41 protein-coding genes and 5 pseudogenes (1 of these 46 cut by a window edge) are annotated in these 46,308 nt (G+C 73.4%); 34 read left to right on the top strand and 12 right to left on the bottom strand.

The window, feature by feature from the left end:
• Nucleotides 1-135: 135 nt before the first annotated feature.
• Nucleotides 136-495, bottom strand: a complete 360-nt coding sequence (locus ACIQ8B_RS30395) for a MazG-like family protein (protein ID WP_403551242.1) — start codon at nucleotides 493-495, stop codon at nucleotides 136-138.
• A 61-nt stretch (nucleotides 496-556) separates the two neighbouring features.
• Entirely contained in the window at nucleotides 557-1,099 is a 543-nt protein-coding gene (locus ACIQ8B_RS30390) for a DoxX family protein (RefSeq protein ID WP_403551240.1), read from the bottom strand.
• Nucleotides 1,100-1,229: 130 nt separating this feature from the next.
• Here ACIQ8B_RS30390 and ACIQ8B_RS30385 point away from each other — a divergent pair, with 130 nt between their 5' ends.
• The 6 genes from ACIQ8B_RS30385 (at nucleotide 1,230) to ACIQ8B_RS30360 (ending at nucleotide 10,778) form a co-directional block, all read left to right on the top strand.
• Nucleotides 1,230-1,556 carry a nuclear transport factor 2 family protein gene (locus tag ACIQ8B_RS30385; RefSeq protein ID WP_290009377.1) on the top strand — a complete coding sequence of 109 codons (327 nt, stop codon included), beginning with the start codon at nucleotides 1,230-1,232 and terminating at the stop codon, nucleotides 1,554-1,556.
• Nucleotides 1,557-1,950: 394 nt separating this feature from the next.
• On the top strand, nucleotides 1,951-5,325 hold the full coding sequence (locus tag ACIQ8B_RS30380) for a pyruvate carboxylase (RefSeq protein ID WP_403551238.1): 3,375 nt from the start codon (nucleotides 1,951-1,953) through the stop codon (nucleotides 5,323-5,325).
• Between the two features lie 168 nt (nucleotides 5,326-5,493).
• On the top strand, nucleotides 5,494-6,306 hold the full coding sequence (locus ACIQ8B_RS30375) for an SAM-dependent methyltransferase (protein WP_290009374.1): 813 nt from the start codon (nucleotides 5,494-5,496) through the stop codon (nucleotides 6,304-6,306).
• A 215-nt stretch (nucleotides 6,307-6,521) separates the two neighbouring features.
• The gene (locus ACIQ8B_RS30370; protein ID WP_403551236.1) at nucleotides 6,522-9,533 is read left to right on the top strand and encodes a family 16 glycoside hydrolase; all 3,012 of its coding nucleotides are present in this window, start codon (nucleotides 6,522-6,524) and stop codon (nucleotides 9,531-9,533) included.
• 20 nt (nucleotides 9,534-9,553) lie between these two features.
• Complete coding sequence (locus ACIQ8B_RS30365) at nucleotides 9,554-9,955, top strand: hypothetical protein (protein ID WP_403551234.1); 402 nt, start codon at nucleotides 9,554-9,556, stop codon at nucleotides 9,953-9,955.
• A 31-nt stretch (nucleotides 9,956-9,986) separates the two neighbouring features.
• On the top strand, nucleotides 9,987-10,778 hold the full coding sequence (locus ACIQ8B_RS30360; RefSeq protein ID WP_403551232.1) for a VOC family protein: 792 nt from the start codon (nucleotides 9,987-9,989) through the stop codon (nucleotides 10,776-10,778).
• Here ACIQ8B_RS30360 and ACIQ8B_RS30355 read toward each other — a convergent pair.
• Nucleotides 10,759-11,187, bottom strand: coding sequence for a RidA family protein (locus tag ACIQ8B_RS30355; protein ID WP_106415751.1), 429 nt, complete (start codon nucleotides 11,185-11,187; stop codon nucleotides 10,759-10,761). The two genes, ACIQ8B_RS30360 and ACIQ8B_RS30355, sit on opposite strands and share 20 nt — an antisense overlap.
• Nucleotides 11,188-11,434: 247 nt before the next feature.
• On the opposite strand from ACIQ8B_RS30355, the gene ACIQ8B_RS30350 reads away from it, so the two are divergent.
• From ACIQ8B_RS30350 to ACIQ8B_RS30340, 3 genes are all read left to right on the top strand, one after another.
• A complete protein-coding gene (locus ACIQ8B_RS30350; RefSeq protein WP_403551230.1) occupies nucleotides 11,435-11,773 on the top strand; it encodes an STAS domain-containing protein in 339 nt (112 codons plus the stop codon).
• Between the two features lie 63 nt (nucleotides 11,774-11,836).
• Nucleotides 11,837-12,649 carry a formate/nitrite transporter family protein gene (locus ACIQ8B_RS30345; protein WP_403551228.1) on the top strand — a complete coding sequence of 271 codons (813 nt, stop codon included), beginning with the start codon at nucleotides 11,837-11,839 and terminating at the stop codon, nucleotides 12,647-12,649.
• A gap of 136 nt (nucleotides 12,650-12,785) precedes the next feature.
• Nucleotides 12,786-12,968, top strand: coding sequence for a hypothetical protein (locus ACIQ8B_RS30340; protein WP_403551226.1), 183 nt, complete (start codon nucleotides 12,786-12,788; stop codon nucleotides 12,966-12,968).
• A 72-nt stretch (nucleotides 12,969-13,040) separates the two neighbouring features.
• Here ACIQ8B_RS30340 and ACIQ8B_RS30335 read toward each other — a convergent pair whose 3' ends face one another.
• Nucleotides 13,041-13,241 (bottom strand): ferredoxin, encoded by a 201-nt coding sequence (locus ACIQ8B_RS30335; RefSeq protein ID WP_403551224.1) that lies wholly within the window; start codon nucleotides 13,239-13,241, stop codon nucleotides 13,041-13,043.
• A 488-nt stretch (nucleotides 13,242-13,729) separates the two neighbouring features.
• Nucleotides 13,730-14,578, bottom strand: coding sequence for a TetR/AcrR family transcriptional regulator (locus ACIQ8B_RS30330; protein WP_403551222.1), 849 nt, complete (start codon nucleotides 14,576-14,578; stop codon nucleotides 13,730-13,732).
• 115 nt (nucleotides 14,579-14,693) lie between these two features.
• Between ACIQ8B_RS30330 and ACIQ8B_RS30325 the strand changes: the two genes are divergently transcribed.
• The 6 genes and pseudogenes from ACIQ8B_RS30325 to ACIQ8B_RS30300 all read left to right on the top strand — a co-directional run bounded on the left by ACIQ8B_RS30325 (nucleotide 14,694) and on the right by ACIQ8B_RS30300 (nucleotide 22,897).
• Nucleotides 14,694-15,578, top strand: coding sequence for a siderophore-interacting protein (locus tag ACIQ8B_RS30325; RefSeq protein ID WP_403551220.1), 885 nt, complete (start codon nucleotides 14,694-14,696; stop codon nucleotides 15,576-15,578).
• Nucleotides 15,565-16,233 (top strand): annotated as a pseudogene (locus tag ACIQ8B_RS30320) (ABC transporter ATP-binding protein); the annotation flags it as partial. The gene ACIQ8B_RS30325 and the pseudogene ACIQ8B_RS30320, both read left to right, overlap by 14 nt.
• Nucleotides 16,234-16,293: 60 nt before the next feature.
• Nucleotides 16,294-16,957 (top strand): annotated as a pseudogene (locus ACIQ8B_RS30315) (hypothetical protein); the annotation flags it as partial.
• 636 nt (nucleotides 16,958-17,593) lie between these two features.
• Nucleotides 17,594-18,169 carry a TetR/AcrR family transcriptional regulator gene (locus tag ACIQ8B_RS30310; protein ID WP_403551218.1) on the top strand — a complete coding sequence of 192 codons (576 nt, stop codon included), beginning with the start codon at nucleotides 17,594-17,596 and terminating at the stop codon, nucleotides 18,167-18,169.
• Between the two features lie 50 nt (nucleotides 18,170-18,219).
• Entirely contained in the window at nucleotides 18,220-19,407 is a 1,188-nt protein-coding gene (locus tag ACIQ8B_RS30305) for a GDSL-type esterase/lipase family protein (protein ID WP_403551216.1), read from the top strand.
• 217 nt (nucleotides 19,408-19,624) lie between these two features.
• Nucleotides 19,625-22,897, top strand: coding sequence for a LamG-like jellyroll fold domain-containing protein (locus tag ACIQ8B_RS30300; protein ID WP_403551214.1), 3,273 nt, complete (start codon nucleotides 19,625-19,627; stop codon nucleotides 22,895-22,897).
• A gap of 134 nt (nucleotides 22,898-23,031) precedes the next feature.
• Here ACIQ8B_RS30300 and ACIQ8B_RS30295 read toward each other — a convergent pair whose 3' ends face one another.
• The 3 genes from ACIQ8B_RS30295 to ACIQ8B_RS30285 all read right to left on the bottom strand — a co-directional run bounded on the left by ACIQ8B_RS30295 (nucleotide 23,032) and on the right by ACIQ8B_RS30285 (nucleotide 26,976).
• Complete coding sequence (locus ACIQ8B_RS30295) at nucleotides 23,032-24,054, bottom strand: LacI family DNA-binding transcriptional regulator (protein ID WP_403551212.1); 1,023 nt, start codon at nucleotides 24,052-24,054, stop codon at nucleotides 23,032-23,034.
• A gap of 525 nt (nucleotides 24,055-24,579) precedes the next feature.
• Nucleotides 24,580-26,145, bottom strand: a complete 1,566-nt coding sequence (locus ACIQ8B_RS30290; RefSeq protein ID WP_403551250.1) for an MDR family MFS transporter — start codon at nucleotides 26,143-26,145, stop codon at nucleotides 24,580-24,582.
• Between the two features lie 156 nt (nucleotides 26,146-26,301).
• Nucleotides 26,302-26,976 (bottom strand): TetR/AcrR family transcriptional regulator, encoded by a 675-nt coding sequence (locus ACIQ8B_RS30285; RefSeq protein WP_106415780.1) that lies wholly within the window; start codon nucleotides 26,974-26,976, stop codon nucleotides 26,302-26,304.
• A gap of 99 nt (nucleotides 26,977-27,075) precedes the next feature.
• Here ACIQ8B_RS30285 and ACIQ8B_RS30280 point away from each other — a divergent pair, with 99 nt between their 5' ends.
• From ACIQ8B_RS30280 to ACIQ8B_RS30235, 10 genes are all read left to right on the top strand, one after another.
• The gene (locus tag ACIQ8B_RS30280; RefSeq protein WP_403551210.1) at nucleotides 27,076-28,266 is read left to right on the top strand and encodes an MFS transporter; all 1,191 of its coding nucleotides are present in this window, start codon (nucleotides 27,076-27,078) and stop codon (nucleotides 28,264-28,266) included.
• Nucleotides 28,267-28,403: 137 nt separating this feature from the next.
• On the top strand, nucleotides 28,404-29,375 hold the full coding sequence (locus ACIQ8B_RS30275) for a pirin family protein (protein ID WP_290009339.1): 972 nt from the start codon (nucleotides 28,404-28,406) through the stop codon (nucleotides 29,373-29,375).
• Between the two features lie 327 nt (nucleotides 29,376-29,702).
• Nucleotides 29,703-29,885 carry a hypothetical protein gene (locus ACIQ8B_RS30270; RefSeq protein WP_403551208.1) on the top strand — a complete coding sequence of 61 codons (183 nt, stop codon included), beginning with the start codon at nucleotides 29,703-29,705 and terminating at the stop codon, nucleotides 29,883-29,885.
• A 244-nt stretch (nucleotides 29,886-30,129) separates the two neighbouring features.
• Nucleotides 30,130-30,552, top strand: coding sequence for a pyridoxamine 5'-phosphate oxidase family protein (locus ACIQ8B_RS30265; protein WP_403551206.1), 423 nt, complete (start codon nucleotides 30,130-30,132; stop codon nucleotides 30,550-30,552).
• Between the two features lie 446 nt (nucleotides 30,553-30,998).
• Complete coding sequence (locus tag ACIQ8B_RS30260) at nucleotides 30,999-31,643, top strand: CBS domain-containing protein (RefSeq protein WP_403551204.1); 645 nt, start codon at nucleotides 30,999-31,001, stop codon at nucleotides 31,641-31,643.
• A 347-nt stretch (nucleotides 31,644-31,990) separates the two neighbouring features.
• Nucleotides 31,991-32,566 (top strand): gas vesicle protein, encoded by a 576-nt coding sequence (locus tag ACIQ8B_RS30255; RefSeq protein WP_403551202.1) that lies wholly within the window; start codon nucleotides 31,991-31,993, stop codon nucleotides 32,564-32,566.
• Nucleotides 32,559-33,488, top strand: a complete 930-nt coding sequence (locus tag ACIQ8B_RS30250; protein WP_403551200.1) for a gas vesicle protein — start codon at nucleotides 32,559-32,561, stop codon at nucleotides 33,486-33,488. The genes ACIQ8B_RS30255 and ACIQ8B_RS30250 overlap by 8 nt, the downstream gene beginning before the upstream one ends.
• Nucleotides 33,489-33,525: 37 nt before the next feature.
• Nucleotides 33,526-33,840 carry a gas vesicle protein K gene (locus ACIQ8B_RS30245; protein WP_403551199.1) on the top strand — a complete coding sequence of 105 codons (315 nt, stop codon included), beginning with the start codon at nucleotides 33,526-33,528 and terminating at the stop codon, nucleotides 33,838-33,840.
• The gene (locus ACIQ8B_RS30240) at nucleotides 33,837-34,709 is read left to right on the top strand and encodes a GvpL/GvpF family gas vesicle protein (RefSeq protein WP_403551197.1); all 873 of its coding nucleotides are present in this window, start codon (nucleotides 33,837-33,839) and stop codon (nucleotides 34,707-34,709) included. The genes ACIQ8B_RS30245 and ACIQ8B_RS30240 overlap by 4 nt, the downstream gene beginning before the upstream one ends.
• Nucleotides 34,710-34,754: 45 nt before the next feature.
• Nucleotides 34,755-35,015, top strand: coding sequence for a hypothetical protein (locus tag ACIQ8B_RS30235; RefSeq protein WP_403551248.1), 261 nt, complete (start codon nucleotides 34,755-34,757; stop codon nucleotides 35,013-35,015).
• 242 nt (nucleotides 35,016-35,257) lie between these two features.
• On the opposite strand, the gene ACIQ8B_RS30230 is transcribed toward ACIQ8B_RS30235, so the two are convergent.
• The gene (locus tag ACIQ8B_RS30230) at nucleotides 35,258-36,658 is read right to left on the bottom strand and encodes a glycosyltransferase family 39 protein (protein ID WP_403551195.1); all 1,401 of its coding nucleotides are present in this window, start codon (nucleotides 36,656-36,658) and stop codon (nucleotides 35,258-35,260) included.
• Nucleotides 36,659-36,882: 224 nt separating this feature from the next.
• Here ACIQ8B_RS30230 and ACIQ8B_RS30225 point away from each other — a divergent pair.
• The 3 genes and pseudogenes from ACIQ8B_RS30225 to ACIQ8B_RS30215 all read left to right on the top strand — a co-directional run bounded on the left by ACIQ8B_RS30225 (nucleotide 36,883) and on the right by ACIQ8B_RS30215 (nucleotide 39,768).
• Nucleotides 36,883-37,541: pseudogene (locus ACIQ8B_RS30225) on the top strand (response regulator transcription factor).
• A pseudogene (locus ACIQ8B_RS30220) lies at nucleotides 37,528-39,035 on the top strand (sensor histidine kinase). The pseudogenes ACIQ8B_RS30225 and ACIQ8B_RS30220 overlap by 14 nt, the downstream one beginning before the upstream one ends.
• 196 nt (nucleotides 39,036-39,231) lie before the next feature.
• Complete coding sequence (locus tag ACIQ8B_RS30215) at nucleotides 39,232-39,768, top strand: hypothetical protein (RefSeq protein WP_403551193.1); 537 nt, start codon at nucleotides 39,232-39,234, stop codon at nucleotides 39,766-39,768.
• Between the two features lie 45 nt (nucleotides 39,769-39,813).
• Here the strand turns inward: ACIQ8B_RS30215 and ACIQ8B_RS30210 are convergent.
• A pseudogene (locus ACIQ8B_RS30210) lies at nucleotides 39,814-40,448 on the bottom strand (HD domain-containing protein); the annotation flags it as partial.
• A 142-nt stretch (nucleotides 40,449-40,590) separates the two neighbouring features.
• On the opposite strand from ACIQ8B_RS30210, the gene ACIQ8B_RS30205 reads away from it, so the two are divergent.
• Nucleotides 40,591-41,193 (top strand): DUF998 domain-containing protein, encoded by a 603-nt coding sequence (locus tag ACIQ8B_RS30205; RefSeq protein ID WP_403551191.1) that lies wholly within the window; start codon nucleotides 40,591-40,593, stop codon nucleotides 41,191-41,193.
• 200 nt (nucleotides 41,194-41,393) lie between these two features.
• Here the strand turns inward: ACIQ8B_RS30205 and ACIQ8B_RS30200 are convergent, their stop codons facing one another.
• Nucleotides 41,394-41,609: a hypothetical protein gene (locus tag ACIQ8B_RS30200; protein ID WP_106415796.1), complete on the bottom strand. Its 216-nt coding sequence runs from the start codon at nucleotides 41,607-41,609 to the stop codon at nucleotides 41,394-41,396.
• A 255-nt stretch (nucleotides 41,610-41,864) separates the two neighbouring features.
• Here ACIQ8B_RS30200 and ACIQ8B_RS30195 point away from each other — a divergent pair, with 255 nt between their 5' ends.
• The 5 genes from ACIQ8B_RS30195 to ACIQ8B_RS30175 all read left to right on the top strand — a co-directional run bounded on the left by ACIQ8B_RS30195 (nucleotide 41,865) and on the right by ACIQ8B_RS30175 (nucleotide 46,268).
• On the top strand, nucleotides 41,865-43,067 hold the full coding sequence (locus tag ACIQ8B_RS30195; protein ID WP_403551188.1) for an FAD-dependent oxidoreductase: 1,203 nt from the start codon (nucleotides 41,865-41,867) through the stop codon (nucleotides 43,065-43,067).
• Nucleotides 43,068-43,130: 63 nt separating this feature from the next.
• The gene (locus ACIQ8B_RS30190) at nucleotides 43,131-43,355 is read left to right on the top strand and encodes a hypothetical protein (protein WP_290009306.1); all 225 of its coding nucleotides are present in this window, start codon (nucleotides 43,131-43,133) and stop codon (nucleotides 43,353-43,355) included.
• Between the two features lie 31 nt (nucleotides 43,356-43,386).
• Nucleotides 43,387-43,908 (top strand): NUDIX hydrolase, encoded by a 522-nt coding sequence (locus ACIQ8B_RS30185; RefSeq protein WP_403551186.1) that lies wholly within the window; start codon nucleotides 43,387-43,389, stop codon nucleotides 43,906-43,908.
• 102 nt (nucleotides 43,909-44,010) lie between these two features.
• Nucleotides 44,011-44,886, top strand: coding sequence for a DMT family transporter (locus ACIQ8B_RS30180; RefSeq protein ID WP_403551184.1), 876 nt, complete (start codon nucleotides 44,011-44,013; stop codon nucleotides 44,884-44,886).
• A gap of 320 nt (nucleotides 44,887-45,206) precedes the next feature.
• Nucleotides 45,207-46,268: a P1 family peptidase gene (locus ACIQ8B_RS30175; RefSeq protein ID WP_403551182.1), complete on the top strand. Its 1,062-nt coding sequence runs from the start codon at nucleotides 45,207-45,209 to the stop codon at nucleotides 46,266-46,268.
• Here the strand turns inward: ACIQ8B_RS30175 and ACIQ8B_RS30170 are convergent.
• Nucleotides 46,196-46,308, bottom strand: partial view of a class I SAM-dependent methyltransferase gene (locus ACIQ8B_RS30170; protein WP_290009302.1) — the final stretch only. Its footprint extends 805 nt past the window's final position; 113 of the gene's 918 nt are visible here — the last part of the coding sequence; its start codon lies off the right edge, out of view — the gene reads right to left on this strand; it ends in the stop codon at nucleotides 46,196-46,198. The genes ACIQ8B_RS30175 and ACIQ8B_RS30170 overlap by 73 nt on opposite strands.

Genomic DNA, 46,308 nt, shown 5'->3' with positions numbered 1-46,308 from the left:
CCCGCGAACGTCGAACTCGCCGCATGACCCCAGCAAGACCAAATCACCCCAACCCCGACAGGGGCGCCTTGACGAAAGACATAGAGGCACCCCCCCGCACGACCCCACCGCCCGGCGCGGCCCACGCCCCGCCCGTCAGGCCTCACCCCTCCCGCCGAGCGACCGCTCGGTGATCCGCTTCAGGTGATGCGCGAAAACCTCCGGCGCCTCCGGCGTGAGGGTCCGCAGCGCCACCAGAGCGGTGACGGCGACGTCGCACAACTCCGCGCTCACGTCGTCCCACGTGTGGGTGACCCCCTTCCGCGGATTCCGCCCCGTCGCCCCGACCACGGCCTGGGCCACCTCACCCACTTCCTCGGACAGCTTCAGGATCCGCAGCAGGACCCGGTCGGGACCATCGTCGGGACGGCTGGCGTCCAACCAGCCGCACAGCCCCTCGACGGCCCCCCACAGATCCGCGGCCGGAGACGGCGGAGAAGACGACTGCTCGCTCATGGCCGCACAGCCTCGCACAGCCCACCGACAGCGCCCGCCACGGCGCCCGCCGCACCGCCCGTCACTCGAACAGCGCCCCCTGCTGCCCATCCCGCGCCTTCCGCAGCCGCCGGCTGCGCGCCCCCACGGCCAGCGCCGTGGCCGCCGCCGTCACCGCGAAGGCCGCCGGCACCATCCAGTTCCGGTCCACCGAATGCCCCAGCACACGGTCGAGGGAGAGCCGCCCCGGCCCCGTGACGGCGAGACCCGCCGCCGTCAGGCCCAGGGACGCAGCGTACTCGAAACCGCCCTCCTGGTTGAAGAAGCCGTTGGGCGCGTGCACCGCCGCCGCGCCCGCCATCGCCCCGGCGGCGGCCGCACCCGCCGCCGGGGTGGCGAGGCCGAGCGCCAGCAGCAGACCGCCGCCGGTCTCCGCGACACCGGCCGCCGTGGCGCTGACCTTGCCGGGGGCGTACCCGATGGAGTCCATGAACTGGCCGGTGCCCTCGATGCCGCCACCGCCGAACCAGCCGAAGAGCTTCTGCGCACCGTGCGCCGCGAGCACCCCGCCGGTTCCCAGCCGGAGCAGCAGCAGTCCCAGATCGCGTCGGTCGTAACAGGTCACGTCGTCTCCCCGTGAACGGTGGTCCGGCACCCGACCACCGTCGCACCGCCGCCCCGGCCCCGGCCCGTCGCCGACGCCGTTCGGGTGACGCGGGTGGCGGGGGCGTCGCACCGGTACGAACCTGACAGGCATGCCCATGCAGATCACCCGCCTCAGCGACCCGGCCGTACGCGCCTTCGTCTCCGCCGTCAACGACCACGACCGGGAGGCGTTCACGGCCCTCCTGGCGCCGGGCGCCACCATGGCGGACGACGGCACCGAGCGGGACCTCGCCGACTGGACCGACCGGGAGATCTTCTCCTCCCGCGGCCACATGGCGGTCGAGAACGAGTCCGACGGCGGCCGCCGCCTCGTCGTCCGCTACCGCAACGACACCTACGGCGAGATGCGCACCACCTGGTCCTTCACCGTCGACGACGACGGCCGCATCTCCCGCTTCGAGACCGGTCAGGCCTGACGGCCCGTCCACTTCCGTCCCCCCTGCGGGCCCGGCGCCGCACAGCCGCCGGGCCCGCAGGGGGTGGCCGTCCGTCCGAAACGCCTGTCCCGTGGGAACGGGTGACGGGACGGTCACGCGTCTCGCCCACGCGCCGGCCGGCGCGATCGGCGCCCCGGGCACCGGCACGCCCACCGGGCTGCTCGAGGTCATCGAGCAGCACGGGGCACGGACACCCGCGCCGGCCCGGCGCGGGGGGGCCACAGGGGAAACGTTCCCCCTGCGGCTCCCGTTCGTCCCGGTATGCCGGTCCGTGTCCCGGGGCGGGTCCGTGCGAGTGGCCCGGCTCACATGGCGTACCGGATCCGCCGCGGACACGATGGTGATCGTCACCGGCAGGCTGAAGGGATCGACCATGTTCCGCAAGGTGCTCGTCGCCAACCGCGGCGAGATCGCGATCCGGGCGTTCCGCGCGGGCTACGAACTGGGTGCGCGCACCGTCGCCGTCTTCCCGCACGAGGACCGCAACTCGCTGCACCGGCTGAAGGCCGACGAGGCCTACGAGATCGGCCAACCGGGTCATCCGGTCCGGGCGTACCTCTCTGTCGAGGAGATCGTCCGCGCGGCGCGCCGGGCGGGCGCCGACGCCGTCTACCCGGGCTACGGCTTCCTGTCGGAGAACCCCGAACTCGCGAAGGCCTGCGAGGACGCGGGCATCACCTTCGTCGGCCCTGACGCCCGCATCCTGGAACTGACCGGCAACAAGGCGCGCGCGGTGGCCGCGGCCCGGGAGGCGGGCGTGCCCGTCCTCGGCTCCTCCGCGCCCTCCACCGACGTCGGTGAACTCGTGCGCGCCGCCGACGAGATCGGCTTCCCCGTCTTCGTCAAGGCAGTCGCGGGCGGCGGCGGGCGCGGCATGCGCCGCGTGGAGGACCCCGCCCAGCTGCGCGAGGCCGTCGAGGCCGCGTCCCGCGAGGCCGCCTCCGCGTTCGGCGACCCCACGGTGTTCCTGGAGAAGGCCGTCGTCGAGCCCCGTCACATCGAGGTGCAGATCCTCGCCGACGGCCAGGGGAACGTCATCCACCTCTTCGAGCGCGACTGCTCCCTGCAGCGCCGCCACCAGAAGGTGATCGAGCTCGCCCCCGCGCCCGGCCTGGACCCCGGGCTGCGCGACCGGATCTGCGCCGACGCCGTGCGGTTCGCCCGGCGGATCGGCTACCGCAACGCCGGCACCGTGGAGTTCCTCCTCGACCGCGACGGCAACCACGTCTTCATCGAGATGAACCCGCGCATCCAGGTCGAGCACACGGTCACCGAGGAGGTCACCGACGTCGACCTGGTGCAGGCCCAGCTGCGCATCGCCGCCGGCGAGTCGCTCGCCGACCTCGGACTGTCGCAGGAGTCCGTCACCCTGCGTGGCGCGGCCCTGCAGTGCCGCATCACCACCGAGGACCCGGCCAACGGCTTCCGCCCGGACACCGGCCGCATCAGCGCCTACCGCTCGCCCGGCGGCTCCGGCATCCGCCTCGACGGCGGAACCACCCACGCCGGCACGGAGATCAGCGCCCACTTCGACTCCATGCTGGTCAAACTGACCTGCCGGGGACGCGACTTCGGCGCCGCGGTGGGCCGCGCCCGGCGTGCCGTGGCCGAATTCCGCATCCGCGGCGTGGCCACCAACATCCCCTTCCTGCAGGCCGTCCTGGACGACCCGGACTTCCAGGCCGGTCGGATCACCACCTCGTTCATCGAGCAGCGCCCGCAGCTGCTCACCTCCCGCCACTCCGCCGACCGCGGCACCAAGCTGCTCACCTACCTCGCCGACGTCACCGTCAACAAGCCGCACGGGGAGCGCCCCGAGCTGATCGACCCGCTGACCAAGCTGCCCGAGACGCCCGCGGGGGAGCCGCCGGCCGGTTCCAGGCAGCGCCTCGCCGAGCTGGGCCCGGAGGGCTTCGCCCGCTGGCTGCGCGAGTCGCCGGCCCTCGGCGTCACCGACACCACCTTCCGCGACGCCCACCAGTCGCTGCTCGCCACCCGGGTCCGCACCAAGGACCTGCTCGCCGTCGCCCCGGTGGTCGCGCACACCCTGCCCGGGCTGCTGTCCCTGGAGTGCTGGGGCGGCGCCACCTACGACGTCGCCCTGCGCTTCCTCGCCGAGGACCCGTGGGAGCGGCTGGCCGCCCTGCGCGAGGCCGTGCCCAACATCTGCCTCCAGATGCTGTTGCGCGGCCGCAACACCGTGGGCTACACGCCGTACCCGACGGAGGTGACCGACGCCTTCGTGCAGGAGGCGGCGGCGACCGGCATCGACGTCTTCCGCATCTTCGACGCGCTGAACGACGTCTCGCAGATGCGGCCCGCGATCGACGCCGTCCGCGCGACCGGCACGTCCGTGGCGGAGGTGGCCCTGTGCTACACCTCCGACCTGTCCGACCCGTCGGAGCGGCTCTACACGCTGGACTACTACCTGCGTCTGGCCGAGCAGATCGTCGAGGCGGGCGCGCACGTCCTGGCCGTGAAGGACATGGCGGGCCTGCTGCGGGCGCCCGCGGCGGCGAAGCTGGTGTCGGCGCTGCGCCGGGAGTTCGGCCTGCCGGTGCACCTGCACACCCACGACACCGCGGGCGGGCAGCTCGCCACCTACCTCGCCGCGATCCAGGCGGGAGCGGACGCGGTGGACGGGGCGGTGGCCTCGATGGCCGGCACCACCTCGCAGCCCTCGCTGTCGGCGCTCGTCGCGGCCACCGACCACTCCGAGCGGTCCACCGGACTGGACCTCCAGGCGGTCGGCGACCTGGAGCCGTACTGGGAGAGCGTCCGCAAGGTCTACGCGCCGTTCGAGGCGGGCCTGGCCTCCCCGACCGGCCGCGTCTACCACCACGAGATCCCCGGCGGCCAGCTCTCCAACCTGCGCACGCAGGCGATCGCGCTGGGCCTCGGCGACCGCTTCGAGGACATCGAGGCGATGTACGCGGCCGCCGACCGGATGCTGGGCCGGCTGGTGAAGGTCACCCCGTCGTCCAAGGTGGTGGGCGACCTGGCCCTGCACCTGGTCGGCGCGGGCGTCGACCCGCGCGAGTTCGAGGAGCAGCCGGACCGCTTCGACATCCCCGACTCGGTCGTCGGCTTCCTGCGCGGCGAGCTGGGCACCCCGCCCGGCGGCTGGCCCGAGCCGTTCCGCAGCAAGGCGCTGCGCGGCCGGGCGGAGCCCAGGCCGGCCCCGGAGCTGTCCGCCGAGGACCGCGAGGGCCTGGCCAAGGACCGGCGCCCGACCCTCAACCGGCTGCTCTTCCCCGGACCGACCCGCGAGTTCGAGACGCACCGCCAGTCGTTCGGCGACACCAGTGTCCTGGACAGCAAGGACTTCTTCTACGGGCTGCGTCCCGGGAAGGAGTACAGCGTCGACCTCGACCCCGGCGTCCGGCTGCTGATCGAGCTCCAGGCGGTCGGTGACGCCGACGAGCGCGGCATGCGCACGGTGATGGCCACGCTCAACGGCCAGCTGCGGCCGATCCAGGTCCGTGACCGCGCGGCGGCCTCCGACGTGCCGGTCACGGAGAAGGCCGACCGCGCCGACCCGGGGCATGTGGCGGCGCCCTTCGCCGGCGTGGTGACCCTCGCGGTCGCCGAGGGCGACCAGGTGGAGGCGGGCGCCACGGTGGCCACCATCGAGGCGATGAAGATGGAGGCGGCCATCACGGCCCCGAAGTCCGGCACGGTGTCCCGGCTGGCGATCAACCGCATCCAGCAGGTGGAGGGCGGCGACCTCCTGGTCGAACTCACCTGACCTCTGCCCGGTATTGCCTCCGGCATATGCCCCGACGGGGCCGCCGTCCCGCGCGACGACGGCCCCGTCCGCACGTCCGGCGCGCCTTCGGACAAGCCCGCGCAGAAGAGCTGTGGGACCGTAGATTGAGCGGCGACAACAGCTCTCGGAACACCACGGACGGTAGCCATGACCGACCCCGCGACGGCACCCGGATCGACTCAGCAGAAGATCGACACCTCGGTGCCGCACTCGGCCCGCATCTGGAACTACTGGCTGGGAGGGAAGGACAACTACCCCGTCGACGAGGAGGCCGGCGACGCCTACACCGCCGTCTTCCCCGGTATCGTCGCCATCGCCCGCGGCAGCCGCGCCTTCCTGCGCCGCACCATCACGTACCTGGCCGCCGAGCAGGGCATACGCCAGTTCCTGGACATCGGCACCGGCCTCCCGACGGCCGACAACACCCACCAGGTCGCCCAGCGGATCGCGCCCGAGGCCCGGATCGTCTACGTCGACAACGACCCGATGGTCCTCGCCCACGCCCGCGCGCTGCTCTACTCCACCCCCGAGGGCGCGACGGCGTACGTCGACGCGAACGTCCTGGAGCCCGAGCGCATCCTGGAGGCCGCGGGCCGCACCCTGGACCTCACGCGTCCCACCGCGCTGATCCTCAGCAACATCCTCGGCCACATCGCCGACTACGACGAGGCGCGCTCCGTCGTCGACCGTCTGATGACCGCCCTGCCGTCCGGCAGCTACCTGGCGATCAACGACGGCTCGCGCGGCATCGACCCGGGCTTCGAGCGTGCCCAGGACGCCTACAACGCCAGCGGCGCGGTGCCGTACAACCTGCGGACCGTGGAGGAGATCACCTCCTTCTTCGACGGGCTCGAGCTGGTCGAGCCCGGTGTCGTGTCGGTGCAGCAGTGGCGTCCCGAGACCCAGGAGCCGGCCCCGGAGATCATCGCCGAACACGGCGGCCTGGCCCGTAAGCCCTGAGCCGTCCGGCTGTCCACGAGAGGCGGGTCCCGGCAGTCCGGGGCCCGCCTCTTCGTTGCCTGTGCGGCGAACTTTGAACTCGTCGATGACAAAGTATGGACGAGTTGAGCAGAAGTCTCCTAGCGTGTCGGCGCAACCGTTGGCGTACGCGTAATGCGCGTGTCCCACACCGGAGTTGATCCGGCCCTCCGGTCGACCCAGCAGGAGGCAGAAGCATGCACGCACGGCTGTACCGGCATGTCCGAAGATCTCTCACCGGCCTGCTCGTCGGCGCCTTCCTGACAGGCGGCGTGTGGGGGGCGCCGCCGGCCGCGGCCCGGCCGGACGCCGCCCCGCGGGCCGAGGCGCCGCCCCAGGAACCGGGCGTCACGCTCCGCGTGTTCGACGTGCAGGTCCCGCTCGAGACGATCTGCACCCTCAAGCCCGGCCAGACCCCCAACGTCGACCGGCTGGAGCCGGTCGTCGACTTCAGCTCGACCGACGACTTCGGCGGGTTCGCCGACAACTTCGTCAGCCAGGTCACCGGCAACATCCATGTGCCGGCCGCCGGTTCGTACACCTTCCGGCTGATCAGCGACGACGGCTCACGGCTGGCGATCGGCGACCAGGTGGTGGTCGACCACGACGGGCTGCACGGGGCCGAACCCAAGGACGGCACCGTCGAACTCACCGAGGGCATGCACGCGTTGCGCATCGACCACTTCGAGCGCGGCGGCGACCAGCAGCTCACCCTGGCCTGGCGGCCGCCGGGCGCCGACGGCTTCACGACCGTGCCGAACGAGGCGCTGAGCACCGACGCCGGTGTGGTCCGGGTGACCGCGCCGGGCCGCAAGGAGTGCGAGGGCATCACCGACTCGCCCGGCGACGGCCTGCCGCTGAACGCCGTACGCCCCGACCACACGCTCACCGACCTGCGCCCCGAGGGCTTCGAACCGCAGGTCACCGGCATGGACTGGCTGTCCGACGGCCGGCTGCTCGTGAGCACCTGGGGCGGCACCGGCAACACGGCCGGCGAGATCTACGCCCTCGACCACGCCACCGGCAGCACCGGCCCGGACAAGGTGAAGGCCACGAGGATCGCCGACGGGCTGAAGGAGCCGATGGGCCTGAAGGTCGTCGACGGTGCCGTCTACGTCTCGCAGAAGCACGAGCTGACCGAACTGCGCGACAGCGACGGCGACGGCTCCCTCGACCGGTCCCGGACCGTCGCCACCTGGCCCTACGGCGGCAACTTCCACGAGTTCGCCTTCGGCCTCCTCTACGACAAGGGCCACTTCTACCTGAACCTGTCCGTCGCCATCGACTACGGCGGCGCCACCACCGACCCGCAGCCCGCACCCGGCCGGGGCGTCACCGTCAAGGTGAACAAGAAGACGGGCAAGGTCAGTTACCTGGCCGGCGGCCTCCGCACGCCCAACGGCATCGGCTGGGGACCCGGCGGCGGCATGTTCGTCACCGACAACCAGGGCGGCTGGCTGCCCGCGTCGAAGCTGGTCCACGTCCGGCAGGACCGCTTCTTCAACCACTACACCAACCCCGTGGGCCCCTTCGACAAGGAGCCGGTGACGCAGCCGGTGCTGTGGCTGCCGCAGAACGAGATCGCCAACTCGCCCAGCACGCCGCTGTACCTGACCAAGGGACGCTTCAAGGGGCAGATGCTGTTCGGTGACGTCACTTACGGCGGCCTCCAGCGCGCCTACCTGGAGAAGGTCGACGGCCAGTACCAGGGTGCAGTCTTCCGCTTCACCCAGGGACTTGAGGCGGGCGTGAACCGCATCAGCATGGGCCCCGACGGCGCGATCTACGTCGGCGGCCTCGGCGCCGACGGCAACTGGGGCCAGGAGGGGAAGCTCAAGTTCGGCCTGCAGAAGCTGACGCCCAACGGCGGCAACACCTTCGACATCCAGGCCATGCGGGTGCGCAAGGGCGGCTTCGAGCTGGAGTACACCCAGCCGCTGTCGCAGGAGACCGCCGAGGACCTGGTGAGCCACTACCGGGCCGAGCAGTGGCGCTACACCCCGACCCGCGACTACGGCGGCCCGAAGATCGCCGAGGAGGCCCTGGAGGTGACCTCGGCGAAGCTGTCCGCCGACCGCAAGAAGGTCACCCTGGCGATCGACGGCCTCAAGCCGGGCCGCGTGGTGCACGTCCGCTCCCCGCGCCCGTTCAGCTCCGCGTCCGGCGAGACCCTGTGGAGCACCGAGGCCTGGTACACCCTCAACGCCCTGCCCGGCGCCGAGCCCGCGCCCGGCCCGGTGTACGAGGCGGAGGAGGCGACCCTCACCGGCGCCGCCGGCATCAACACCGACCACCGCGGCTACTCCGGCAGCGGCTTCGTCGACCGGTACGGCACCCAGGGCGCCGCCACCACCTTCGACGTCACGGTGGGCAGGAGCGGCTCCTACGACGTGGGCCTGCGCTACTCCAACGGCCCGAACCCCTTCCAGGGCACCAAGTCCGTCTCCCTGTACGTCAACGGGCACAAGGTCAGGCAGACGCGTCTGCGCAGCACCGGCGACTGGGACACCTGGTCGACACAGCGGGAGACGGTACGCCTGCGCGCCGGGCACAACACCGTCGCCTACCGGGTCGACGAGGGCGACACCGGACACGTCAACCTCGACCTCGTCACCGTCGACCGGCACGGCGCCCCGGTCACCCTGTTCGACGGCCGGGGCCTGGACCGGTGGCAGCACACCGACGGACGCCCGGTGCAGTGGCCGGCCGAGGACGGGGCGGCGGAGGTCTGCTGCGGCGACATCCGCACGAAGGACGGCTACGACGACTTCCGGCTGCACCTGGAGTACTGGCTGCCGAAGCTGCCCCCGGACGTCACCGGCCAGGACCGCGCCAACAGCGGCGTCTACCTCCAGGACCGCTACGAGATCCAGATCCTGGACTCCTACGGCGACACCACGCTCGCCGCCGACGAGGCGGGCGCGATCTACCAGAAGAAGGCGCCCGACGTGAACGCCGCCCGGCCGCCGGAGACCTGGCAGTCGTACGACATCGTCTTCCGCGCCGCGCGGTACGACGCCGAGGGCGTCAAGACGTCCGACGCGCGGATCACGGTGGTGTGGAACGGCAGGAAGGTCCACGACGACGTGGTGGTCGACGGACCCACGGGCGGCGGCGCGCCCGAGGGACCCGCGGCCGCGGCGATCCGTCTCCAGGACCACGGCAACGCGGTCCGGTACCGGAACATCCGCATCGAGCCGCTGAGCTGACGCGGTACCGGTGGATACGGGTGCGGCCGGGCCCCACGGGGACCCGGCCGCACCCCTGCGGGGCCTGCCGCACCGCGGGCTGCCGGTCGGCCGGGCGACCGGAGGTCACCGCGTCGGACGAGTCGGCCTCGGCGGCGTTCCTGCCGGGCCACAAGCCGGTCGCGCAGCTGTCCGACAACGAGCCGCCGGCCGACGCGCGCAACGCGCCGCTGCCGCCGGACGCCTTCCCCCCGCCGGTGGGCCGCCCCGTCACCCACAGGATCCACCGCGACGCCGCCCACCCCTCGCGGGCGGTCCTGCCGTTCATCACGGGTGCGGCGGAGCAGGAGGCGCAGGAACGCCCGAGCACGGCGTGCCTCGCCGTCCGGGACGCCCGGACGGCGAAGCCGGAGGGCGAGCACCGGCGTCCGGTGGCACGCTGAGTCCCCAGGCAAGCTCCGAAAGGACCTCGCGGTGATCACCACTGACTTCGCCCCCGGCTCACCCTGCATGCTCGACCTCGGCGTCCCCGACGTCCCGGCCGCCGCCTCGTTCTACGGCGCGGTCCTCGGCTGGGACTTCGAGCCGATGGGGGAGGACGCCGACGGCGGCATGTTCCGCAAGGACGGCAAGATGGTCGCCGGCCTCGGCAGACTCACCGAGGAGGGCGCCCGGCCGGCCTGGATGATCTACTACACGGTCACCGACGCGGACGCCACCACCCGGGCCGTCGAGAACGGCGGCGGCACCGTGCGCGTGGCGCCGCTCGACATCGACGAGTGGGGCCGGATGGCCCAGTACAGCGACCCGCTGGGCGGCCAGTTCGCCGTCTGGCAGCCCGGCGGGAGCAAGGGCGTCGACCTGGTCGACGAGCCCGGTTCCCTGTGCTGGACCGAGCTGTACACGAGCGACGCGGCCGGGGCCCGGCGGTTCTACGGCGACGTCCTCGGCTGGCGCTTCACCGACATGCCGATGCCGGGCGACGAGGGCACGTACACGATGATCACCCCGGCCGGACTGCCCGACGAGCGGATGCACGGCGGCCTCATGGAGGTCGGCGAGGACGCCCTGTCCCTGGCCGGCGGGCGCCCCTACTGGCACCCGGTCTTCGCGGTCGCCGACTGCGACGCGGCCGTCGCCCGGGTCGAGGAGAACGGCGGCAGCGTGCAGATGGGCCCGGTGGACGCGGAGGGCGTCGGCCGGATGGCCCTGTGCCTCGACCCCTTCAGGGCCGACTTCGTGCTGCTCACCCCGTCGGAGAGCTGACGGGGGCGGCGGGTCGGCCGGCGGTGGCCGGCCGCCGTGCGTCCACCTCGATCTCGATCCTCATCCGGGGATCGGCGAGACCGCAGACCATCATCGTCGCGGCCGGCCGCACCTCCCCGAAACACCGGCGCAGCACCGGCCAGCAGGGCTCGAAGTCCGCCCGGTCGGGCAGCAGGTAGCGCACCCGCACCACGTCGGCGAAGGTGCACCCCGCCTCCGCCAGCGCGGCGCCGATGGTGCGCAGGCACTGCTCGGCCTGCTCCACCACGTCGTCGGAGATCGTCATGGTGGCGTAGTCGAAGCCGGTGGTGCCGGACACGTGCACCCGGTCGCCGTCGACCACGGCACGGGCGTAACCGATCCGCTCCTCGAACGTCGAACCGCTCAGAATCGCACGTCGCTGTGTCATACGCGGCACACCCCAGTGCGTCGTCGAAGATCATCCGGATGGTGGATCATGCTTGCATCGTATGGCGTCGCCAACTCGCCGTGCCATGATGGGAGAACGAGAGACTGGCCGGCGTCACGGTGTCGGCTCGTGGGCTCTGGGCGTCGCCCCCTTCCAGGGCAGCCGGACCCTGCCATCGTCGACCGCCCCTACCACGGGGACGCATCGCCTTTGGGCTCCCGACCCTCCCGAAGGAGGGCTGCCCACCATGCACTTCACCACACGGACCGACGGTGCCGCGGCACGGATCACCGTGCACGGCGAGATCGACCACGACACCCTGCCCCTGCTCCGAGCCGCCGCCGCCGGGCTGCCGCCGAGCGTGACCGAACTGGTCTGGGACCTGCAGCACGCCCGCTTCATGGACGTCGCCGGACTCCACCTGCTGTTCGAACAGCCGTCCCCGGAGGGCCCGCCCCGCAGGACCACCGTGACCAACCTGGCGCCGCAGCCGCTGCGGCTGCTGATCCTCGCCACGAGGGTGAGGCCGGACCTCGACCTCGCCCGGCTCCTTCCCGACACGCCGGCCGCCCTGCTCGACGGCTGACTCCGGCCCGCCCGGCGTCGTGCCCCCGGCCGCCGCGGGGAGAGCCGGGAGCGGGGAACCGCCATGGAGCCTGACGACCAGATCATGAAAGGACCGGGGGAGCGGCGTGTCGCCGAGGCGGCGGAACGGATCGTCGCCGAAGGCCGGCCGCGTCTGCACCGCACCTGGGCGTCCCTGGTGGCCACCTCGCTGCTCGGCGGCATCGACGTGAGCGTCGGCGTCATGACGCTGCTGTTCGTCAAGCACGAGACCGGCAGCGACCTGCTGGCCGGACTGGCCTTCTCCGTAGGGTTGATCGCCCTGCTGCTCGGCCACAGCGAACTGTTCACCGAGGGCTTCCTGGTGCCGGTCAGCACCGTGATCGCCGGCGCGGCCACCTGGCTCGACCTGCTGCGGCTGTGGGTGACGGTCCTGGTGATGAACCTGGCCGGCGGATGGGTGTTCATGTGGATCGTGATGCGGGCCTTCCCCGAGCTGCATCGCACGGCGGCCGACGCGGGCGCGCGGTTCGTCGACGGCGGATACACCCTGGGCACCTTCTGCCTCACCGTGCTGGGCGGCGGCGTCATCACCCTCATGACCCGGATGCACCAGGGCACCGACTCCATGACCGGGAAGATCACCGCATCGGTGTCCGCCGCGTTCGTCCTGGCCGGACTCGGGCTGTGGCACTCCGTCCTGGACTCCCTGATCGCGTTCGCCGGCCTGCACGCCGGCAGCACGCCCTACGGGTACGCCGACTGGCTGGGATGGCTGGGCTGGGCGGTCCTCGGCAACGTGGCCGGGGGCGTCCTGCTGACCACGGCGCTGCGCCTCGTGCGCAGCGCACCGGTGCTGCGCGAGGACGCGCCCGCGACGAAGGCCGGCGACACCTGATCCGGGAGGGGGCCGCCGTCGACCACATCGAGGGGACTGACGGAGCCGTCCGCACTCGCCTCGGCGTCCTCCCGGTCGAGCTTTCTGCCCCCCGTCGCTGACCTCGCCCGGCGGCAGGCCGAGGCCCGCCGCAGCCATGCGTCCTCGTCGTCCGGCCCGGGAAGCCCGCTCGGCCGCCCTGTTCCAGCTCGCCGCCGAGCTGTCCGCCGCCGTCCCCCCCGGCACCCTCGCCACCCTCTACAAGACCGGCATCACCCCCCACGCAAGGCGCACGCGGCCCGAACGTCTCCAGCACCTGCGCCTGCGGCTCGGACCCTGAGCCGGTCGCAGCACTGAGGGCTCCACGAGCGGTGCCGTGGAGCCCTCAGTGCTGGGGGGTGGCGTCGCGCCGTCAGGCGTCGGGCGGGTCGCCGCCGAGGACGATGGCCTGGACGGGACAGCGCGGCCTGGGTGACCTGCCACGGGGTCGTGGTCGTGGCGCGCCGGGAACGAGCGTGGCGTACCCGGCGTCGTCCTGGGTGAACACGGCGGGTGCCGTCAGGGTGCACTGCCCTGCCCCGATACAGGTGCCGTGGTCGATGCGGATCTCCATCAGGGGCCGCCTTCCGGTGGTCGGGCGGGGGACGCCAATGACCCAGCTCGTGCGCGGTGGCACGGTCGAGGGCCGGCAGGACCCCCTCCTCGAAGTCCCGGTCTCCTCTCGACGCGGCCTCCCGCCGGCGCTGGACACGGTCACAGGGCGCGCTGATCCGCAGCTGGCCGGCCCGCGCGGGTGTGTCCGGCCGGCTCCCCCCGCGGCTCTCCCGCAGCCGCAGCCGGAGCTGGTTCCGCGACCAGCTGTGCCGCTCAGCCTGGCCTAGCCAGGTATCGGCCTCCGCCGGCGACAGGGAGGCCACCTCGGCGCGGTGGCCGAAGCTCGGTGCCCCGCGTCGGCGCCAGTGCTCGAAGTGGCGTGCCACCTACGCGTAGTTGCGCAGCGTCTGGTAGTCGAGTCCAGCGGCCCGCACTTTCGGTGGTGATCGCTTCGCGCGTGCGGCCCGTGCGGAATCGGGCGGGCCCGCTCGGGCCCGCCCGATTCCGTCAGGAGGTGCCGGCCGAGGCGTGGAACGTGCCGTCGGAGTCCGTGCGCACCGCCGCCGCGACGCCGTCGAGGATCAGTTCCAGGCCCACCCGGAACGCTTCCTCCGCCTCCTGCTCCATGTGCGAGGCGGCGCCGCCCGCCTCCGCCTCGGTCATGGCGGCGAGGCTCGCGGTCGACTCCAGGGCCGCCAGGGCGGGGAAGCGTTCGGTGAAGTCCGGCGCGAACTCCGCGAGCAGCGCGGACCGCTGCGCCCACCACTCCTCGTCGGGCACCCCGGTCTCCGCCGCGGCCTGCCGGTGTTCCGTCGCGACCAGGGCCATCCCCCGCACGAACTGGAACAGCACCGCGATGACCCGTCTGACGTGCAGGGGGCCCAGGCCGGTTCCGCCCAGGATCCGCACCACCGTCTCCAGCCGTGCGTACTCGTTCGGCCCGAGCACGGGCCGGGCCTGCGAGACCTGGAGCACCCAGGGGTGACGCAGGTAGAACGCCCAGGCGTCGTCGGCCCAGGCGGTGATCGCCGGGCGCCAGCCCGCGCCGGTGTCGTACTCGGTGGGCAACTCGGCCAGCACCCGGTCGTGCATGAGGTCGACCAGCTCGCTCTTGCTCGGCACGTACGTGTAGAGCGCCATGGCGGTCCGTCCGAGCCGGGTCCCGACCGCCCGCATGGACAGGGCCGCCATGCCCTGTTCGTCCGCCACCGCGACACCCGCGGCCACGATCGTGTCCACGTCGAGCCGGGGTTTGGGTCCGGGTTTCGTGCCCGGGCCGGGCTTCCCGGATGTGACCGATCGCCAGAGCAGGGACATGGATCGGCGGGCATCGCCCTGTCCGGCGAAAACAACCACCTTGCAACTCCTTACAGCATAAAGTAACCTCACCGGCACATCTCTTTACGCTGTAAGGATACCAGTCGGGCGTTCGCTCGTCCCGGTATGCCCGTACCTTCGTGGAAGGTTCCCGATGGCAGAGCTCCCCGTCACGTTCATCCAGGTCACCGACATCACACGCGTCACACCGCGGATGGCCCGCGTGACGTTCGAGGCCGACCGCCTCGACGACTCCGTGGGCCTGGCTCCGGACCAGCAGCTCAAGCTCTGCTTCCCTCGGCCCGGCCAGGAGCGGCCCCTCCTGCCGGAGCAGAGCGACGACACGACGGGCTGGTACCAGGCGTTTCTGGCCATCCCCGAGGACGAGCGCCCCTGGATGCGCAGCTTCACCCTCCGCCGGCGCGTGCCCGGCACGAACACCGTCGAGATCGACTTCGTCCTGCACGGCGACACCGGCCCGGCCGGCGCCTGGGCGGCCTCGGCCCGCCCCGGCGACCGACTCGGCATGGTCGGCCCCTCCGCGCTCTACGCCGGACCGGTCCCTCTGACGGACTCCATCGCCTCCGCCGACTGGCTCCTGATCGCAGGCGACGAGACGGCGCTGCCCGCCATCGGCACCCTGCTGGAGGCTCTGCCCGAGCGGACCCGCGCCCAGGTCTACGTCGAGGTCGCCGACCACGCCGAGCGGCAGACCTTCCAGACGGCCGGCGACGTCGCCCTCCACTGGCTGCACCGCGACGGAACGCAGGCCGGCCGCAGCGAGGTGCTGATCGATGCCGTCCGCGGCGCCGAGTTCCCGCCCGGACGCCCCTTCGCCTGGCTGGCCGGCGAGGCGGGCGTCGTGCGGACCCTGCGCCGCCACCTCGCCACCGACCGAGGGCTCGACAAGCGCGCGGTCAACTTCAGCGGCTACTGGCGCTTCAAGCTCACCCAGGACGACGCCCCGACGGCCGACGACATGGCCGAGGCGCAGGAGCGCCTCGCCGAGTACCGGGCAGCGTCCGATGGCTGGTCCTGACGAACCGCACGTCGACCCCGGCATCCCCGCCGGCCGCCGCGAACCGGCCGGCCGCCTGCCGGGCCGAGAGAAGGATTTCATGATCACAGTACGAGGTCCCGCCCGCCGGTTCACCGTGCGCGGCCAGACCGTCGAAGCGGTCAAGGGCGTCGACTTCGACGTGGCGCCCGGGGAGGTGGTCGGGTTCCTCGGCCCCAACGGGGCGGGCAGGACCACGACCTTGCGGATGCTCACGACTTTGTTGCGCCCCACCGGCGGAACCGGCACCGTGGCCGGCTGCGACCTGCTGGCCGGCCCCCAGGGCGTGCGGCGCAGGATCGGCTGCGTCCACCAGGGCGGCGCCACCTGGCCCGAGTCCAGGGTGGACGAGGAGATCGAACTCCAGGCCCGGCTCTACGGCCTGTCCCGCACCGAGGCCAGACGGCGCGGGGCCCTGCTCGCCGACCGGCTCGACCTCGCCGGCCTGGACCAGCGCCCCGTCAAGACGCTCTCCGGCGGTCAGCGCCGCCGCCTCGACATCGCCCCCGGACTGGTCCACGACCCGACGCTCGTCTTCCTGGACGAGCCCACCGCGGGCCTCGACCCGCAGAGCCGGGCCAACCTCTGGGACCACGTCCGCAGCCTGCGCTCCGAACAGGGCACGACCGTCTTCCTCACCACCCACCACCTCGACGAGGCCGACGTCCTGTGCGACCGGATCCTCGTCACCGACCACGGCACGATCGTCGCCGAGGGGACCTCCGACCGTCTGCGTCACCTGGCCGACATCGGACTCGGCTGCCTCAGCCTGGACCGGCGGACACGCACGCTCTCCGGCGGCGAGTCCCAGCGGATCAAGACGGTCCGGCACCTGTCCAACAGTCTCACCGAGATGCTGTACGTGTTCGACGAGCCGAGCATCGGCCTGCACCCCCGGGACGTGCACCGGCTCAGAACTCCTCGTCGCGTTGCGGGACAAGGGCAATACGGTGCTCGTGGTCGAGCACGACCCCGTCGGTCTTGACCACCTGCGGCTCGGCCAGCCGCTCAGCACCCTGTCCGGCGGCGAGTGCCGGCGCCTGAAACTCGCCACCGACCTGCACCGCGTCGGAAGCGTCTACGTCATGGACGAACCCACCACGGGTCTGCACATGTCGGATGTCCACCGTCTCCTCGGCGTCATCGAGCGCCTCGTCGATCAGGGCAGCACCGTCATCGTCATCGAGCACCACCTCGACGTCGTCAGGAGCGCCGACCGGATCATCGACCTCGGCCCCGAAGGGGGCAGCGGCGGCGGACGAGTCCTGTTCGAAGGAACTCCGGCCGATCTCCTGAAGAGCACCGACTCCCACACCGCCGCGCACCTCCGCCAGGACCTCTCGCGTGCGGGCCGCGTCTGATCACCGAGGCCGTGGCGGCAGCGTCATGGGCTGACGTGCTCGTCGCGCCGGATGAGGCGGCTCGGATGCAGCGTCCCCATGTCCGCCGGCCCCCGACCCGCGCCCTCCAGCGTCCAGCGCCCGCTCGGTCGCCGGCGGCTGTCCGCCCTCGCCGGCCGGCTGCGGCCCGGCGGACCGGGCCCGGTCGCCCAGCGTCCCGATCGACTGCCCGTCCGGCACCGCCTCCGAGGCCGACTCCACGACCGGCTGCTCCACGGCCCTGTGCTCAGTGACGGTCCCGCTCATCAGGCGTCGGGCGGAGAGGGGCGGGACGGTCCGGGCGGTCGGCCGGGTCACGGCGTTTCTCGCCGCTGGTCCGAGGGGCGAGGGCGACGGCACCGGACTCGACGAGACGGGCGCCGGTGCCGAACGCACGTGTTTCGGACGGCGTCCTCCCCGTGTGGGACGCGGCGGCCGGGGTACGAGCCTCGGGCGGCGGGCCCTCGTGAGCGGCGCCGGGTGGCCGAAACGCCGAGCGCGGAGGCACGAGGGCCGCAGGAGACTCCCGAGTCCCGTGTGAGAGCCTTTAGGAGTATGACTTTTGCCTAAAGCCTTTAGGTGCTGGCATACTCGCTGTAGCCGAACGGAAGGGTGGCTATGGCGCCGCGTGCAGGACTCACCACCGAACGCCTGACCGGAGCGGGCGCGGAACTCGCCGACGAGGTGGGCTTCGACCAGGTGACCGTCTCGGAGCTCGCCCGGCGTTTCGACGTGAAGGTGGCGAGCCTCTACTCCCACGTGAAGAACTCGCACGACCTCAAGACCCGCATCGCCCTCCTCGCCCTGGAGGAACTCGCCGACCGCGCCGCCGACGCCCTCGCCGGACGGGCCGGCAAGGACGCCCTGGTGGCCCTGGCGAACGTCTACCGCGACTACGCGCGCGAGCACCCGGGCCGGTACGCGGCGGCGCAGTTCCGGCTCGACCCGGAGACCGCCGCGGCCAGTGCCGGAGTGCGGCACGCCAGGATGGCCCGCGCCCTGCTGCGCGGCTACGACCTGGACGAACCGGACCAGACCCACGCCGTCCGCCTGCTCGGCAGCGTCTTCCACGGCTACGTCAGCATCGAGATGGGCGGCGGCTTCAGCCACAGCGCCCCCGACACGGAGGAGACCTGGTCCCGCGTCCTCGACGCGCTGGACGCCCTCCTGCGCGGCTGGCCGCCCACGCCCTGACCCGCCGGCGCGCCCCCTCACGTCCGCCCACCCCCGAAACGGATCGAGACATGCCCTCCGCACCCCTCGCCACGGTCATCACGCCCGTCACCGCCGACCTCGTACGCGGCGCCCTCGACCTCGAGGAGACCCCCGACGGGCTGCTGCCGCACCGCCTGCCCGCCTGGGCGCGGGCCCAGTGCACGGACGGGCAGCTCGCCATGGCCGAGTCCCAGCCCTCCGGCGTCCGCCTGGCCTTCCGCACCCGGGCCACCGTCGTCGAGCTGGAGACCGTTCCCACCAAACGTGTCCACGTGGGCGCCCCGCCCCGCCCCGACGGCCTGTACGACCTGCTCGTCGACGGACGGCCGGCCGGGCAGGCGTCCGCGACCGGCGGCCACACGGTCACCATCGACATGTCCACCGGCAACGCGGAGATGAGCCCCGGACCGGCGGGCGCCGTCCGCTTCGGCGGGCTGCCCGCCACCGACAAGACGGTGGAGATCTGGCTGCCGTACAACGAGATCACCGCGCTCGTCGCACTGCGCACCGACGCCCCGGTGGAGCCCGCGCCCGCCTCGGGACGCCGCACCTGGGTGCACCACGGCAGCTCCATCAGCCACGGCTCCGACGCCGCGAGCCCCACCACCACCTGGCCCGCGCTCGCCGCTGCCGCGGGCGGGGTGGAGCTGGTGAACCTCGGCTTCGGCGGCAGCGCCCTGCTGGACCCGTTCGTCGCCCGGACCATACGGGACACGCCGGCCGACCTGATCAGCCTCAAGATCGGCATCAACCTGGTCAACGCCGACCTGATGAGGCTGCGGGCGCTCGGTCCCGCCGTGCACGGTTTCCTGGACACCATCCGCGACGGCCACCCCGACACCCCGCTGCTGGTCGTCTCACCGATCCTGTGCCCCATGCACGAGGACACCCCCGGGCCCACGGCCTTCGACTTCGGCCGACTCGCCGAGGGCGAGCTGTCGTTCACGGCCTCCGGCGACCCGGAGGAGCGGGCCGCGGGCAAGCTGACGCTGAACGCCGTCCGCGAGGAACTGGAGCGCGTGGTGGCGGCACGCGCGAAGGACGACCCGCACCTCCACCACCTCGACGGGCGCGCCCTGTACGGCGAGGAGGACCATGCCGAACTCCCGCTGCCCGACCGGCTGCACCCGGACGCGGCCGCGCACCGCCGCATCGGCGAACGCTTCGCCGCCCACGCCTTCGCGGCCGGCGGCCCCTTCGCCGGCGCCGGAGGCTGACCCGGACGAGGGCCGTCCGTCCCCGGGGGCGGCCATACTCCTCCTCCCACGCCTCCGTTGACGCACAGTCACCTCTGCGCAAAGCCTGGACAGCCGTCGCACCGCGTGTTGTCATTCCGCTGCACACCGGATTTCCAACGTTGGAAGAATGCCGGCGGAGCTGACGGCCCCCCTCGTTCCGCCGTGGCCCCATGCCCCCAGCGCGAGGAAGGGTTCGATGACCAGACAACTCACCCGCCCGAGATCCCGATGGTGGGCCGTGCTGACCGTGACGGCGCTGGCCCTGTCCACGGGCGTCCTGGCGCCCGCCGCGACGGCCGCGGCACCGGCAGCCGGCGGTGTCGCCGCCGCCCGGGCCGCGGACGCCGACGTGATGGTGCACGGGCTGAAGGGCGAGTACTTCCGCATGTCGGCGCCGGGCGCCCGGGACTTCGCCGAGCTCGGCGGCGCCCAGCTCGAACCGCAGGTCAACTTCGCCGGTCTCACCAGCACGTTCGAGGAACTCACCGGGCGGACGGAGCACACCACCGCTCGCTGGACGGGCCGGATCGAGGCCCCGAAGACCGACGACTACACCTTCCACGCGATCGGCGACAACGGCTTCCGGCTGTTCATCGACGGCGAGCCGGTCATCGACCACTGGGAGCCCGACTGGGACCGCGAGCAGACCAGTGCCCCCGTCCGGCTGACCGCGGGCGAGACGTACGACTTCCGCCTGGAGATGTTCCAGGACGTCGGCGGGTCGAACATGTACCTGCGCTGGTCGACGCCGACGCTCGCCAAGCAGCTCGTGCCGATGACGGCGTTCACCCCGCCCGCCGACTTCGAGGTGTACCCGGTCGCACTGACCGTGGGCCGCGACGGCCGCACGCTGCGCGCCCGCTTCGACGGCAGGGTGAGCGACCTGGCACGGGTGGCCGGACACCTCAAGGTCGAGGCGGACACCACCGCCATGCCGGTCGAGGCGGTGACCACCGTCCCCGGCGACCGCACCTCCCTCCAGGTCACCCTCTCGGAGGCGATCCAGAAGGCCCAGACGGTCCGCGTCGTCTACGACGGTGAGGGCGGCCTCAAGGCCGGCGGCGAGACCGTGCCCCGCATCGCCCGCCACGCCGAGAACGCCTCCGCCCACCGCCTCACCACCCCGTGGGGCGACAGGGTGAACAGGAACGACCCGCTGCCCGAGTACCCGCGCCCGCAGTTGGTCCGCACGCGGTGGAAGAACCTCAACGGCCCCTGGCAGTTCAGCGGCGCGAAGGCGGGGGAGCAGCCCGTCTTCGGCAAGAACCTGAACGAGAGGATCACCGTGCCGTTCCCGGTCGAGTCACTGCTCTCCGGGATCGAGCGGCACGAGGACCACATGTTCTACCGCAAGCTGGTGGAGGTGCCGAAGAACTGGAAGGCCGGCAAGAGCGGCAAGAACCGGCTCAAGCTGAACTTCGACGCCGTCGACCACCAGGCCCGCGTCTGGGTCAACGGCAGGAAGGTCGCCGAACACACCGGCGGCTACACCGCCTTCAGCGCCGACATCACCGACGCGCTCACGGGCAAGGGCCCCCAGGAGATCATCGTCGCGGTCACCGACACCGGCGGCCCCGACCAGCCCGTGGGCAAGCAGTCCACCAGCCCCGGCGGCATCTGGTACACCCAGTCCTCCGGCATCTGGCAGACCGTGTGGATGGAGCCCGTCGCCGAGACGTCCGTCGACGACGTCGTCACGACGCCGGACATCGACACGAGGACCCTCGCCGTGACCGTCGAGTCGGCCGGCGCGTCCGCCGAGGCGCGCGTCGAGGCCGTGGCTCGCGACCACCGCGGCACGGTCGTCGGCAGGGTGACCGGCCCCGCCGGCAAGCGGCTGAAGCTGCCGGTCGCCAACCAGCGCCTGTGGAGCCCGGACGACCCCTACCTCTACGACCTCGAGGTCATGCTGAAGGACGGCCGGTCCACCGACACGGTCGACAGCTACTTCGGTATGCGGAAGATCGGCATCGAGGACGTGGGCGGCTACAGGAAGCTCGTCCTCAACGGCAAGCCCGTCTTCTCCCTCGCCACCCTGGACCAGGGCTTCTGGCCCGACGGGCTCTACACCGCGCCCAGCGACGACGCCCTGGCGTTCGACCTGAAGGCGCACAAGCGGCTCGGCTTCAACGCGGTCCGCAAGCACATCAAGGTCGAGTCGCCGCGCTGGTTCCATCACGCGGACCGGCTGGGCCTGCTGGTCTGGCAGGACTTCGTCTCCGGCGACCTGACCGGCGCGAACGGCCGGAAGGCGTTCGTCGACGAGGGCCGGGAGATGATGCGCCAGCACCACGACGCGCCCTCCGTGATCGGCTGGATCGTCTTCAACGAGGGCTGGGGCGAGTGGGACCGGGAGGAGACCGGCGAGCTCGCCGACGCCGTCAAGGCGGCCGACCCGTCCCGTGTCGTCAGCGCCCACAGCGGTGTCAACTGCTGCAACAGCAAGGGCGACTCGGGCAAGGGCGACATCATCGACCACCACGACTACACCAACGAGGACCCGCCCTTCCCGGACCACCGCGCGGCGATGGACGGCGAGCACGGCGGCTTCACCCTGCGCACCCCGGGGCACATGTGGCCCGGCCCGCCCACCGTCATCTACAGCGGTGTCGACAACAAGGAGGCGCTGACCCGGAAGTACGTGGAGAACACCGAGGAGTTCTACCTCGACCAGGCCGGCGCGGAGCTGTCCGGCTCGGTGTACACCCAGATCACCGACCTGGAGAACGAGCTCAACGGCCTGTACACGTACGACCGCAGGGAGATCAAGGTCGATCCCGGGCAGGTGCGCGAGGTCAACCTGAAGGTGCTCGCGGCCGGAGCGGCGGCGGGCCGTCGCGAGCAGCTGAAGGGCGGCGGCCACTGGTCCCTCGACGAAGGCGCCGGCACCACCGCGAAGGACGACGGCCCGAACGGCAGGGCGCTGAAGCTCACCGGGGGCGCCACCTGGACCACCGGAGTCAGCGGCAGCGCCCTGAAGCTCGACGGCAGCGGGCAGTTCGCCCAGACCGACGGGCCGGTGCTGGACACCACCGGCAGCTACACCGTCTCCGCCTGGGTCACCCTCGACACGCTGCCCGGCAACTACGCCACCGCGGTCAGCCAGGACGGCCGGCGCCAGGCCAGCCCGTTCTATCTCCAGTACGGGCAGGGCGCGTTCGCCTTCAGCACGCCGGACGGCAAGCGGGCCCGCCTGGAGACCCGTCCCGAACTCGGCCGCTGGTACCACCTGGTGGGCGTACGCGACGGCGCCACCGGCCAGATCACCCTCTACGTCGACGGGAAGAAGGCGGCGACCGTCACGGGCGGTCCGCACTACGTCGGCTCCGGCCCCCTCGCGGTGGGCCGCGCCCAGTGGAACGGTGACGACACCGACTTCTGGGACGGCTCCGTGGACGAGGTGCACGCCTACGACAAGGCGCTCACCGCCGAAGAGGTGACCGCGCTCCACGAGGCGGAGAAGCCGTAACACCGGCACGACGAGGGGGCGGACGCCGAACGGCGCCCGCCCCCTCTCGGACACGCGTACGGTGACGGCGCCTCGAGGGCGTCGCCGGGAAGCTCGGCCGACGACGCCCGGCGCCTGACGGCGCACCCGCGCCGTCAGGAGGCGGCCGCCCCCGGACGCCCCAACGTGCTCTCCCGCTCGACGAGTCGATAGTCCGCCCAGATGCGGCGCGGCTGCGGTGCGTCGCTGCCCAGCCGGGCCAGCACCGACTCCACCGCGAGGCGGCCGATCGCGGCCTTGTCCGGTGACACCGAGGTGAGGGTCACCGCGCCGAACCGGCCCTCGATCACGTCGTCGAAACCGACCACGGCGATGTCCTCGGGGACCTGCAGCCCCCGCTCGTGCAGCACCCGCATCGCGCCGATCGCCATCGGGTCGTTGTAGGCGAACACCGCGTCCGGCCGCCGGCCGCTGTCGAGGATGTGCCGCATCGCCCGCGCCCCGTCGGCGTGCCCCCAGCCGTCGGTGGCGGCGACCAGCCCCTCGTCGGCCGGCAACCCCGCCGCCGTCAGCTCCTCGCGCCAGCCGCGGACACGGAGCTGGGCGGGCTCGCTGCGGTCGCGCCGCGCCCCGATGAACGCCACCTCCCGGCGCCCCAGCCCGATCAGGTGCCGCACGGCGTCACAGGCGGCGGCCACGTTGTCGATGGCGATGTGGTCGTACGGCAGGTCGTAGTCCCGCTCGCCGAGCAGCACCAGCGGCACGTCCTGGTCGCGGTCGCGCAGGTCCTCGGTCTCCAGTTCGATGGGGCTGAGGATCAGCCCGTCGATGACGCGGGCCCGGAAGCCCTGGCTCACCAGCAGTTCCTGGTCGCGCGAGCCGCCGGTGTGGTCGAGCAGCACGATGTAGTCGTGCCGGGAGGCCGCGTCGATGACGGAGGCGGTCAGCTCGGCGAAGTACGGGTTGCCGAGCTCGGGCAGCGCGAGCGCGATGATGCCCGTACGGCCCTTGCGCAGGTGCCGGGCGGCGAGGTTGGGCCGGTAGCCGAGCGCGTCGATGGAGCGCTGGACCCGCTCGCGCATGGCCGGTGTGACGTGCTGGTAGTTGTTCACCACGTTCGAGACGGTCTTGATGGAGACCCCCGCGTGCGCGGCGACGTCCTTGAGGCTGACCCGCACGGCAATCCCTTCGTGAGCGGCCCGACCCGGTGGGCCGGTGCGGATGCGGAGCCGTCACCGTGAGTCGTGTGCCGAGCCGCCGGGCTCCGATTTTACAACGTTATATATGCCGTGACCAGCCGCTGACAAGGCTCCGGGCGGCGGTCCTGCAGCTTCTCACGGGCCGCCGGCCGGTGGTGCTGCCGCTGTCGCGTCCGACGCTCGCCGCGGTGTCGGTCTTCGCGTTCATCGGGGCGTGGAACGACTTCCCGCGGCCGTTCGCGTCCCCCTCCGGCCCGGCGCTGACGGCCCCGCAGGCCGGCAGCACCGCGGCGAAGGACGCCCACGCGTCGACCACGCCCGGACGGCGGCGTCCTCGGTGCTCGCCGCACGCCCCGGGTGCTGGTGCTCGTCCTCTCCCGGCGCCCCATCGCGAGGCGGTGGCGACGACGGGCCTCGGCGGCCGGTGAGGGGTCCTGTCCCGCACGGGGCGAGCGCCCCCGCAGCCGTGCAGGCCGCGGGGCGCTCGCGCGTGCACTGAGGGGATCAGCTCCCGGCGACGGTCTTGTCCGTGCCCGCCGCGGCGCCGGCCTCCTCGGCGAGGCGCTCCATGCCGCTGGTCGTCTTCAGCGGCTTCTCCTTGATGAAGACCACCGTGAGCAGCGCCAGCAGCGCGCACGGCGTGGCGATGAGGAACAGGTCGGCGGTGGCGACGCCGTAGGCGTGCTCGACGATCTGCCGCAGCGGCTCGGGCAGGGTGGACATGTCGGGGACGCTGCCCTCCCCGCTGCCGCCGCCGTCGCCGCCCGAGGGGATGCCCGCGGCGTCCAGGCCCTTGGTCATCTCGGACGCGACCCGGTTGGCGAGGATGGCGCCCAGGACGCTGGTGCCGATGGTGCCGCCCATGCTGCGGAAGAAGGACAGCACGGAGGTCGCGGCGCCCAGCTCACTGGCCGGCACGTCGTTCTGGGCGGCCAGCACCAGGTTCTGCATCAGCATGCCGACGCCGACGCCGAGCACCGCCATGTAGGCGCTGAGCAGGGTGAAGGAGGTGTCCGCGTCGATGGTGGCCAGCAGGCCGAGGCCGAGGGTCATGAAGACCGCGCCCGCCACCAGGTAGCGCTTCCACACGCCGGTCCTGCTGATGACCTGACCGGCGACGGTCGACGAGACCAGCAGACCGAGGATCATCGGCAGGCTCATCAGTCCGGCCACGGTGGGGGACTTGCCGAGGGACACCTGGAAGTACTGCGAGAGGAACACCGTGCCGCCGAACATGGCGACGCCGACCAGCAGGCTCGCGACCGTGGTGAGGGTGACGGTGCGGTTGCGGAAGATGTCCAGCGGGATGACCGGCTCGGGCGTCCGCGCCTCGACGAACACCGCGGCGACCAGCAGCAGGACACCGGCGCCGGTGAGCGCGGCGGTCTGCCAGGAGGCCCAGTCGAACTCGTTGCCCGCCATGCTCACCCAGATCAGCAGGGCGCAGACGCCCGCGACGATGAGGAAGGCGCCCAGGAAGTCGATCTTCGCCTCGCGCCGGGTCTGCGGCAGGCGCAGGGTGCGCTGCAGCAGCGCGATGGCGAGCAGCGCGAACGGCACGCCGATGAAGAAGCACCAGCGCCAGCCCAGCCAGGAGGTGTCCACCAGCACGCCGCCGATCAGCGGTCCGGCGACGGTGCCCACGGCGAAGACGGCGCCGAAGATGCCGGCGTACTTGCCGAGCCGGCGGGGCGGGATGACGGCCGCCATGACGACCTGGGCGAGCGCGGTCAGACCGCCCGCGCCGATGCCCTGCACCACACGGCTGAAGATGAGCAGCTCGACACCGTTGGAGAAGCCCGCCAGCAGCGAGCCCGCGACGAACATGGCCAGCGACAGCTGGAGCAGCAGCTTCTTGTCGAACAGGTCGGACAGCTTGCCCCAGAGCGGCACGGTCGCCGTCATGGCCAGCAGCTCCGAGGTGACGACCCAGGTGTAGGAGGACTGGCTCGCCCCCAGGTCGGCGATGATCGTCGGCAGCGCGTTGGCCACGACGGTGCCCGCCAGGATCGCCACGAACATGCCGGCCATGAGCCCGGACATGGCCTGGAGTATCTGCCGGTTGGTCATGGCGGCGGGTGACGCCGCGTCCGGCGCCTGGGTTGCGGTCACAGTGGTCTCTCTCACGGATCGGTGGGAAAAGGCGGGATCACGCCCTCGAAGGGGCGGAAGTGGGGGGCAGGGGCCGGTGTGTCGTGGGACCCGGCGCCCTGGAGGGGCCGGCGCCTACCGGGCCGGGGCCGGCAGTCCGGCGGCGAGGAGGTCGAACGCCTCGCGGAACACGTCGGCGAACGACAGCTCGTCCGGCCGTTCGCACCAGTGCTGCACGCTCACCCGCACCGCCGTCCCGGCGACCGCGGCGAGCAGCCGCGGGTACAGCCCGGGAGCGGCACGGTCCGCGTCGTCCCCGGGGGGGACGGCGGCGGTGTCCGGGTCGTCCCCGGCGCGGATCCGCCGGGCGATCGCCTCGGCCAGCCCCGACTCGTCGGCCATCTGCGCGCCGAGGTTCCGCACGAGGAGGTGCGGGGCGGAATGCAGCACCCGGAGGTGCAGACTCCACAGCTCGTGCTGTCGCTCCGCCTCCCTCAGCTCCGCGGCGAGCGCCTCGCGCAGCGCCTCCAGCGGCGGGAGTCCGGGCGGTGCGGCGAGGAACGACCGCCGCACCCGCTCGCCGGCGTCCGCGTCCACGACGACGAAGGCGTCGTCGCGCGAGTCGAAATAGTTGAAGAAGGTCCGGACGGACACGCCGGCCGCGGCGCTGATCGCCTCGACCGTCACCTGGTCCGCACCCTTCTCGGCGGCCAGCCGCACCGCCGCCTCCGCGAGCGCGGCGCGTGTGGCGCGCTTCTTGCGCTCCCGCAGACCGCCGCCCGCGGTGTTCTTCCCCGTCATGATGTGCATACTATGAAAAAATGCATGACATGCAAAGTTATATGCGGGAGGTCACGCCGGCGGCGTACTGAGACGGGCGTCCGGCCGCTCCGCGACTAGCGTCGGGGCATGACCGGTGACCGGCTCGGATGGCGCGTGTGCCTGCTCGGCGGCGCCGTGTTCGCGGTGTGCATGACCGGCACCACGCTCCCGACCCCGCTGTACCCCCTCTACCAGCAGGAGTTCGGCTTCTCCGAGCTGACGGTCACCGTCGTGTACGCGGTGTACGCCTTCGCGGTCATCGGCGCCCTGCTGCTCGCGGGCAACGCCTCCGACGCCGTCGGCAGACGCCCGGTCCTGTCGTGGGGCCTCGCCTGTGCGACCGCGAGCGCCGGCTGTTTCCTGCTGGCCGCCGACATCGCCTGGCTGTACGCCGGGCGGCTCCTGTCGGGCCTGTCGGCCGGCCTGTTCACCGGAGCCGCCACAGCCTACGTCCTGGAGTCGGCTCCGCCCGGCGGCGCCTCCCGCGCCACGTTCGTCGCGACGGCCGCCACCATGGGCGGTCTCGGCTGCGGCCCCCTGCTCGCCGGACTCCTCGCCGAGTACGCCACCTGGCCGCTCCGCCTGCCGTACGCCGTCCACCTGGCCCTGGTGGCCGCCTCGGCGGCGGTGCTCCTGGGGCTGCCGGAGACCGTACGGGACCTCCGCCCGCTGAGCACGGTACGGCCGCGGCGCCCCGGCGTTCCCGCGCAGGTGCGGGCGGTGTTCGGGCCGGCGGCGACGGCCGTGTTCGTGGGCTTCGCGCTGTCCGGGGTGTTCACTTCCGTCAGCCCAGCGTTCCTCGCGCAGTCCCTCGACGTCACCGACCATGCGGTGAGCGGGGCGGTCGTCGCGGCGGCCTTCTTCGCGTCGATCGCCGGACAGACGGCGGTCGGCCGGGTGGGGGTGCGCCGGTCCCTGCCCCTGGGCTGCGCCGGCCTGCTCGCGGGCCTCGCCCTGCTGGCGGGCGCCCTGCACTGGGACCTGCTGGCACTGGTGGTGTCGAGCGCGCTCGTCGGCGGCGTCGGCCAGGGTCTGGCGTTCCGCGGGGCGCTGACCGCGGTGGGCCGGGCGTCCCCGCCGGACCGGAGGGCGGCGGTGCTCTCGTCGCTGTTCGTCGTCGCGTACACCGGCATCTCGGTGCCGGTCGTCGGGGTGGGCCTGCTGACGGAGCCGCTGGGCCTGGAGGACGCGGGGCTCGTGTTCATCGCCTGCATGGCGGCGCTGGTGATCACGGCCGCGGGCCACCTGCTGCGCAGGCCGGTGCCGGGCGGGACGTGAGCGGTGTCGGGCGTTCCCGGCCCTCGGATCCCTTCCGCGGGCATGGTCGCGCCCGGCGTCCTATAGTCGTCGGTGCAGGGAATGTTGAATGTCGAACTTTCTTGACGGTCGAACGTCCCCAGTGGGAGGCACCCGGCATGAGCAACACGGAGACACGCCCCGCGGAGATGAGGTGCGGCGGCGAGAGCGAGGCCGGCCGCCCGGCGGAGGTCGAGATCCTCACGGCCCGCGACGTGCCGCTCGGCGGCCCGCGCGCGATGCGGGTGCGGCGCACCCTGCCGCAGCGCGCCCGGTCGCTCATCGGCGCCTGGTGCTTCGCCGACCACTACGGCCCCGACGACGTCGCCGGCGCCGGCGGCATGAACGTCCCCCCGCATCCGCACACCGGCCTGCAGACGGTCAGCTGGCTGTTCAGCGGGGAGATCGAGCACCGCGACAGCCTGGGCAGTCACGCCTTCGTCCGGCCCGGCGAGCTGAACCTGATGACCGGCGGTCACGGCATCGCCCATTCGGAGGTCTCGACGCCGGACACCACGACCCTGCACGGCGTCCAGCTGTGGGTGGCGCTCCCCGACGAACACCGTGACACCGGGAAGGACTTCCAGCACCACGTCCCGCACCCGGTCACCCTGAACGGCGGCGAGGCCCGCGTCTTCCTCGGCACGCTCGCGGGCGCCGCCTCCCCGGTCCGCACCTTCACCCCGCTGCTGGGCGCGGAACTCACCGTGTCCCCGGGCGCGAGGCTGGTGCTGGACGTCGACCCCGCCCACGAGCACGGGGTGCTCGTCGACACGGGCGACGTCCTCGTCGAGGACACGCCGGTGGAACGGGCCGCCCTGGGGTACACGGCCCCGGGCCGCACCACCCTCGCCCTCACCAACCGGGGATCCGCCCCGGCCCGCCTGATCCTCCTCGGCGGCCCGCCCTTCGGTGAGGAGATCGTCATGTGGTGGAACTTCATCGGACGGACGCACGACGAGATCGTGAAGGCCCGCGAGGACTGGGCGAAGGGGGCACGTTTCGGCGAGGTGCGGGGGTACGACGGGGCTCCACTGCCCGCGCCGGAGCTGCCGAACGCACCCTTGAAGCCGCGGGGAAGGGTGCGCTGATCTGCGAGAGCACGGGTCCTGAGCCGCGGGCCCTGTGACCGCTGCCACGCCTGTCCGGCGGTGTGGACACCCCACGGCGCGGGCCCCCGGCTCCTGCGCATCAGGCGCCTCTGAAGCTGTCCGCGATTCCCGGGGTACGGGTGTCTGCGCCTCCTTACGGGGCCGTGGCGGTCGGCGGCGCCCTGTGCGCCGGCACGAGGACGCCCGGCGCTTCGTACGGCGGCACCGCGGCGCGTTGGCGGAACGGCCGGTGTGGTTCTTCGGCTCCGGGCCGCTCGACCCGACGGCCTCGGGGACGTCCCGCCGGCGCCGGGCGTCAGAAGGGTCGTGGCCGGACTGGACGTGCGCGCGCACGTCACGTTCGGCGGTTGCCTCGCCGGAGGCGCCGAGGGCCGGATCGCCCGCGTGATCCCCCGCGACGGCGAAGGCGGCGACTTCCGCGACTTCGCCGCCATCGGGAACCGGGCGGCGGGCGTGGCGAGGGAACTCGGTGCCATGTCGCACCGGTGAAGAGGCGCCGCGGTGCGGTCCGCCGTGCCCCCGGCACCGGGGGACCGGGTGTCAGGGGCACGGTCACGGCCGCGTACGAGCCGGGGGCGTGGGCGCCGGGGCGCGCTCGGCGACGTGGGGCCGGTGAACCGGTCGGTCGTCAGCCTCGGCGACGGCGTCTGCGGGCGTCCGCTGCCGGGCGGTGGACGGAAGCGGGGCCGACCGGCCCTACTCACCGCGGGGCGGCCACAGCGACGATGGCCTGGTGCTCGAGAACGACGCCTTTCGCATCCTCGACCGGCAGGAGTGCCTCCGCCTGCTGGCCGAGGTGCCGGTCGGCCGGGTCGTGTACACCCAGCAGGCGCTGCCCGCGGTCCTCCCGGTCAATTTCTCCCTGGACGGGGACGCTTCCGTCCTGCTCCACACCTCGGCCGGCTCTGATCTCGTCCGCGCCGTCGACGGTGTCGTGGTCGCCTTCGAGGCGGACGAGTTCACCGCGGCGACCCGATCCGGCTGGAGCGTGATCGTCACCGGCCGGGCCTCCGTGGTGACCGACGCCGCGGAGCACGAACGGCTCTCGCGGACCGGTCCGCGTTCCTGGATGCCCGTACGCGACGGGGTCTTCGTGCGCATCGAGTCCGAGCTGGTCACCGGACGCGAGATCACGGGCGCGCGCACCACGCGATGAGCCGCATCCGGTGCGGCGTGCGCGACCGCGCGCGGCGTGCGGCCGCCCTCGGGGCCGTAGCCGAACGGGTCAGCACCTGCGGGCAGCGGCGCCGCCGTGATCCGCCCGTCGCCGCCCGCAGATCCGTCCGTTCCATCGCCTGATGCAGCATCGAGGTGCGGCACCCCGTACGAGGCCGCCGTGAGCAGCACGCGCTGCAGCGCCTGGCCGGCCCGCAGCCGGTCCTCCCGCCGGCCGCCCGACGCCGGCAGCGTCTCGAGCGAAGGCCGCACTCCTGGCCCGGGACCGCCGGCTCTCCCTGCCAGGCCGGACGTCACTGGCCGCCTGAGCAGCGCGGTGTTGTCATGGGTGGGGAAGACGGCGTGTACGGGCCGGCGCACCGCACGTGGTCCGCCCGGGCGGTCCGACCGCGGCCGCCCCCTCGCGATGCGGAGGAGACCGACGTCATGCTGCACCGCCGCACGGTCGGAGACGTGATGACCGAGGAGGTCGTCACCCTCCGCCCCACCACACCCCTCCATGAGGCAGCCGCCCTGCTGGACGCGAACGACATCGTCGCGGCACCGGTCGTCGACGACGACGGCGCCCTCGCCGGCGTCGTGTCCGCGTCCGACGTGCTGCGGCACGAGACCGGCACCCCTGATCCGCAGGGACAGGACGGGACCGACGAGCACGCCTGGAGCAAGGCCCGGGCACGGACCGCGGGCGAGCTCATGAGCAGCCCCGTCTTCACCGCCCGCGCCGACTGGACGATCCCCCGGGCCGCGCGGGAACTCCGCAGGCGGCACGTCAAGCAGCTGCCGGTGGTCGGTGACGACGGACTCCTCACCGGCATCGTCACCCGCAGCGACCTGCTCGACGCCTTCATCCGCTCGGACGCCGAGATCCGCGGCGAGGTCGAGCAGGACGTCCTGGGGCGCATCCTCGGCCTGGACGAGGGCACCGTCGCCGTCGAGGTCCAGGACGGGGCCGTCACCCTTCGGGGACACGTCCCGGAACCGCGTCTCGTCGCGGTGACCGTGGGCCTGTGCCAGGGCGTCGACGGTGTCGTCGCCGTGGACGCCCACCTCTCCGTCGGCCGGACGGGCTAGCCTCGCGCTTTCATGAGGCGGACTGTCCGGCAGCTGGTCAGCACAGTGGAGAACCCCGCGCCCGAGCTGCCGAACGCACCCTCGAAGCCGCGGGGAAGGGCGCGCTGACCTGCGAAAAATCGGGTCCTGAAGCACAGGCTCCACGATCGCCGCCGCGTCTGTCCAACGGCGTGGACATCCCACGGCGCAGGCCTTCGGCTTCTGTCCCCTGGGCTCCCTGAGCCGTCCGCGATCCGCGCGGCACGGGCATCCGCGGACAGCTTCAGCCGACCCGGGTTCGGCGGCCGCCCGTCCCGCCGCGCCGGTGGCGGGGGTGTGAAGGGCGGGCGCGCGGTTAAACGTTTGCAATGACCAGTTATCCCGAGAGGTCGACGCCGGGCGACGGCGGGCGCCCGTCCGGGGCTTCCCCGTCCCCGGCCGCCGGTGGGCTGCCGGGAGGCGGCGTCGCTCCGATGCAGCCCCGGCGGGACGGCGACGGCAGCCTGGCGCACGTGGTCGAGACCCTGCTGGACAAGGGGCTCGTGCTCAATGCCGACATCATGGTCTCGGTGGCCGGGGTCGAACTGCTGGGGATCCGGCTGCGTGCGGCGCTGGCCTCGTTCGAGACCGCCGCCCGTTACGGTCTGGAGTTCCCCTCCGGCACGGACACGGAGACCGCCGCGTGGCGGCAGACCCGCGAGGAGAAGGAGACCTGCCCGGCCTGCGGCAAGCGCGCCCCCGTCGAGCAGTTGCTGAACGAGTGGTGCCCTTGGTGCGGCTGGCGCAGCGCCCAGGCCCGGATGGCGGAGGACACCGGACGGGCGCCGGGAGCCCTGACGGCCGGTGAGGGCCGTCCCGCCGCCGTCCACGGGGACGGGGCCGCCGAAGCCGGCACGCCCTCCTCCGCGGAGCCGGAGCGTGAGCCGGAGCGGCGTGATGGCTGACCGGCCTCCGATGCGGCCCACCCGGGATCCGCGGGTGACCCTGGACGACCTGGTGGAGGTCCTGCTGAACAAGGGCGCGGTCCTGCACCTGGACCTCATCGTCGCGGTGGCCGACATCCCGCTGATCGGTGTTTCGATCCGGGCCGCCGTCGCGGGAATGGAGACGATGCTCGAGTACGGCATGATGCGCCACTGGGACGAGGCCACCCGCGCCTGGGCCGAGCGGTCCGTCACGCGCCGTGCCCTCGAGCTGCGGGAGGGCGAGGGCGTCATCCGCACGATGAGCGGCGGCCACCTGCTGACGGGGGACGTCTACAAGGGGTGGCGGCCCGGCACCGTCCACCTCACCGATCAGCGTCTCGTCGTCCTGCGCGACGAACCGCGCGAGATCCTCTGGCAGACGGAGCTGACGGCGGTGCGCGCCGTGCGGCTGGTGCCGGAGCGGACCGTCGGCGGCGAGGAACGTCTGCGCGTGGAGGTCACGTCGGCCGACGGCGGGCGGGAACTGCTCTCCGCCCGGGAGCCCGAGGAACTGCACGACCTGCTCACCCGGGCCTGCGCCGGACGCCTGGCGCCCGCCCTCCCGCGCGGACCCGTCCCGGACGAGGAGCCCCCGCTCGCCCAGGGGCACCTGTGGTTCTGGGAACCGCGCCGGGCGGGCCCGTTGTGGCGCGGTGGACAGGCACGGCTGACCGCCGACCGGCTGGTCTGGAAGTCGCCCGTGGACTCCGGACCGGCGCTGGTGCTGTCCACGGCCGACATCACCGGGGTACGACGGCTGCCCGGGTACGGCCCCGCCGGCGAGGGCAGCGTCCTGGCGGTCGGCACCGCCGCGGACGGCGAGGTGCGGCTCGCGGCGGACGATCCGGACGCCTGGGAACAGCGGCTGAACGCCGCCTCGCCCATGGCGGCCGTCGGATGACGAACTCGGCACAGCACAGGAAGGGTGGGAGGACGGCATGCCGTTGACCGTCGACGAGAAAAGCCTGAAACACGGGGTGCTCTCCCTCGTGGTCACCTTGGTGGAGGTCATCCAGGAGGCGCTGGACCGGCAGGCCCTGCGCCGCATCGAAGGCGGCGACCTGAACCCCGAGGAGGCCGAGCGGCTGGCGGACGCCCTGCTGGAACTGGACGAGGCGATGGAACAGATCAAGGAGGACCACGGCATCGTCTCCTCGGTGGCCGACCTGCACCGCGGTCTGGACGAGGTGGTCGACGACGTCGTGGACAAACTGATCAACCCCCGGCGCTGGGCGGAGGAGGCACGGGGATGACCGACGGGACCGCCCTGTACGTGTACGCGCTGGTCCCCGGCCGGCCGGGCGCCGCCGACGGCGTCACCGGCCTCGACGGCCGCCCCTTGCGACTGGTCGGTGCCGCGGGCACCGGCGTCGCCGCGCTGGTGCACGACGCCGAGCCGGCGCCCTTCCAGGGCGGTGACGAGCAGGTGCGCCGCTGGGTGGCGGAGCAGAGCCGCGCGGTCACCACCGTCTGGGAACGAACCGGCAGCGTCCTGCCGATGACGTTCAACGTCCTGGTCGCCGGCGAGCCGCCGTCCGAGGACCGTCCCGGCGCCGGACGCGGCGCCGAACAGCGGCTGACGGACTGGATCACCGACCAGGAACCCCACCTCACCGGCCGGCTCGAGGAACTGGCCGGCCGGTGCGAACTGCGCGTGGAGATCACCCTGGAACGCCAGGCCACCGCGGCCGGCGACCCGATGCCGGGGACCCGTGGGGCGGAACCCGGCGGACGCTCGCCGGGGATGCTCAGACTGCTGGCCAAACAACGCGAGCAGCAGGCCCGGAACGCGGCCGGGGAACTCGCCGACACGCTGCACGCCCGGATCCGGCGCCGTCTGCTGTCGGTCGCGGAGGACTTCCGGGACCGCGGCCCCGCCCACCGGGCGGCCGGCGAGACACACGTCCTGTCCGCCGCCCTGCTCGTCCGGCACGAGGACATCGACGCCGTCGGCACCGTACTGAGCGAGACACAGGCCGCTCAGCCCGCCTGCCGCATCCGCTTCCTCGGGCCCTGGCCGCCGTACTCCTTCACCGAGGCCGAACACCGCCCGCGCGACGGCGAGATGCCCTCGCTGCGTCCGGACGCCCCTTCCACGCCGGCACCGGGTGGCCGGCCGTGACCGTGCCGTGACGCACCGGCGCCCGCTCGGCGCGGAGGTCCGCACCTGCCCCACGGTCTCGCCCGGCTCCGGGCCGAAGGCGGTGGGCGATCCACGGGCCGGGCCGAGTTCCAGCTGACCACACTCAACGTCCGGCTCCTCCTGGACGGTCACCTCGCGGTGAAGGCCCATGGCCGACCGGCCGGCGGTGGTCGGGGCGCGTACGTCTCGTTCCCGGTCCCCGACGAGCCGGCCCTGGCGGCTCTGGTCGCCGACGCGGCCAGTCGCGCCGCGACGTTGTGGGCCGCCCACCGCGGTCTCGGCTGAGCCCGCGCGTGACGCGGGCCGGCTTGTCAGCCACGACGCCGCCCTGAGCCCGGTCCGGAAGGATCGATGCAGCCCGTCGACGCCGGCGCTGCGGATGATGCACGTGCTGGACGACTCGGCCGGCTGGTACCGCCCCATGGTGAGGAAGGGCAGTCGGATGCCGCCGCGTTCGACGACGGCGCAGGGGGTGGGGCTCCTCTGCCGGAAGGTCACGCAGAAGCCGAAGCCGAAGCCGAGGGCGGTCAGCGGACGCGGACGTGGACGACGACGCGCGCCCCGTTCACGTGGGTCGTCGCCTGCTTCCGGAAGTGCTGCCGCAGGATGCGGGTCTTGGCCCGCTCCCGCGGGTCGCCCGTCAGGTGGCCGCCCGCCCGGCCGTGGACCACGACGATCCGGTCGAACCGCAGCATGCGCGCCGCTATGTCCGCCGCGGGCAGCTCGACACCGGCCAGCGTGTGCGACGCTGCCGGGCTCTCCGCCAGTGCCAGGTCCGTCAGCGCGCGCGTGTCCCCGGGGTACGGTTCGGTCCAGTGCCGGTGCTGGGCCGGGACGTAGAGCAGTCCGTCACCCGGGCGGCCCGACTCGTGCAAGGCGGCGCCCACGGCGGTGGCGTCGTTGCTCCGGCTGTCGGGGGCCCTGAGCGCGAGGCTCGTCGGCACGAGCGCCGCCAGCGCGGCGACCGCGGCCACTCCCACGCCCACCGTGATCCACGGTCCGCCGGACGACCGCCGCAGCCGGCGGACGTGATCCGCACCCGAACCCGTCAACAGCGCGATCCCGACATGGCTGTAGAGCACGTACCGGTCGACGAACAGCGGCTTGAACAGCGAGGCGGCGAGCAGCAGCAGGCACGGGAGGACCACCAACGGCACGGCCAGCACGGGCAGCCGCACCGGCCGGCCGCGCACCCCCGCGGGCGCCAGTGCGCACACCACCCCCAGGGCCGCCACCGTCACGAAACCGGGAAGCCGCACCGGCCCCTCGATCCACGACACCTGCTCCGACTGCGCCGCACTGCGGAGCACCAGCGGCACCAGCCCCGTCACCACGGCCGCGGCCGTCACCCCCCACGCCCGCAGCACCGTGCGTGGCACACGGGACACGAGCAGCGTGACCCCGTGCGCGACCAGGGCGAGCACCGCGAACTCGTGGAGCAGACAGGCGAGCAGCATCGCGGCGCCGTACATCGCCCACCGCCCTCGGGTGTGCCGCACGACGCCGCCGACCAGCGCGTACGTGGCCCAGGCGACCAGCGCGCAGACCAGGGCGTACGAGCGGCCCTCCTGCGCGTACTTCTGCACCTGGGGGAGCAGCGGGAACACCAGCCCGGCGAGCAGCCCGACGTGAGGCCCCGCCAGACGCAGCCCGAGGAGCCCGACGGCGCTCGCCGCCGCGGCCATGGCCAGCACGGACGGCAGCCGCAACGCGGGCAGCCCCGGGCCGAAGAGGTCGAAGACCCCGTGCATCAGGGCGTAGTGCAGGGCGTGGACCAGGTCGACGTGCTGGGTGGTCTGCCAGATCTGTGACAGGTCGCGCTGCGCGAGCGCGTACGTGACGGCCTCGTCGCCCCACAGCGTGTTCTCCCGGCGGACGCCCCAGAGCCCGAGCACGACGCCCAGCAGGAAGGGCGCGAGGACGATCACTGCGGGGACCGGGCGGGGCGACGGCCGGCGGGAGGGCGGGGCAGGGGATGAGACCGTCGCCTCGACCGGAACGGGCGCACGGGTGTCAACGGACATGCCGGGAAGGGCCTTTCAGCTGGGGGTGGGAAGCCCCGACAGCGTGGCCGAACCTCGTTGATCGCTTGCTGATCCAACCTGACCGGACGATCAGGAAGGTGCCCCGGCGCTGTGCGAGGCTGCACCGCATGCGGATACTCGTGGTGGAAGACGAGGTGGACCTCGCCCGCAGCCTGCGCACCGGCCTGACCGCCGAGGGGTACAGCGTCGGCCTCGCCCATGACGGCCGGCAGGGACTCTGGATGGCCCGGACCGGCGCGTACGCGCTGGTCGTACTCGACTTGATGCTGCCCGGCCTCAACGGCTACAAGGTCTGCGCCCAGTTGCGCCGCGAGGGCAACGCGACGCTCATCCTGGTGCTCACCGCCAAGGACGGTGAGTGGGACCAGGCGGAGGCGCTGGACACGGGGGCCGACGACTACCTGGCCAAGCCGTTCTCCTACATGGTGCTCGTCGCCCGGCTGCGGGCCCTGCCCCGCCCGTCCTCGCCGTGGGTGACCTGTCGCTGGACGTCGCCGGCCGTGTGTGCCGCAGGGCCGGGACGCGGGTGGACCTCACCCCGAGGGAGTTCGCCGTCCTGGAGCTGCTGGCCCGCCGCGCGGGCCAGGCCGTGTCCAGGGCGGACCTGCTGTACCACGCGTGGCCCGACGAGGCCTACGACCCCAACTTGGTGGAGGCGCGCGTCAGTTCACTCCGCCGAAAGGTGGACGCCGCGTTCCGGCGGCAGTCCCTGCAGACCGTACGAGGCACCGGCTATCGATTGGTGGACGACCGTGAACGCGAGTAGGGGACGAAGCCGCTGGTGGCCTCGTTCGGTACGGGCCCGCGCGGCCCTCGCCGCGGCGCTGACCGCCGCGGTCGTCCTGACCGGCATCGGCTGGTGGGTGCACCAGGAGGTCTACCGGCGGAGTCTGTCGGTCGCGCATGAGAAGGCCCGTGACGACCTCTTCGCCCTCGTCGACCAGCTCGAGAAGGGCCACGTCCCCAGTCCGCGGCGCGCCGTGCCGTACGAGGTCGTGGCGACCGGCCGGCACACCGCCGTGGCCGCCGGCGGGGGCATGGACGACTTCGACCCGGGTGCCGGACATGTGCTGCCCGCCCCTGCCGCGCGCACGACTCCGATGCCGGACGGTGGCCCGGAACGGGGCTACGCGTACCAGCCCATCCGCATACCGGACCGCTCCGACTACGACCCGGGCGGCGGCAGCGTTCCCCACCTGGCCGGCCGGACCTACGAGATCCTGTACGACGACATCCGGGCCGGACAGCTGAGCCGTGAACAGGCCGCCGCACTCGGCGTCCGCCCCGACGCCACCCTGCGGGCCTACGTCGTCCTGGTCCCGGACACCGCCGAGGACATGGCCGCAGCCATCGACGACCTGCTGCTGCGCGCCGGCCTCGTCGGCCTCGTCCTCGTCGGAGCCGTCGCCTACGTCACCGTCCGCGTCGCGCTCCGGCCCGTCGAAGCTGTCCGCCGCCTCACCGCCTCGGTCACCGATCCGCGCGAACGTGTCACCGTCCCCGCCACCGCCCACGAGATCACCGCCCTCGCCACCGCCATCAACACCACGCTCCGACGGCTCGATCACGCCGCCGCCCAGCAGCGCCGATTCGTCGCCGACGCCGCCCACGAGCTGCGCAGCCCGCTCACCACCCTGCTGACCAGCCTGGAGGTGGCCTCGCCTACCCGGAACGCACCGACTGGCCCGCCACCGCCACGACCGCCGCACGGCAGACCCGCCGCCTCCAGGGGCTCGCCGAGGACCTGCTGCTGCTCGCCCGTCTCGACACCCGCGCCCCGGCGGCCGACCCCGAGCCCGTCGACCTGAGCGCCCTCACCTCCGAGCTGACCGAGCACCACCCCCTCGCCGCACGCAAGGTGAAACTCACCCTCGAAAGCACCGACCCCGCGTACGTCCGCGGTACTCGCGACGAACTCGAACGGCTGCTGCGCAACCTCCTCGACAACGCCGCCCGCCACGCCGCCCACCGCATCCAGGTGACCGTCCGGAGCGAGGACGACCAGGTCGTCGTGACGGTGCACGACGACGGGCCGGGCGTGCCGGCCGGGGACGCCGAGCGGATCTTCGAACGCTTCGTCCGGCTGGACGACGCCCGCTCCCGCGACCAGGGGGGAACCGGTCTGGGCCTCGCCATCGTCCGTGACCTGGCCCAGCGGCACGGAGGCACCCTCACCCTCGCCCCGCGCACCCTCGGAGCGTGCTTCGAGCTGCGCCTGCCGCAGGCCCCCGCCCCGGACCCGGACGCGGACGCGGGCTGACACGCCCGGCAGCGGCCATCCGCCCGCCGGGGCGTCCTCGCGGGCGGCGCCGGCGACGCGCGTACGACGAGTGCGGTGGCCGCTCGACGTGGCGGGACCCGGCCTTCTCGCCGCCCGCCGGCCGCTCGGAGCGGCGCCCGGGAGAAGACGCCGAGCCGGCCGGGTCGAGGCGCCGTCCGGTGGGTACCCGCACGGCATGTTCAAGCGCGCACTGTGGCAGGGACTGATCGCCGGCACCGCCGGAGGCGTCGTGATGACCCTCGGCGAGAAGCTCGAGCAGGCCGTCACCGAACGGCCCGACTCCCACGTACCCGCCCGGGTCCTGCAACGCCTGACCGGCCTGCCCGAACACCCGGGCAGGCAGCCGCTGCCGGTGAACTGGGCCATGCACTTCGGGCAGGCCGCCCTTCTCGGCGTGCTGCGCTCGGTCATGGCGCAGGCAGGACTGCGCGGACCGGTCGCCTCGGCGAAGTTCACCGTCGCGCGCCTCACCAACGACCAGATCCTCGAGAACGCCACCGGTGTCGGCGCCCCGCCGCCCACCTGGCCCCGCCGGGAACTCGTCATCGACGTCCTGCACAAGACCGTCTACGCCTTCGTCACCGGAGCGGTCGCCGACGCCCTCGCCCGGCGGAGCATCGGTCCCGGGCCCGGTCAGCGCCATGCAGCCCTGCGCCCCGGCCGCCGTCCCGACGTCGGGCCGCTGCCCCGCGGCGAGGCGTACGGCAGGTGACCGGAGGGAACCCCGCGGGCGGCGCCGCCTCTCGGTGACCGGCTGCTCGGGCCATGCCGAGTTCTGGACGGCCTCGACGAAGTCGACACGGCGGAAGCCCGGCACGAAGTGCTCCAGGACGTCGGCGTTGACCGTGCCGAAGGTGGTGCCGGGCCGGTGCCTGAAGCCGTCGGCGAACGCCTGGAGGATCTGACGCTTGAAGTCCGGGCGCGGGTGCGCGGCGGTGACCTCGTCGATGTGCGCGCGGGTGAGGTCGTCCGGGCGCAGGCCCGGCACGTCGGTCCCCACACCCGCCGTCGTCGCCGCGATCTCGGGGGCCATCTCGTACGGCACCTCCGGGGTGGTGCGCAGGGCGACGGCCGTCCACACCGTGCCGGCGTCGTCCTCGGACAGCCCGTGGCGCAGCAGGAACGCCCGGGCCTGGTCGGCCCCGTCCATCTCGAACCGCTGGTCGTCGGAGCGATACGGCTCCACCAGCCCGGTGCCGTGGAACAGGGCGGCCACGTACAGCAGTTCGAGGTCGGGGCGCAGCCCGCGCGCCGCGGCCTGAGGGCTGCCGAACAGGAACACCCGGCGGGAATGGCGGGAGATCAGCGGCGGGTCGTGTCGCGGATCAGTTCGGTGGCGTCCCGCGCCGGCGCGCTGTCGGGAATCGCGACACCGGCGATCTTCTCGCTCATGGCTGCCTCCAAGAGGTCGGGCGGTGCGGAACACTTCCACCCTGCGCCTCCGCCGGCGCCCGCGCCCTCTCACGGAGGGCCGACGACCCCTTGGAAACGGGCACGGGGAGCCGAGGGCCGTCGGCCCGCTTATGGTGATCCGATGCTGCTCGTTCCCAGGTGGGCGCTGCTCTCGTCGGGGTGCGCGCCGGTGCTGCTGATCGCGGGGTGGGTGGTCGCGGCGGCGCTGGAGGGGTCCGCCTACGATCCGGTGACGCAGACGATCAGCGTCCTGGCGGCCTACGGCGCCTCGGGCTCCTGGGTGATGACCGGGGCGTTCCTCGCGCTGGGCGTCTGCCACCTGCTCACCGCGTGGGGACTGCGGGCGGCCGCGGCGGCCGGGCGGGTGGCGCTGGCCGGCGGGGGAGCGGCCGCACTGGCCGCGGCGGTGGTCCCCACGCCGAGCAGCGGAGGATCGCTGGGGCACGGGTCGGTGGCGGTCGCCGGGTTCACGCTGCTCGCCCTGTGGCCGGTCCTCGCCGCGAGCGGCGGCAGCGGCACGCCGTGGGCGCTGCGGCCGCTGCCGTCCTTCGCGGCGACCGCGGTGATGGTCGCCGGGGCGGTGTGGTTCCTGGTCGAGACGGACCGGCACGGCATGGCGGGCGTCGCCGAACGCGTGGTGACGGCCGTGCAGTCGCTGTGGCCTTTCGTCGTCGTCCTGTCGTGCCTCCGGCACCGCGCGGGGCGCGGTGCGCCGTCCGCGTGACCGTCTCGGAGGAACCGTGAGCCGCCCACGGGCCCGGACGGCCGCACCGCGTCCCGGTCGCCCCGCGACCAGGTGTCACGGACAGCCGTGCCGCACGCGGTCAGCCGCTCGACCGGGCCGGCCGGACCCTGCGGGTGCTCCGCGTCGGCGCTCGAGCGGACCCCGGAGCCGGGCGGACGCCCGGTCGCGGGGGCGGACCGCTAACCCGCCTCGATGCGGAGGACGCGGCGGGCCGCCTCGGCCTCCGCGGCCGGCGGGGAGAGCTCGTCCAGCGTGCCCAGCTCCGTGTCGCCCGCCAGTTCCCGCTCCCAGGCGTCGGCGAGCCGCTGCTGCTCCTCGTGGGGTTTCGCGCTGACGGCCTCCCGGTGCTCCGGGTCCAGGGCCGTGAGGAAACGCTCGACCGAGTCCGTGGACATGCCGTGCTCCTTGTTCGCTCGGGAAGGCGCCGCTCGGCCCGGGATGGCCGGCGCCTCGGGGGACGGGTGCCCGATACGGCCCGGGGTCACCCTGCCGGCCCCGCACGGTCGGAACACGCACTTGCCGCATCTATCGAATTTCGATAGTTTTCCATCGTCATTCGATCGACGTGCGGGGGGGGTGCCCCGTGTCCCACGCGCCCCCTGTCTCCTGTCCCGTGTCCCCTGCCCCGTCCCGTGCCCTGGAGCGTCCCGATGCCCTCACCCGCCCGTGCCCGTGTGCCCGCGCCCGCCGCCCGTCCGTCGTCCGGGGACGCGACCCGTACCGATGTCCTGGTCGTGGGGGCCGGACTGGCCGGACTGCACGTCGCCACGCGGCTCGCCCGGCAGGGGCACGACGTACTCCTGGTGGACCGGCGCACCACCCTGGCTGGCGCGATCCGCACCACCGGGATCTTCGTGCGCAAGACGCTCGACGACTTCCCGCTGCCCGAGCGGCACCTGGGCCCGCCGATCCGGCGCATGCTGCTCTACCCACCCAGTCGGAGCCGCCCCGTCGCCCTGGTCAGCGACCGGGACGAGTTCCGCGTCGGCGACATGGCCGGGCTGTACGAGACGTCGGCCGCCGTCGCCGCCGACGCGGGCGTACGCCTCGCGCTGGGCACCCGCTACGCCGGCCGGCACGACGGCGCGTACCACCTGACCGGCCGCGAGGGGCCCTTCCGGGTCCGCGCCCGGTACGTCGTCGGCGCGGACGGCGCCCGGTCGAGCGTCGCCCGCGACCTCGGCCTCGACCGCAACCGCCACCTCCTGGTCGGGGCCGAGGAGGTCTTCCCGGTGACCCCGAACGGCGAACCGCCCACCTTCCACTGCGTCCTCGACCCCCGGATCGCCCCCGGATACCTCGCGTGGGCGGTCAACGACGGCGAGCACGCCCACGTCGGCGTCGCCGGGTACGCCGACCGCTTCCCCGACGGACTGCGCCGGGCCATGGAACGCTTCAGCTCCCGCGCTCCCGGGCTCGGGGGCGTACGGCGTCCCGAGGCGGTGGAGCGGCGCGGCGGGCCGATACCCGTCGGCGGGGTGCTGCGCCGCATCGGCTGCGCGGACGGACTGCTCGTCGGGGACGCGGCCGGCGCGGTGTCCCCGCTCACCGCCGGCGGCCTCGACCCCTGCCTGCGCCTGTCCGACCTGGCCGCCCAGGTCCTCGACGACGCCCTGCGGACCGGCGCCCCGCACGCACTGACCCACTACAGCGGCGCCACCCTGCGGTCCCGTTTCCGCGGCCGGCTGGCACTGCGCACCGGACTCGCGCACATCCGGACGCCCGCCGCGACCACCGCGGCGTTCACCCTGTTGCGCACTCCGCCCGGCCGGGCGGCGGCGGCCCGGATCCTCTTCGGCGACCGCTCCTTCCCCGATCAGCCCGCCCCCCGGCCGAGCCTGGCGAGCGGCTGACCCCGGTGTCGCGGAGGGTCCGCGCCGCATGCGCGCCCCTGCCACCCCGTGCACGCTGGACCCATGGCGAGCGACCACCCCATCGTGATCTACCCGCCCGCCGGCGACGGCGGCCGCCGGGTCCGGGCCGGGCCGCACTTCCTGGGCATGGCCTACACCCTGCTGGACGTCGTGGAGTTCCTGCGGCTGGCCGGGATGGAGGACGTCGACGACGACTGGATGCGGCAGTCCCCGCTCGTCGAGTGGCGCGGCGGCGGCCCGGACACCTGGACCGCCGCCCACGACTGACGGGGCCGTGCCGCTGCGGGACGATGTGACCATGACGGAACTGGTCGAACGCGTGGACGACGACGATCGGGTGATCGGCCTCGTGGGCAGGGACGAGGCGATACGCAGGCGGTGGCTGCACCGCGTCGCGACGGTCGTCTGCCGGGACACGCGGGGGAGGATCCTGGTGCACCGCCGACCGCACGGCGTGTCCCGCTTCCCGGGCGGCGTCAACTGGATGCTCGGGGGAGCGGCGGAGCCGGGCGAGACCTACGAGGAGGCCGCCGCGCGGGAGCTGACGGAGGAACTGGGCGTGCGGGCCCGCCCCCGCCTCGTCCTCGCGTTCCGGTGCGCGGGCGTGATCAGCCCGTACCGGCTCGGACTGCACGAGACGGTGGTGACCGGGCCCGTCGCCCCCGACCCGGACGAGATCGCGTGGCACGACTGGCTGACGGAGCCGCAGCTCGCGGAGCTGGTACGGGACACGGCGTTCGTTCCGGACGCCCGGGAGGCGTACGACCGCTGGGCCGCCCTGCGCCGCGGGGAGCCGAACCCGGCGGGCCCCGCCGAGTGAAACGGGCGGGCCGCCCCGGCGTCCGCGTTCGCGCGCCGTCCGCCGGGCGGTCACCATGGCAGGGACCGGGGGCGGGCCGACTCGTCGTCGCGGAGGGTGGACATGTGGGTGCCGGTCCTGTTCGCGCTGGGCGCCGCGCTCAGCAACGCCCTCGCGACCGTGCTCCAGCGCAAGGCCGCCCTGACCGTGCCCAAGTCCGACGGCCTGCGCGTCGGACTCGTCCTCGACCTGCTGCGCCGCCCCGTCTGGCTGGCCGGCTTCATGGCCGTGATCACCGCCGGCGTCTGCCAGGCCGTGGCGCTCGCGACCGGACCGATCACCATCGTGCAGCCCTTGTTCGTCCTGGAACTCCCGCTCGCCCTCGTCATCGCCACGGCACTGCTCCAGGGGCGGCTGTCCCGCACCGGCTGGCTGGCCGTCTGCACGGTGGTGGCGGGGCTCGCCGTCCTGCTGTTCGCCGCGTCGCCCGCCGGGAACCGCACCCAGGTGCCGATGACCCACTGGATCCCGGCCCTCGCCGTGTGCGCCGCCGCCGTCGTCGCCCTCGTCGTCGTCGCACTCGGCCGCCCCGAGGGCCGCGCACGCGCCGCCTGCTTCGGACTGGCCGCGGCGGTCTCGTACGCCATGACGGCCGCGCTGATGAAGACGTCGATGCACACCCTCGACGACGGAGGCGTCACCGCCTTCCTCACCACCTGGCAGACGTACGGCTTCGCCCTGTTCGGGGTCTGCGCGCTGTTCCTCCTCGAGAACGCGATGCAGTCCGGCCCCTTGGTCGCCTCCCAGCCGGCCCTCACGCTGGGGGACGCGTGCGTGAGCCTGGCCCTCGGCATCACGGTCTACGCGGAGTACGTCCGCACGGGATGGTGGCTGGTCCCCCAGTTCCTGGGCGCCGCGCTGATCGTGGCCGGCGTGCTGGCGCTGTCCCGCCTGCCGTTGGCGCGGGCGCTGGCGAGCGAGGAGAAGGGGACGCCCTGAGGGGAACGTCGTTCCGGGTGCCCCGCACCTGCGCGCGTCGCTCGACGACTGACGCCCCGTCATCCCCCCACACGCTTGTGAGGAGCCTTTTCGTGGACCGTTCCGCCGGCGGGCCGAGGCCCTCCGTGCCCCGGTCCGAGCAGGCCGCGCCGGCCGCCGCGACGGCCCTGCCGCCACAGCGCGCAGCGGGAGCCGCCACCGGCGCATGACTGCTGACGCCGGATCTCACGCGAGGTCACGGGCGGCCAGGAGGGGCGCCCTGGCTGTGACCACGCGGCTCGCCGGCGCCCTACGGAGGACGCTGTGTAAGGTCCCGCCACATGACCCCACCGTCCCCCGCCGCCCCCGCCCCCGGCCCCCGCCCCCGCGCCCGTGACCTGGGCATCGTCATCGGACCCACCCCCACCGGACCGCTCGACGCCCTCACCGACGTGCCGGGAGTCCGCGTCGGACACACCACCCTCCGGCCCCGCCCCGACGTGCACAGCGGCGTCACCGCCGTCGTCCCCGACGGCGTACGTCCCGGAGCCCCGCTCCCCGCCGGCGTGTTCACCGGCAACGGGTACGGCAAGCTCATGGGCACCACCCAGCTCGCCGAACTCGGCGAGCTGGAGACTCCCGTGCTGCTCACCTCCACGTTGTCCGCGTTCCGGGTCGCCGATGCCCTCGTCGGGTGGATGCTCGAACAGCCCGGATGCGAGGAGGTGGTGAGCCTCAATCCCGTCGTGGGGGAGTGCAACGACGGTTTCCTGTCCGACATCCGCCGCCGGCCCGTGCGCGAGGAGCACGTCCGCGCCGCGTTGGACAGGGCGTCGGCGGGGACGGTCGCCGAAGGGTGTGTCGGTGCGGGGACCGGCACCGTCGCCCTCGGGTTCAAGGCCGGTGTCGGGACGTCCTCCCGCACACCGGAGGTGAGGGGCCGCCGTGTCACCGTGGGCGTCCTCGTGCAGGCCAACTTCGGCGGCGCCCTGCGCGTCCTCGGACGGACCGTCACGCCCCGCTCGCTGGGGCTGGAGGACGCCGGGCCGCCCGCGGAGACCGGGTCCTGCATGATCGTGGTCGCCACGGACGCCCCGCTCGACGCCCGGCAGCTCACCCGCGTCGCACGCCGCGCCGTCTTCGCCCTCGCCCGCACGGGCGCGGCCTACAGTCACGGCAGCGGTGACTACGCCGTGGCCTTCACCACCACCCGGCCCGGCGCCGCGCCCCCGCTCGCCGACGCCGACCTGAGCCCCCTCTTCGAGGCGGTCCTCGACGCGGTGGAGGAAGCGGTCCTCAACTCCCTCCTCGCCGCCACCACGACCACGGGCTACGCCGGGCGCACCGTCCCCGCCCTCCCCTCGGCAGCTGCCGCGGGCGCCGCCTCGTCCACCGGCCGCTGATCCCGGCGGCCCCACACCATCGCCAGCCCCGGACCCACCT

The sequence above is a fragment of the Streptomyces sp. NPDC096105 genome (genome assembly GCF_044763335.1).
Lineage (GTDB): Bacteria > Actinomycetota > Actinomycetes > Streptomycetales > Streptomycetaceae > Streptomyces.
This window is presented reverse-complemented; position numbering and strand designations above follow the sequence as displayed.

What these genes read in the sequence shown, in the direction of transcription:
- ACIQ8B_RS30395 (WP_403551242.1), bottom strand. Translation starts at nt 495, where the DNA reads ATGAGCGAGCAGTCGTCTTCTCCGCCGTCTCCGGCCGCGGATCTGTGG.
- ACIQ8B_RS30385 (WP_290009377.1), top strand. Translation starts at nt 1,230, where the DNA reads ATGCCCATGCAGATCACCCGCCTCAGCGACCCGGCCGTACGCGCCTTC.
- ACIQ8B_RS30380 (WP_403551238.1), top strand. Translation starts at nt 1,951, where the DNA reads ATGTTCCGCAAGGTGCTCGTCGCCAACCGCGGCGAGATCGCGATCCGG.
- ACIQ8B_RS30375 (WP_290009374.1), top strand. Translation starts at nt 5,494, where the DNA reads ATGACCGACCCCGCGACGGCACCCGGATCGACTCAGCAGAAGATCGAC.
- ACIQ8B_RS30370 (WP_403551236.1), top strand. Translation starts at nt 6,522, where the DNA reads ATGCACGCACGGCTGTACCGGCATGTCCGAAGATCTCTCACCGGCCTG.
- ACIQ8B_RS30355 (WP_106415751.1), bottom strand. Translation starts at nt 11,187, where the DNA reads ATGACACAGCGACGTGCGATTCTGAGCGGTTCGACGTTCGAGGAGCGG.
- ACIQ8B_RS30350 (WP_403551230.1), top strand. Translation starts at nt 11,435, where the DNA reads ATGCACTTCACCACACGGACCGACGGTGCCGCGGCACGGATCACCGTG.
- ACIQ8B_RS30345 (WP_403551228.1), top strand. Translation starts at nt 11,837, where the DNA reads ATGGAGCCTGACGACCAGATCATGAAAGGACCGGGGGAGCGGCGTGTC.
- ACIQ8B_RS30340 (WP_403551226.1), top strand. Translation starts at nt 12,786, where the DNA reads ATGCGTCCTCGTCGTCCGGCCCGGGAAGCCCGCTCGGCCGCCCTGTTC.
- ACIQ8B_RS30335 (WP_403551224.1), bottom strand. Translation starts at nt 13,241, where the DNA reads ATGGAGATCCGCATCGACCACGGCACCTGTATCGGGGCAGGGCAGTGC.
- ACIQ8B_RS30325 (WP_403551220.1), top strand. Translation starts at nt 14,694, where the DNA reads ATGGCAGAGCTCCCCGTCACGTTCATCCAGGTCACCGACATCACACGC.
- ACIQ8B_RS30310 (WP_403551218.1), top strand. Translation starts at nt 17,594, where the DNA reads ATGGCGCCGCGTGCAGGACTCACCACCGAACGCCTGACCGGAGCGGGC.
- ACIQ8B_RS30305 (WP_403551216.1), top strand. Translation starts at nt 18,220, where the DNA reads ATGCCCTCCGCACCCCTCGCCACGGTCATCACGCCCGTCACCGCCGAC.
- ACIQ8B_RS30300 (WP_403551214.1), top strand. Translation starts at nt 19,625, where the DNA reads ATGACCAGACAACTCACCCGCCCGAGATCCCGATGGTGGGCCGTGCTG.
- ACIQ8B_RS30290 (WP_403551250.1), bottom strand. Translation starts at nt 26,145, where the DNA reads ATGACCAACCGGCAGATACTCCAGGCCATGTCCGGGCTCATGGCCGGC.
- ACIQ8B_RS30285 (WP_106415780.1), bottom strand. Translation starts at nt 26,976, where the DNA reads ATGCACATCATGACGGGGAAGAACACCGCGGGCGGCGGTCTGCGGGAG.
- ACIQ8B_RS30280 (WP_403551210.1), top strand. Translation starts at nt 27,076, where the DNA reads ATGACCGGTGACCGGCTCGGATGGCGCGTGTGCCTGCTCGGCGGCGCC.
- ACIQ8B_RS30275 (WP_290009339.1), top strand. Translation starts at nt 28,404, where the DNA reads ATGAGCAACACGGAGACACGCCCCGCGGAGATGAGGTGCGGCGGCGAG.
- ACIQ8B_RS30260 (WP_403551204.1), top strand. Translation starts at nt 30,999, where the DNA reads ATGCTGCACCGCCGCACGGTCGGAGACGTGATGACCGAGGAGGTCGTC.
- ACIQ8B_RS30255 (WP_403551202.1), top strand. Translation starts at nt 31,991, where the DNA reads ATGACCAGTTATCCCGAGAGGTCGACGCCGGGCGACGGCGGGCGCCCG.
- ACIQ8B_RS30250 (WP_403551200.1), top strand. Translation starts at nt 32,559, where the DNA reads ATGGCTGACCGGCCTCCGATGCGGCCCACCCGGGATCCGCGGGTGACC.
- ACIQ8B_RS30245 (WP_403551199.1), top strand. Translation starts at nt 33,526, where the DNA reads ATGCCGTTGACCGTCGACGAGAAAAGCCTGAAACACGGGGTGCTCTCC.
- ACIQ8B_RS30240 (WP_403551197.1), top strand. Translation starts at nt 33,837, where the DNA reads ATGACCGACGGGACCGCCCTGTACGTGTACGCGCTGGTCCCCGGCCGG.
- ACIQ8B_RS30215 (WP_403551193.1), top strand. Translation starts at nt 39,232, where the DNA reads ATGTTCAAGCGCGCACTGTGGCAGGGACTGATCGCCGGCACCGCCGGA.
- ACIQ8B_RS30205 (WP_403551191.1), top strand. Translation starts at nt 40,591, where the DNA reads ATGCTGCTCGTTCCCAGGTGGGCGCTGCTCTCGTCGGGGTGCGCGCCG.
- ACIQ8B_RS30200 (WP_106415796.1), bottom strand. Translation starts at nt 41,609, where the DNA reads ATGTCCACGGACTCGGTCGAGCGTTTCCTCACGGCCCTGGACCCGGAG.
- ACIQ8B_RS30195 (WP_403551188.1), top strand. Translation starts at nt 41,865, where the DNA reads ATGCCCTCACCCGCCCGTGCCCGTGTGCCCGCGCCCGCCGCCCGTCCG.
- ACIQ8B_RS30190 (WP_290009306.1), top strand. Translation starts at nt 43,131, where the DNA reads ATGGCGAGCGACCACCCCATCGTGATCTACCCGCCCGCCGGCGACGGC.
- ACIQ8B_RS30185 (WP_403551186.1), top strand. Translation starts at nt 43,387, where the DNA reads ATGACGGAACTGGTCGAACGCGTGGACGACGACGATCGGGTGATCGGC.
- ACIQ8B_RS30180 (WP_403551184.1), top strand. Translation starts at nt 44,011, where the DNA reads ATGTGGGTGCCGGTCCTGTTCGCGCTGGGCGCCGCGCTCAGCAACGCC.
- ACIQ8B_RS30175 (WP_403551182.1), top strand. Translation starts at nt 45,207, where the DNA reads ATGACCCCACCGTCCCCCGCCGCCCCCGCCCCCGGCCCCCGCCCCCGC.